Source organism: Sphingobacteriaceae bacterium, assembly GCA_016715905.1.
In the GTDB taxonomy this organism is placed as follows: domain Bacteria; phylum Bacteroidota; class Bacteroidia; order B-17B0; family Aurantibacillaceae; genus Aurantibacillus.
This window is the reverse complement of sequence record JADJXI010000005.1, coordinates 519,044-568,149: the sequence shown is the minus strand read 5'-3', so window position 1 is coordinate 568,149 and position 49,106 is coordinate 519,044. Positions and strand designations below refer to the sequence as shown.

Annotated in this window: 36 protein-coding genes (1 of these 36 cut by a window edge); 24 read left to right on the top strand and 12 right to left on the bottom strand. The window is 34.8% G+C overall.

Annotated elements, in window-relative coordinates:
• Nucleotides 1-87: 87 nt before the first annotated feature.
• Nucleotides 88-807, bottom strand: a complete 720-nt coding sequence (nth, locus tag IPM51_10205) for an endonuclease III (protein ID MBK9284672.1) — start codon at nt 805-807, stop codon at nt 88-90.
• 57 nt (nt 808-864) lie between these two features.
• Between nth and IPM51_10200 the strand changes: the two genes are divergently transcribed.
• From IPM51_10200 to IPM51_10185, 4 genes are all read left to right on the top strand, one after another.
• Complete coding sequence (locus IPM51_10200; protein ID MBK9284671.1) at nt 865-1,383, top strand: FKBP-type peptidyl-prolyl cis-trans isomerase; 519 nt, start codon at nt 865-867, stop codon at nt 1,381-1,383.
• The gene (locus IPM51_10195) at nt 1,364-2,248 is read left to right on the top strand and encodes an FKBP-type peptidyl-prolyl cis-trans isomerase (GenBank protein ID MBK9284670.1); all 885 of its coding nucleotides are present in this window, start codon (nt 1,364-1,366) and stop codon (nt 2,246-2,248) included. Before IPM51_10200 ends, IPM51_10195 begins: the two co-directional genes overlap by 20 nt.
• Nucleotides 2,245-3,261, top strand: a complete 1,017-nt coding sequence (locus tag IPM51_10190; GenBank protein ID MBK9284669.1) for an FKBP-type peptidyl-prolyl cis-trans isomerase — start codon at nt 2,245-2,247, stop codon at nt 3,259-3,261. Before IPM51_10195 ends, IPM51_10190 begins: the two co-directional genes overlap by 4 nt.
• Nucleotides 3,262-3,392: 131 nt before the next feature.
• On the top strand, nt 3,393-4,364 hold the full coding sequence (locus IPM51_10185) for a peptidylprolyl isomerase (protein MBK9284668.1): 972 nt from the start codon (nt 3,393-3,395) through the stop codon (nt 4,362-4,364).
• Between the two features lie 46 nt (nt 4,365-4,410).
• Here IPM51_10185 and IPM51_10180 read toward each other — a convergent pair whose 3' ends face one another.
• Nucleotides 4,411-6,354: a hypothetical protein gene (locus IPM51_10180; protein MBK9284667.1), complete on the bottom strand. Its 1,944-nt coding sequence runs from the start codon at nt 6,352-6,354 to the stop codon at nt 4,411-4,413.
• A gap of 10 nt (nt 6,355-6,364) precedes the next feature.
• Nucleotides 6,365-7,423, bottom strand: a complete 1,059-nt coding sequence (locus tag IPM51_10175; GenBank protein ID MBK9284666.1) for a PorP/SprF family type IX secretion system membrane protein — start codon at nt 7,421-7,423, stop codon at nt 6,365-6,367.
• Between the two features lie 50 nt (nt 7,424-7,473).
• Here IPM51_10175 and IPM51_10170 point away from each other — a divergent pair, with 50 nt between their 5' ends.
• Nucleotides 7,474-8,652 carry an acyl-CoA dehydrogenase family protein gene (locus IPM51_10170; GenBank protein MBK9284665.1) on the top strand — a complete coding sequence of 393 codons (1,179 nt, stop codon included), beginning with the start codon at nt 7,474-7,476 and terminating at the stop codon, nt 8,650-8,652.
• Nucleotides 8,653-8,690: 38 nt separating this feature from the next.
• Here the strand turns inward: IPM51_10170 and IPM51_10165 are convergent, their stop codons facing one another.
• A complete protein-coding gene (locus tag IPM51_10165) occupies nt 8,691-9,482 on the bottom strand; it encodes a DUF4476 domain-containing protein (GenBank protein MBK9284664.1) in 792 nt (263 codons plus the stop codon).
• Nucleotides 9,483-9,543: 61 nt separating this feature from the next.
• Nucleotides 9,544-10,956, bottom strand: a complete 1,413-nt coding sequence (locus IPM51_10160) for a SpoIIE family protein phosphatase (GenBank protein MBK9284663.1) — start codon at nt 10,954-10,956, stop codon at nt 9,544-9,546.
• Between the two features lie 89 nt (nt 10,957-11,045).
• On the opposite strand from IPM51_10160, the gene paaZ reads away from it, so the two are divergent.
• The 10 genes from paaZ to IPM51_10110 all read left to right on the top strand — a co-directional run bounded on the left by paaZ (nt 11,046) and on the right by IPM51_10110 (nt 25,970).
• Nucleotides 11,046-13,145 (top strand): phenylacetic acid degradation bifunctional protein PaaZ, encoded by a 2,100-nt coding sequence (gene paaZ / locus IPM51_10155; GenBank protein ID MBK9284662.1) that lies wholly within the window; start codon nt 11,046-11,048, stop codon nt 13,143-13,145.
• Between the two features lie 67 nt (nt 13,146-13,212).
• Nucleotides 13,213-14,523 carry a tetratricopeptide repeat protein gene (locus IPM51_10150; GenBank protein ID MBK9284661.1) on the top strand — a complete coding sequence of 437 codons (1,311 nt, stop codon included), beginning with the start codon at nt 13,213-13,215 and terminating at the stop codon, nt 14,521-14,523.
• 211 nt (nt 14,524-14,734) lie between these two features.
• A complete protein-coding gene (locus IPM51_10145; protein MBK9284660.1) occupies nt 14,735-15,964 on the top strand; it encodes a tetratricopeptide repeat protein in 1,230 nt (409 codons plus the stop codon).
• Nucleotides 15,965-16,290: 326 nt separating this feature from the next.
• Nucleotides 16,291-18,306 (top strand): tetratricopeptide repeat protein, encoded by a 2,016-nt coding sequence (locus IPM51_10140; protein MBK9284659.1) that lies wholly within the window; start codon nt 16,291-16,293, stop codon nt 18,304-18,306.
• A gap of 9 nt (nt 18,307-18,315) precedes the next feature.
• A complete protein-coding gene (locus tag IPM51_10135; GenBank protein ID MBK9284658.1) occupies nt 18,316-19,446 on the top strand; it encodes a hypothetical protein in 1,131 nt (376 codons plus the stop codon).
• Nucleotides 19,447-19,539: 93 nt separating this feature from the next.
• Nucleotides 19,540-19,920 (top strand): RidA family protein, encoded by a 381-nt coding sequence (locus IPM51_10130; protein MBK9284657.1) that lies wholly within the window; start codon nt 19,540-19,542, stop codon nt 19,918-19,920.
• A 60-nt stretch (nt 19,921-19,980) separates the two neighbouring features.
• On the top strand, nt 19,981-20,256 hold the full coding sequence (locus IPM51_10125; GenBank protein ID MBK9284656.1) for an RNA-binding protein: 276 nt from the start codon (nt 19,981-19,983) through the stop codon (nt 20,254-20,256).
• Between the two features lie 167 nt (nt 20,257-20,423).
• Complete coding sequence (gene carB / locus IPM51_10120) at nt 20,424-23,240, top strand: carbamoyl-phosphate synthase large subunit (protein MBK9284655.1); 2,817 nt, start codon at nt 20,424-20,426, stop codon at nt 23,238-23,240.
• Nucleotides 23,240-24,760: a tetratricopeptide repeat protein gene (locus IPM51_10115; GenBank protein MBK9284654.1), complete on the top strand. Its 1,521-nt coding sequence runs from the start codon at nt 23,240-23,242 to the stop codon at nt 24,758-24,760. The genes carB and IPM51_10115 overlap by 1 nt, the downstream gene beginning before the upstream one ends.
• A 58-nt stretch (nt 24,761-24,818) precedes the next feature.
• Complete coding sequence (locus IPM51_10110; protein MBK9284653.1) at nt 24,819-25,970, top strand: peptidylprolyl isomerase; 1,152 nt, start codon at nt 24,819-24,821, stop codon at nt 25,968-25,970.
• Between the two features lie 9 nt (nt 25,971-25,979).
• Here the strand turns inward: IPM51_10110 and IPM51_10105 are convergent, their stop codons facing one another.
• The gene (locus IPM51_10105; GenBank protein ID MBK9284652.1) at nt 25,980-26,444 is read right to left on the bottom strand and encodes a hypothetical protein; all 465 of its coding nucleotides are present in this window, start codon (nt 26,442-26,444) and stop codon (nt 25,980-25,982) included.
• A 259-nt stretch (nt 26,445-26,703) separates the two neighbouring features.
• On the opposite strand from IPM51_10105, the gene IPM51_10100 reads away from it, so the two are divergent.
• The 6 genes from IPM51_10100 to IPM51_10075 all read left to right on the top strand — a co-directional run bounded on the left by IPM51_10100 (nt 26,704) and on the right by IPM51_10075 (nt 30,975).
• Nucleotides 26,704-27,153 carry a VOC family protein gene (locus IPM51_10100; protein ID MBK9284651.1) on the top strand — a complete coding sequence of 150 codons (450 nt, stop codon included), beginning with the start codon at nt 26,704-26,706 and terminating at the stop codon, nt 27,151-27,153.
• Nucleotides 27,154-27,169: 16 nt separating this feature from the next.
• Nucleotides 27,170-27,724, top strand: a complete 555-nt coding sequence (locus IPM51_10095; GenBank protein ID MBK9284650.1) for a GNAT family N-acetyltransferase — start codon at nt 27,170-27,172, stop codon at nt 27,722-27,724.
• 15 nt (nt 27,725-27,739) lie between these two features.
• Entirely contained in the window at nt 27,740-28,186 is a 447-nt protein-coding gene (locus tag IPM51_10090; GenBank protein ID MBK9284649.1) for a hypothetical protein, read from the top strand.
• Nucleotides 28,187-28,221: 35 nt separating this feature from the next.
• Nucleotides 28,222-29,244: a metal-dependent hydrolase gene (locus IPM51_10085; GenBank protein ID MBK9284648.1), complete on the top strand. Its 1,023-nt coding sequence runs from the start codon at nt 28,222-28,224 to the stop codon at nt 29,242-29,244.
• 195 nt (nt 29,245-29,439) lie between these two features.
• Nucleotides 29,440-29,679, top strand: coding sequence for a hypothetical protein (locus IPM51_10080; GenBank protein ID MBK9284647.1), 240 nt, complete (start codon nt 29,440-29,442; stop codon nt 29,677-29,679).
• A 102-nt stretch (nt 29,680-29,781) separates the two neighbouring features.
• On the top strand, nt 29,782-30,975 hold the full coding sequence (locus IPM51_10075; GenBank protein MBK9284646.1) for a T9SS type A sorting domain-containing protein: 1,194 nt from the start codon (nt 29,782-29,784) through the stop codon (nt 30,973-30,975).
• A gap of 86 nt (nt 30,976-31,061) precedes the next feature.
• Here the strand turns inward: IPM51_10075 and pruA are convergent, their stop codons facing one another.
• Nucleotides 31,062-32,693 carry an L-glutamate gamma-semialdehyde dehydrogenase gene (pruA, locus tag IPM51_10070; protein MBK9284645.1) on the bottom strand — a complete coding sequence of 544 codons (1,632 nt, stop codon included), beginning with the start codon at nt 32,691-32,693 and terminating at the stop codon, nt 31,062-31,064.
• A gap of 159 nt (nt 32,694-32,852) precedes the next feature.
• Between pruA and IPM51_10065 the strand changes: the two genes are divergently transcribed.
• Entirely contained in the window at nt 32,853-35,117 is a 2,265-nt protein-coding gene (locus tag IPM51_10065; GenBank protein MBK9284644.1) for an MMPL family transporter, read from the top strand.
• Nucleotides 35,114-36,349, top strand: coding sequence for an NAD(P)/FAD-dependent oxidoreductase (locus IPM51_10060; GenBank protein MBK9284643.1), 1,236 nt, complete (start codon nt 35,114-35,116; stop codon nt 36,347-36,349). The genes IPM51_10065 and IPM51_10060 overlap by 4 nt, the downstream gene beginning before the upstream one ends.
• Here IPM51_10060 and IPM51_10055 read toward each other — a convergent pair.
• The 4 genes from IPM51_10055 to IPM51_10040 form a co-directional block, all read right to left on the bottom strand.
• On the bottom strand, nt 36,326-39,682 hold the full coding sequence (locus tag IPM51_10055; GenBank protein MBK9284642.1) for a SpoIIE family protein phosphatase: 3,357 nt from the start codon (nt 39,680-39,682) through the stop codon (nt 36,326-36,328). The two genes, IPM51_10060 and IPM51_10055, sit on opposite strands and share 24 nt — an antisense overlap.
• Before the next feature lie 231 nt (nt 39,683-39,913).
• A complete protein-coding gene (locus IPM51_10050; GenBank protein MBK9284641.1) occupies nt 39,914-40,534 on the bottom strand; it encodes a translation initiation factor IF-3 in 621 nt (206 codons plus the stop codon).
• 26 nt (nt 40,535-40,560) lie between these two features.
• A complete protein-coding gene (gene thrS, locus IPM51_10045; protein ID MBK9284640.1) occupies nt 40,561-42,510 on the bottom strand; it encodes a threonine--tRNA ligase in 1,950 nt (649 codons plus the stop codon).
• Nucleotides 42,511-42,627: 117 nt separating this feature from the next.
• On the bottom strand, nt 42,628-44,493 hold the full coding sequence (locus IPM51_10040; GenBank protein MBK9284639.1) for an Nramp family divalent metal transporter: 1,866 nt from the start codon (nt 44,491-44,493) through the stop codon (nt 42,628-42,630).
• 361 nt (nt 44,494-44,854) lie between these two features.
• On the opposite strand from IPM51_10040, the gene IPM51_10035 reads away from it, so the two are divergent.
• On the top strand, nt 44,855-48,169 hold the full coding sequence (locus IPM51_10035) for a glycosyl hydrolase (GenBank protein ID MBK9284638.1): 3,315 nt from the start codon (nt 44,855-44,857) through the stop codon (nt 48,167-48,169).
• 33 nt (nt 48,170-48,202) lie between these two features.
• Here the strand turns inward: IPM51_10035 and IPM51_10030 are convergent, their stop codons facing one another.
• Nucleotides 48,203-49,106: the end of a T9SS type A sorting domain-containing protein gene (locus IPM51_10030; protein MBK9284637.1), read on the bottom strand. It continues 1,055 nt past the right edge of the window; 904 of the gene's 1,959 nt are visible here — the last part of the coding sequence; its start codon lies off the right edge, out of view — the gene reads right to left on this strand; the stop codon is at nt 48,203-48,205.

The window sequence follows — 49,106 nt, the reverse complement described above, 5'->3', positions numbered from 1 at the left end:
TTCTTCTTAGCAACCTTCTTCTTTGGAGCTGATTTTTTCTTGGCTGTTGTTTTCTTTTTAGCCGATTTTTTCTTTGCACTTTTTTTCTTAGGTGCTGCCTTTTTCTTTACGACTTTTTTCTTTGTCGCTTTTTTTGCTGACTTTTTTGCCATTTGATTTAAGTTTTAATGATAGTTTTTTTTCGAAGAACTTACAGTATTTTTTAAGCTCGCATAAATCGCATTTTGGTTTTCTCGCCAAACAAATATATCTGCCGTGCAAGATGAGCCAATGATGCGCTTTAGGAATCAATGATTCTGGTATAAATGTAATTAATTGTTTTTCACATTGCAAAGGATTTTTAGCATTAAGCGTTAAGCCTAATCTGGCACTTACCCTAAACACGTGGGTGTCTACCGCCATAGCCGGATGGTCATATAAAACCGACATGATCACATTAGCCGTTTTACGTCCAACGCCCGGTAATTTTAGTAAATCTTCCATTGTTTCAGGCACTTGCCCATTGAATTCCTCCATCAATATTTTTGACATTCCTGCTAAATGGGTTGCCTTATTATTCGGGTAACTTATATTTTTAATGTATTCAAAAATCTGATCTTTACCTGCAATGGCCATAATCTCAGCGTTTGGAAAAGCAGAAAACAAGGCCGGAGTTGTTAAATTTACCCGCTTATCGGTACACTGAGCGCTTAGTATCACCGAAACCAATAGCTCAAAAGGTGAGTTATACTTCAATTCAGTTTCAGCTCCAGGTGCATTTTTCTCAAAATAAGCTAATACCCCTTTATATCTTTCGGCTCTATTCATAGCCTAAAATTAGTTTTTTTATAGTCTCCATTATCATAGTATGCTTAAATTTACAACATGCGTATTTGGTTTATAATTTCAAGCCTTTTTATTTTTAGTTATTGCTCTGAAAATAATTCTAAAACGGGTAAAAAAATTAATTATAACGAACAAGCTTTAAAAAATCAATTTGTAGAAGCCAATAAATTAGTGGTACAAAAGGAAAATGATGAAATGGATTATTACGCCAAATCTCATAAAATGGATTTTGTAAAAACCACTTCCGGTATACGCTATTATGTTTATAATCCTTCACCAAAAGGCGATAGTATAAAAAATAACACTACGGTTAGTATTAGTTTTACTTTAAGTTTGCTGAATGGTACCACGTGTTATAGTTCTGACGAAGAAGGAAAAAAAACTATACGAGTAGGACAGGAAAATGTGGAAAGCGGATTGCATAAAGCCCTAACCTTTTTAAAAACCGGTGATCAGGCTTTAATTCTCATCCCTTCGCACCTTGCGCATGGGTTAATGGGAGATATGAAAAAAATTCCACCACAAATGCCCATTGTGTATGATATTCAAATTGATTAATAAACCCGCATTGCAATATTTATTATGCGTTTTTGTAATCATTACATTAACACATTGTAATTCTAAAAAGAATAGTACAGAGTATAGTTATCATGCAGCCGGTTATTATTGGAAACTAATCAGCTTTACGGAAGATTCTAATGCTTATGAAAAAGGGCAATACGCCCATGTGAATGCGGTTTTTTATACGCAAACCGATTCAGTTTTTTATGATAGCGTGCACGACCTGAGAGATCGTTTATTTATTCGCATTGATTCGTTGAAATCTATACATGCATTTCATCATGCAATTAGTAAATGTAACAACGGCGACAGTATTATTATTCTCATCCCAACCAAAAAATTTTTTAATGAACAATTTGGCCAACCCGTACCCTTTTTTAGTGAACGCGACAGTGTAATAAAAATACGAGCGCGAATTAAAGAAATATTAAATCAAGAGGCCTATGCCTTAGCTTTGCAAAAAATCTACTCAGACGAACACAAAGAAATATTACAATATTTCGGTACTAAAGAGGAAATGATAAATGCCAAAGATTCTATTGGAATTTATTGGGTATCAAAAACAGATTTGGCCGCTTCAGACCCTGTACGTTATGGTGATATTATTGAAATACAATATGAGGGCTCGTTTTTGGATGGAAGAATAATAGATTATTCACCAAACAATTTCACCTTAAAATACGGCACCCCCGACCAATTAGTAAAAGGTTTAAATTATGTTATTGGTAAGCTAAAAATAGGTGAAGAATCAAAAATAATCTTACCTTCGCAACTCGCATTTGGTGAAAGTGGAAGCAGCAACGGAAGCATACCTCCTTTTACACCTTTGCATTATAAAATCAGATTAATAAATAAAAAATGAAAAAAATCTATTCCATTCTGGCTGTTACATCAGCTTTAAGTTTAATCTTTTCAGGTTGCACTAATAGTTCCGATTCACAATTTGAAGGATATACAAGAGCTGAAAATGGTTTATTGTATAAATACTTTAATCACACAGAAGGTGAAAATCCGCAAATTGGAGATAATCTTTCTTTGAATTATCAATTCAGATTAATTAGCAATGATTCTGTATTAATGGAATCAAAAAACGGCACCCAAAACGGTTCAGCTTTTGCTGAGATCAACCTTCAGCGTTCAACTTTTGTAGGTAGTTTGGAAGATGGTTTGCTTATGTTATGCAAGGGAGATAGCGCATCATTTATTGTACCTGCAGATTCTTTTTTTAGAAAAACAATGGGTATGGGTGAATTGCCAAATTTTGTTAAGGCCGGTGATTTCATAAAAGCGAATATGAAAGTTGGAGAAATTATTCCGCAAAAGATGATGGAAGAACGTCGCCAAAAACAAATGGCCGAACGCGAAGCCAAAATGAAGGAAATGTCGGCTTTAGAACAACCTGCCCTTGATAAATACCTGGCAGATAATAAAATTACCACCAAGGCCAATGAAAGCGGATTAATTTTTGTTTCGCAAAAGAAAGGTTCGGGAGCAAATGCAAAAGCCGGCGACATGGTTGAAGTAAATTACACCGGAACATTATTAGACGGAACAGTTTTTGATACGAGTATAGAATCAACTGCCAAAGCAAACAATCTTTATAACCCTCAAAGACCCTATGAACCGATTAAATTTCAATTGGGAGTTGGACAAGTAATTCCGGGATGGGATGAAGGTATTGCCTTATTAAACAAGGGCGCAAAAGCAAAGTTTATTATTCCTTCAAAAATAGGATATGGTGAAAATGCAGCCGGCACTATACCTCCTTTTTCAACTCTTGTTTTTGAAGTTGAATTGGTGAATTTTAGCGCAGGACCACCTCCGCAACCACAAGGAGGACAAGCCCCAACCGGACATGAAGGACACAAACATTAAAAATTTGGCAAAGTATTTGTAACCACTAAATAAAAACAATTATGAAGAAGCTTATTTTACTGGTAACTGCAATTTCGGCACTTGGATTAACTGCCGTTGCTCAAAAAAATAAAAAACAAAAATTAAACAAAATGGATCAGGAATTCTTAAGTAAACAAACTGATGGTATTTATGCCAAATTTGAAACCAATAAAGGAGATATATATACTTTGTTGGAGTATAAAAAAACACCAATGACAGTAGCTAACTTTGTTGGCTTGGCAGAAGGTAAAATTAAAAACTCAGCCAAAGGAGAAGGAGTTGCTTACTATGATGGTTTAAAATTTCACCGGGTTATTCCTAACTTTATGATTCAGGGTGGCTGTCCATTAGGAACCGGAACCGGTGACCCGGGATATAAATTTCCTGACGAGATTGATGAAACCTTAAAACATACCGGACCAGGAATTTTAAGTATGGCAAACGCAGGACCAGGCACTAACGGTTCGCAATTTTTTATCACACACGTAGAAACCCCATGGCTTGACGGAAAGCATACTGTATTTGGACATGTTGTTCAAGGACAAGATATAGTAAATGCCATAGTAGGAAACGATAGCATTAAAAAACTTGTTATTTTAAGAAAAGGAAAAGAGGCAGAAACCTTTGATGCTGCAGCAGTATTTGCTAAAGAACAAGCGGATTTACCTGCTAAAATTGCCGCTAAGGAAAAAGCTGAGGCAGAAGCAATGAAAAAAGCTAGCGAAGAAGCAATGAAAAAATTTGCTAATGGAAAAGCTACTGATTCAGGACTAAAATATATTATTGAAAAAGAAGGAACCGGAAATTCACCTAAAGACACTAGCAATGTAACCGTTCACTATACCGGGTTATTTGTAGATGGTAAAGTATTTGACAGCAGCGTACAAAGAAATCAGCCTGCCACTTTCAGATTGAATCAGGTAATCAAAGGTTGGACAGAAGGCTTGCAGTTAATGAAAGAAGGAGCTAAATACACCTTTTATATTCCATACACTTTAGCATACGGGGAACAAGGTTATCCCGGAGCTATACCTCCTAAAAGTGATTTGATTTTTGAAGTTGAATTATTAAAAGTAAATTAATTTAAAAAAAAGCGTCTGATAAATCAGACGCTTTTTTTTTGAATGTTTATTCGTCAAAACCTACAGCTATGATTTGGATTTTTCTTTCCCGGGCAGCAAAAGGAGAATAAACCGAATTTCTTTTATCCTTTAAGTCATCACTCACCCTACTTGCGGCAAGCTCTCCGATATCCACATCTTCAAAAACTATCTTTCCCCTCCCCTCTTCCTGATTATCAATATAAGTTTTAAACCAACCATTTTCATATTCTATAAAATAATTACGTAAACTACTAATTCTTCGTTTTGCCAAATTAACATTGTAATCGGTACTTGCTAACGGACTGCAATAGCCCTTCATAGTTATTTTTACGGTTTGCCCTTTTAATAAAACCTGTTTCGTGAGCTCAGCAAACTTTTTTAAATCTTCCATACCTGCATCCACGCTGTCGGTGAAAAAATCATTTACCCTATCCAAGCAATCTTCCTTATCAACCCCTATTTGTCCGTAGGAATATTCTTTCAAATATTGTGGCAACAATACTTTATACTCATTATAGGTAGATTCATAATTTTTAGTTGTACTGGTAAGTTTGGTTTTTGGATTAGGCTCATCATTATGAAAATACAAAGTAAGAGGTACCAGCAATTTCATTTTTTCGCGTGTAATCTTGGTAGAATCAATTGGCTTTGGCGGCTCAGTTAAGGGTTCAATATTAAAACGATAAATATCATTACAGCAATTTAATTTATTCTCAAAAAACGAACCTACTCTGTTGCTGGAAACATAGGCTCGATTTCTCGCTTTATTAACTGAATAATAAATATCATTATAACTGCTGTTGATTGGATAACCCAAATTTTCAGGCTCACCAAAAATGGTATCGTTGTATAAACTTTTAAAAATATCAAATCCTCCTAATCCTTTGTGATAAGTACTGCTGAAGTACAAGGTTTTTCGTTCTTCCACAAACCACGGGGTTATTTCATCATCCGGTGTGTTTATTAAGGTACCGCAATTTACCGGCGTTGAAAAAAGACCATCCGGGTTTTTTATCGCATACCAAATATCCAGCCCTCCTTGGCCACCGGGTCTATTACTCGAGAAAAACAACACGGTTTTTCCATTTAGTTTTCCGTAACAAGGTTGTGTTGTACTTGCATTGTTTAAATTAACAGGGGCTTTCATTTTTTCAAGAGCATTCCATTTACCATTTTCATTGGCAGAAGAAAATAATTCGCAAGTGTATTCACTACCATTCTTTGCTACACAACGAGAAACAATCATTTCAGTATAATCCTGGTTAAATGCTGTGTTCGCGTTATGTGCGAGCGTGGCGTTAATATTGGTATCGAGTGTTTTTACCCTTTGCCATTTTTCATTTTTCATTTCTGAAAAATAAATTTTATTATAGTTTATTTCATTCACATCTTTTTTGGATGAATTCCTAAGCGAAGAGAAATACAAAGTGCTGTCCATTTCAAACGCCGCATATTCACTCACTTTGCTATTGATTGCCGTATCCAAATGCTCAATTTTTGGAAGCACCGGATTTTTCATCCAGATTTGAGCTAAATCGCAGGCCTCAACCTCGAGTTTTGCTTTTTTCACATAATAATCATAATTACCTTTTTTCTTTTTGAATTTTATTTTAGAAAATTTCACAAACCACTTTTTAGCTTCCTTGTAATTTCCCTGATATTTATATAAGTGTCCAATCCAATAATAGGCTAAGGGTAATTTTTTATCGTCGTCAAATAAAACAACTTTTTTATACAAACGTAAAGCCAAATCCAAATCAAAATTCAAACGACTAACCTCGGCGTAATTGTATTTAACCGTTAATTCACTACTATCTCTATTAAATAATCGACTATAATGTTGGGCAGCAGCATACCAATCTTTTTCACGCATAGCATCTTCTGCGCGCCGTTTTATAACTGCATTAGATTGTGCCTGCAGGAAATAAATCTGTGAAGCCCATATTAAACCGTATAAAAAAAATTTCAAAATACTCATGTTACATAAAAACCGGACATACTCTTTTTTTCACGGTGTAAGTTTTTTCCTTTTTAAAAACATAAATAACAAAAAGTTCAAATGCACCACGGCGGTTTGTGGCCGGTGTAAAATTACTTACATTAATATCATAGGCTATGCCACTTTGTAACATTTTGTCATGATAACCCAATCGTAAGATCACGGCATCGCGGGCTCTTAAACTTAATCCACCCAGTATCGCTTTATTATTATCCCTATTGAAATAATACTTAACAGAGCTGTGCGGCATAATTTCCAGGTATTTACCTTGTCCGTTAATCATTGCATCTACAATTAAATCAACTTTCAAATTCAATATAACAGAATATTTAATGTAATTTATTGTTTTAAAATCGAGCCTACTCAATTGATTTCCCTGATACGTAATCACCGGATTATTTAAATGCATCAAACCTGTACCTATAGTAAAAAAATGTTTGTATTTATGGCGATACTGAACTGCTGCACCCAAATTAATGTCGCCGTAATTATAATTGGTTAAATTAAACCGCTCACCCGTGGGAGCACTGCTGGCGTATTGCGTGCCGTCGAATTGATTATCAAATGTCATTTTATCATAATCAAATCCTACTCGGCAAAAACCTAAATTAGCTCCCATACTCATAAATAGCGAACTGTCTTTTCGTAAGGCGTGAATATAACTTCCACTGGCGTAAATTTGCGTAGTTCCATATCGTGCATCACCGGCCACATCATTATTAAACGTTAAGCCAACGCCAACCATATCCTTTTCCAAACGTGCAGGTTTAAGTAGAGCTTCACCGCTCATGCTTAATGTTGAATAAGGAACCGGAACGCTTTGCCATTGGCTACGATAAATGGCTGACGCCCTGAAATCACCATTAAACATGCCGGTGAATGCCGGTGTGATATTTAATAATGAACCGTCGAATTGAGAAAAATGGATATCCTGCGAAAAGGTGACTTCACTTAAAAATAAAAAACTAAAAACTAAATATTTTGCGCTTTTCCCTATAAAAATATGTTTAAAGATACAAATTAAAGCACTTAATAACAAAGCTTTGCCAACAATACAGAATTGCTAAATTTGCATAGAAATTTTTAAATATGGCTACAGATAATTATAACGGACATGACTATTACTTAATGGATGAATTGTTAAGTGATGAACATAAACTAATACGTGAAACAGCGCGCGCCTGGGTAAAAAAAGAAGTAAGTCCTATTGTGGAAGAAGCATGTCAGAATGCTAAATTTCCGAAACAATGGATAAAAGGATTAGCTGAAATTGGAGCATTTGGACCCTATATCCCTGCAGAGTATGGAGGACCCGGTTTAGATCAGATTTCTTATGGAATTATCATGCAAGAGTTGGAAAGAGGTGATAGCGGTTTGCGATCTACTGCATCGGTGCAAAGCTCATTGGTTATGTTTCCGATTTTTACCTACGGAAGCGAAGAACAAAAGAAAAAATACCTTCCTAAATTAGCCACCGGCGAATTAATGGGTTGCTTTGGACTAACCGAACCGGATTATGGTTCAAATCCAAGCGGAATGATTACTAATATTAAAGATAAAGGCGACCACTATTTATTAAACGGGGCAAAAATGTGGATAAGCAATTCACCCTTTGCAGATATTGCAGTTGTTTGGGCCAAAGATGATACCGGAGAAATTAGAGGATTAGTTGTAGAAAGAGGAATGCCCGGATTTACTACCCCAGAAACACATGGTAAGTGGAGTTTGAGAGCCAGTGCAACCGGTGAATTAGTTTTTGACAATGTAAAAGTTCCTAAAGAAAATATTTTTCCGAATATCAAAGGATTAAAAGGTCCGTTGGGTTGCTTAAACAGCGCACGATTTGGAATAGCCTGGGGTGCGATTGGGGCGGCATTAGATTGCTACGACAGTGCATTGCGTTATAGTAAAGAAAGAATTCAATTTGGAAAACCCATTGGTGCCTTTCAGCTCACGCAAAAAAAATTAGCGGAGATGATCACTGAAATTACTAAAGCGCAATTATTAACCTGGCGTTTAGGCGTGCTTAAAAATGAACACCGGGCCACACCTTCTCAAATTAGTATGGCTAAACGAAATAATGTGCACATGGCAATAAATATTGCCCGTGAGGCCCGACAAATTCATGGAGGAATGGGCATAACCGGAGAATATCCGATTATGCGACATATGATGAATTTAGAAAGTGTGATTACTTATGAAGGAACCCACGATATTCATTTACTGATTACCGGAATGGATGTAACCGGATTCAACGCATTTAGCTAATTGAACTTTTATTAGAAAAAGAGTCCTTGGTTTAAAAATCAAGGATTCTTTTTTGTGTAGTCACTCAATTCCTTTTTATTGCTTCCAAAGCTCAATTGATCATGAGTTTTATAGAAATTCTTTCTATCAATTGTTTTATGCCAGGCAAACTTGGCAAAATCAACCTTGGCATCATCAAATGAAAAAACTTTCATAGCGGTACAAACTTGTGAAGTTGAAAAATTTTCTTCGGCAAAAACCATTTTGGCTTTATCCAAACGCTCTCTATCAAAATGTTCTCTTTTTACGGCATTTAATCGCTCATTAAAATCGGCCGCATCCATTGCAGTAACAATTACAGCAGGAGGAGGGATTACAGATGGTGTAGAGGCAACCGTGTTGGTGGCCGGAATCAGCGTTGTTGTGGTAATATTAGGTTGAACTGGAATATTATTGGTATTATTAGGTGTTACCGTTGCGTTAGAAATTGTTACACCACCCGTTTCCGGCTCAAGTGATAACAAGGATTTACTTTCTAATAACAAAGAGTAATTACCATAAGCATCGGCATTAATTACGTATTTGCTGACATATTTTGGCTCACTGGTTAAATTGAAATTTAAAATATTTCCTGATCCGCTTTGTAGTAATTTAATTCGATAGTTTTTTTCATCTAAATAATTAAACGCAATTTTTGAATCGTAATTATTACTAACCCGCACACCATTGATGGATACAATAAATGGAGGATAAGACGCGCTGGCATTACGCACAACAACCCGCCCAAAATCTTGAGCACTTAAGTTAAAGCCTAACAGTATAAAGGCCAGTTTAAATAGATTATTTTTCATAGTTTTCATTTTTAGTTGACTGTTTTATTACAAGCCCCGTGCCTGTTTTTCTTAAAAAAGTTTAAAATCTAATACCCGTTATGCAAATATCATCAATTTGTTCCAATTCTCCTTGCCAGTTTTTAATCTCTGTTGCTAGTAGTTCTTTTTGAATTGGTAAAGTTTCTTTATGAATTGAAATTAGCTTATCCTTCAATCGTTTACTCGAATATTTTTTACCCTTTGGCCCACCAAACTGATCATGATAACCATCCGTATACAAATAAATCATGTCTTCATTTTTATAATTAAATGTTACATCTTCAAAAGCTTTTTTACTTGAACTCACTCCACCTATTGAATTTCGATTACTTTTTATTTCTACATACTCATTATCTTGTATATAGGCTACAGGCCTTTTGGCGCTATTAATTACAATTTCCTTACTTTTTTTATTCACCTTAATTACAGTACAGTCCATTCCATCCTGAACATTATGATATCTGGAATGATCCTGCTTTAGCGTGAGATTTAATAATCTATCAATTTCGTTCAGTATTGCTGAAGGTTGATATATTTTATTATCAATAACAGTTTGATTCAAAAGATTGCTGGCGATTACGGTCATAAATGCACCCGGAACTCCATGACCTGTACAATCGGCATTTACATATAAATAACTAAATTCATCAATTTCGTAGAACCAATAAAAATCTCCGCTCACAATCGCCTTAGGTTTATATAAAATAAAAAACAAAGGAACACTACGCTGAATGGTTTCTTCATTTGGCAAAACCGCCGTTTGTATTTTATACGCATAATGAATGCTATCCATTACATCTTTATTCGCAATTTCCAAAGCTTTGCTTTTTTCTTCCAAATCAGATTTTGCAACATTAATTTCCTTTAAAAATTGTTCTGAACCCTTTTGAAACATGATGATAATTAGTGCGATAAAAAGTATAGCCAAAACGTAACCTATAAAATAATACGTATTTTCTATTTTCGCAGTATCTGCTCTAAAATCTCTCCAATGCAAAACATCGGCGATATAGTAAAAACTCAATGTCATCGCAACAACAACTGCCCATGCGATTCCACTTTTTTTTCCCGCAACCAAAAATACCCAAGAGCAAATAACTATGCCCCAAATATTATCCGCTGAATATAAACCACCCGCATATTGGTAGGTTCCGAAATTACTTACCCAACCCAAAAAAGTTAACACATTAACTATTAAAATCCGAAAGCCATATTTTCGATATACAAACAATAAAACAATTGTAATTACACAAAAAAATAAGTTGCCAATAAGCGCTTCATTTAATCCTCCTACTTTAGAATTACCAACAATAAAATAGTAAGGAAGGGCGCTTAACGCCATTACAAAAAAGACAAGTGTAGAATAAACAAAATACCTGCCTTTTAAATAGGTATCCCGTTCATCTTTATCCTTCGAATAAATTAATTTATCAACTTGTTTAGATAAACTCATTAGATAGTAAATATAAGTTTTTTAAAAGACTATTTATTTTTTCTTAATCACAAATTCTTATATTTATATCCCACAATCATGTACATATTATGAATACACTTACTAATTATGCCTGCGGGCAATGGGTTGCCGGAAGCGGAAAAAATCAAGAATTATTTAATGCTATTACCGGAGAAGTTATTGCGGTTACCAATAGCGGAGGTTTGGATTTTGCACAAATGTGTGATTACGCCAGAAAAGTAGGTGGACCCAAACTTCGCAAACTTACCTTTCAGGAAAGAGGCATGATGTTAAAGGCATTAGCAACTCATTTACTAAGTAAAAAAGATGTGTTTTATAAATTGAGTTGGGCCACCGGAGCCACTAAAATTGACAGTTGGGTGGACATTGAAGGGGGAATTGGCAATTTGTTCTCATACGCTTCTTTGCGAAGACAGTTTCCTAATGAAACATTTTGTTACGATGGTGATTTAGCTCGTTTAAGTAAAAACAACACTTTTGTGGGTCATCATATTTGTGTTCCAAAAGAAGGAGTTGCTATACACATAAACGCTTTCAATTTTCCGGTTTGGGGTATGCTTGAAAAAGTGGCGGTTAATTGGCTGGCTGGCGTGCCGGCCATTGTGAAACCGGCCACTTTAACGTCTTTCTTAACGGAAGCCGTGGTAAAAGAAATAATTGCAAGTGGAATTTTACCTGAAGGAGCGTTACAATTGATTTGCGGAAGTGCTAACGGAATACTGGATCACGTTATGAATCAGGATATAGTAACTTTTACCGGATCTGCAAGCACAGGAAAATTACTAAAATCTCATCCTAAAATTCTGGAAGAATCCGTTCCTTTTAATATGGAAGCCGATTCACTTAATTGTTGTGTTTTAGGTGAGGATGTTACAACCGATATGCCTGAGTTTGAAATTTTCATTAAAGAAGTTACTCGTGAAATTACAACCAAAGCCGGTCAAAAATGTACTGCAGTTAGACGCATCATTGTTCCGGAAAAAATGATAGAAGACGTACAAATTGCACTTGGGAAAAAATTAATGCAAACCGTAATTGGCGATCCTAATGTGGAAGGTGTTCGGATGGGCTCATTGGCCGGAAAAGCGCAATTGATTGAAGTAAAAGAAAAAGTTGAACTGTTAAGTAAGTCTCAAAAAATAATTATTGGTGATTTTGAAAAATTTGAAGTGAAAGGGGCCGATAAATTAAAAGGTGCTTTTATGCCTCCGATTATTTTCTTAAATGAATCTCCGTTTAAAAATACCGATTGTCATAACATTGAAGCCTTTGGTCCCGTAAGCACATTAATGCCATACAAAACAACAGAGGAAGCTATTGAATTAAGTAAATTAGGTAAAGGTTCATTGGTCACATCTATTGTAACCGGAAGCGATAAAATTGCCAAGCAATATGTGATTGGTGCAGCTTGTATGCATGGAAGAATTTTAATTTTGAATAACGAATGTGCTAAAGAAAGTACCGGACATGGAAGCCCAATGCCTATGTTAGTGCATGGTGGCCCGGGTAGAGCCGGTGGCGGAGAAGAAATGGGCGGAAAAAGAGGTGTGTTTCATTACTTGCAACGTACAGCAATACAGGGCTCCCCTACTACCATCACCAACGTATTAAACAATTTTCAATACGGCGCAAAACATCTTATAAAAAAAGTTCATCCATTCAGACAATATTTTGAAGATTTAGAAATTAGTGAAACCTTAATTACAGAAACGCATACCGTAACGGAAGATGATATTATTAATTTTTCAGAATTAAGCGGAGATAAGTTTTATGCGCATTTACAACCTGAGGCATTAGAAGGTACCATTTTTAAACGCACTGTTGCTCATGGTTACTTTATTCTTTCCAGAGCAGCCGGCTTGTTTGTGGATCCTCCTAAAGGTCCGGTTTTATTAAATTACGGCATTGATGAATGCCGGTTCACCAAACCTATTTATCCGGGTATGACCATTGGAGTAAGATTCACCTGTAAAGAAAAAATAGAAAATGACAAACCTTTAACGGCTGCAAACGGTGAAGAGGTTAAAGTAGGTATCGTAAAATGGATGGTGGATATTTATGATGCCAGTAGCAATGAAGTAAGAGCACAGTTAGGTGTTGAAGGTGAAACCGGAGAAACAGTGGGCATTGCAACCATATTGACCATGGTCAAAAAGAAAAAACAATAATGTTTTTAACTGCTTCAATTAGGCACAAATTCTAATTGAATGCTTGTAAGATTTTAAATTTCAAATTATGTGCAGGAATTTATCTGCTTTCCTATTCACTTTTTTTCTGCTTTCAGGCTATATAAATTGGGCTCAGGAAAAGACGGAAGCACTCTTATTAACGGAACTTAAAACAGCCAAAACAGACAGTGTAAAAGCTGATATTTTATATGAATTAAGTGAAATATGTGCAGAAAAAGATATACTAAAATATGCTGAACAGTCGCTCAGTATTTCCGAAAAAATAAAGTATAAAAAAGGAATAGCAAATGCCACCAATAATATGGGATTTGCCTATGTAAATTTCGGCAAAGATTTGCACAAGGCTCTTAAGTATTATCAAATGAGCCTCCAAGCGAATGAGGAATTAAATAATCAGTTAAGACTGGGCGAATTATATTCCAACCTTGGTTATCTTTTGGAACAGTTGGGCGAATACGTCAAAGCTTTGAGATATTACCGGAAAAGCTATCAAATAGGTTTGCAATTAAAAGACACGTTATTACTCAGTGTAAGTTGTGGAAATATCGGACAAGCCTGGAATCAGGTCAATAATGAAGATTCGACTGTATTTTATATACAAAAAAGTTTGTACTACGCAAAACTAGTTAACGACATACATTCTCTTTCTACCGCTTACAATAATTTAGGCATGCAATTTTTTAAAAAAAATAATTCGGATTCCGCTTTACACTATTTAATGCTCGATAATACCATTTTGCGTCAAACAAATGACACTAGAGGTTTAACCTTTAATTATGTGAATATCGGGAACATTTATCTTAAAAATAATAAGGCTGATCTTGCTTATACATTTGCGAAAGATGCTTATGATTTGGCAAGTAAGTTGCACGTTTCGGAAACGGTTAAAACGAGCTCAGAACTATTAAGTAAAATTTATCATTTAAAAAAAAATCACGTTGAAGCCTATAAATTTTTATTAATTCATAAAAACATTGCCGATAGTTTGCTCAACATAAATATCAGAGAAAGAGCATTGGAAAGTCAGTTAAAATATGAATTTGAAAAACAATCAGCACTTGCTAAAGCAGAACAAGATAAAATAAATCTGCAGGCACAAGAACAGGAAAAAAGACAGAAAATTATTATATATTCTGTAGTAAGCGGATTAATTTTGGTTATCATTTTGGTATTTATATTATACCGAGGGTATGCACGTACTCAAAAAGCCAATAAATCAATTTCGAAGCAAAAACTTCTTATTGAACAAAAACAAAAAGAAATTCTTGATAGCATACGTTATGCTCAAAGAATACAAAAAAGTTTTATGGCGCCCGATAAATTGATTGAAAAAACTCTCCATAAACTGAAAAATTAAATTCTAACCTAACGTCAAACCGAAATATTAAAAATGATTTTTTTCATTTAAACTATTTGAGTTAAATAATTTGTAAGGTTATTTTATTGTACATTTATATTAAATTTCAGACACTTGAATGAATAGACTTTCCTCTATAATTTTTTCTTTCCTTTTTTGTTGTTCTTATTTGACAAAATCGGATAATTATGTAGATTCATTACTTGTACAATTGAAAAATTCAAAAGACAGTGCTCAAATTAACAACATCTACAATCAACTTTGTGATTTTTATCTAAACCAGGGGGATTTAAAACTAGGTATTCATTATGCTAAAAAAGAAATTGCCCTTTCTTACAACATTCACGATACCATAAACCTGATTAAAGCCAAAATCAAATTAAGTCATTTATATGGCGACCAAGGCGCAAATGATATTGCCATTGGTTATTTAAACGAAGCTTTGAGCTTACCTCAAATAAAAAAAGATGAAGAACAACTGAGCAACATTTATAGCATATTGGGTTCCTTATATACTAAAACTCATGAATTAGAAAAAGCAGAAAATTTACTATTACAAGGATTAAGCATTGCACTAAAAAATAACTATAAAGCTTCCATACCTGGCCTATATAATAATTTAGGAATACTCTATAGAAATAAAGGAGATTTCGATAAAGCCGGTGAACTTTATCTTAAGGGAATTGCGTTGTGTGAAGAAATGAATAATCTAAGAGTACTGATGCAAACCTATAATAATATGGCAGTAGTGCAAAAACTAAAAGGCCGATTAGATCGCTCACTATTTTATTACAATCTCTCACTTGAACTAGCTGAAAAATTAAACGATCGTTTTCACAAGGAATTAGTGATTGATAACATTGGAGCAAATTATATTCAAATTAAAAACTTTAAAAAGGGTATAGAATTAAAAAGGCAAGCGTTAAAAATTGCTGAAGAAATAGATGATCTCTACGGAAAAACTTATATCAATCGTGATTTAGCCCTTTGTTATGACTCTTTGAGGAACGCAGATTTGGCACTTTATCATTATAGACAATATATGCAAAATAAATTTCGTTTAGATTCTATTAATAACAGAAATGAAGAACAGAAATTACAATTGAATTTTGAATTCCAACAAGAAAAACTTGCTTTAGCCAAGGAAAAAGAAAAAGAAAAAGCCATTGCCGATGAAAAACAAAAAAAACAACGTTATATTATTTATGCCATTTCTATTGGATTACTTTTTGTGGCTATATTACTTCTCCTTAACTATAAAAGATACCTTACAACAAAAAAACAAAAAATGCTTATTTCCGACCAAAAAAAAATAGTTGAACAAAAACAAAATGAAGTGGAAGAAAGTCTCCGGTATGCCCGCAAAATTCAACAAAGTTTAATGCCTTCTGAAATTTTTTTTGAAAAAAAGATTGAGAAATTAAAAGCTAAAGATTTATAGCACATTCGGATTTTAATTTACAGTATCTACTTAATTATATAAATTCCAAGTTGGAGCTTTAAAATGCCTTTGTTCTAAATGTTTGTAAAATGGCGATATTTATCCATTTTGTAATTTGCCAGTTCCAATTTGGCAGATTACCTAACAATACTATCTTTCGCTAATTGAAAATATCATTTGGCTAATTGTAAATAAATAGCGTGCCTTTTGTCTTAAATTTTGCGTAATATTAATGCAGCGTATTTTTGATGAGGTCCTTTAAAATATTCCTTTTTTTAGCAGCTAATATTTTGTTTAATCCTATATCAGGTTCAAACGATTCGCTTTTGAAAATAATTCGCTCAAATCAAAGTCATGATACCGCCATTATCAGCGCATATTATGAATTAGCCTGGGAATATATTTACAGTGTTCCCGACTCCTCTTATCAATTCGGGTTAAAAGCACAAAAAATCGCGAAGGATAAAAATTACCCGCATTTTGAAGCCAAAGTGTACAATTTACTAGGCGCTGTTGCTCAAGTTAAAGGAGAGTACCTCAAGGCCATAGATCATTACCAAAAAGCCATGGTTATAGGAGAAAATGCAAAAGATGATAATACGCTTATGGTAACCTATGGAAATATAGGATCCTTATATATTAATTTGGGAAGAACCAAACTTGCCCTTGATTTTCAATTGAAAAGTTTAGATCTGGCGCTCAAGCATAATAAAATTGAAAGGTTAGCCAGTATTTATAATAACCTAAGTTTAATTTATCATGAATTTAAAGAACATGATAAGGCAGTGGAATACGGACTTAAAAGTGTTGAAATAAACACCCAACATAATTTACATTACAATTTGGGTTCTTCCTACGGAAACTTGGGAAATGCCTACTATGGAAAAAACGATTTTGAAAAAGCCTTGGTTAATTACAATAAATGTTATGAGCTAGCTGTTGAAACGCAGAATAATTATGAACTTAGTAAAGCTAGTTTGGATTTAGCTGAAGTTCATATGAGTTTAAAAAACTACAAAAAAGCTTTAAGCTTTTTTCAAGCTTCCGAAAAATTAGCCATTGAAAACGAAATTACTGAAAATCTGCTTGGAGCGTACAAAGGATTACATAATACCTATTTAGAATTAAAAGACACCAAAAATGCACTTAAATACCTGAAACTTTACGTTGCCTTAAACAACACAGTAAATAAGGCTGAAACAGAAAAAGAGGTGAGTCAGAAAGTAATGGAATTTAATTACAATATGATGAGCTTTAAAGACAGTATTAAAAATGCCGAAGAAGCGAAATATAAAGACATCCTCATTCAGGCTGGTCAAGCTCAAATAGAAAAAGACCGCATCCTTAAAATTGCATTAATTATTGGATTACTTTTTGTAGTTGGATTTGGGTTAATAATCTATAACCGTTTCCGGATTACCACTAAACAAAAAATAATTATTGAAACAAAAAATAAACAAACCGAAGAACAAAAAATTATTATTGAAGCCAAGCAAAAAGAAATTCTGGATAGTATTAACTACGCTAAACGAATACAAGATGCTTTGCTCGAAAATTTTGAAATGGTTAGTAAATTTTTCCCGGATTCGTTTTTATTGAATTTACCAAAAGACATAGTGAGTGGAGATTTCTATTGGATTAACAGAAAAACATTTACTCAAAAAACAGAAAGAGGATCAGAGGTCACCGAACTTTTTTACCTTTCAGTTTGTGATAGCACAGGACATGGAGTACCCGGAGGTTTTATGAGCATGCTTAATATTTCATATCTAAGCGAGGCAGTAAACGAAAAGGAGATTTATCAACCGCATAAAGTATTTGATTATGTTCGTGATAAGCTCATCACAACAATTAGCCGAAATGATCAAAAAGATGGATTTGACGGTTGTTTATTGTGTTTTGAAAAAGTAACGCAATTTGAAAACAGATTACCGGTTTCCAATAAACTTAAATTAAGCTATGCTGCCGCATTTAACGCGCCAATCCTTATCAAAAATAAAGTTTTAAGCAGATTGGAAGTAGATAAAATGCCGGTTGGCGATAGTATGAAAACGAATAGCTTTACCTTATATCATATGGATATTCAGGCCGGAGATAAAATTTACCTATATACTGATGGATATCCTGACCAATTTGGCGGACCAATAACTGACTCGGAGAACCCACAAAAAATCAATAGAAACGGAAAAAAGTTTCAATACCGCCAACTAGATCAGTTAATACTTGAAAATTCGGATTTAAGTTTCAGTGAACAAAAAAACAGACTGTTTGATAAATTTTATGCCTGGAAAGGAGAATTTGATCAAATTGATGATGTTTGCGTAATTGGTATTAAAATATAACTTAGTGCTTTGAAAAATATTACTTTAATATTTAGTCTTCTCACGCTTTTTTATAGCGCCACAGCTGCATTAGAAACAACTGCCGATACCGCCATCATTCGAATACTAGCTATGGAGAATGATAGCAATAAAGTGAATAGTTTTTATACAGTAGGAAGACATAGTGGAAATTCCGATCTTCAGAAAACCGTTTTTTGTTTCACCAAAGCCATTGAAATTTCAGAAAAAATAAAATTCTACAAAGGTTATCGCAAATCTTCTTTTGCATTGGTTAATTTTTTAAGCAACAATGAAATGTTTGAAGCCGCCTCCGATTACGGAATAAAGGGCTTTGATTTTTTTACCAAATACAAAAACACTCCCGATAAAAGTGAAATGGCCGGACTGTTGGGTAATTTATTTGCGCACACCGGCAAATATCCCTTGTCCCTATTGTACTTAACAATTAAAGGAAATTACGATTTAGAAACTAATAATTTTAAATCTTACGGCATCATACTACAGCAAAAGGGAAGGGTCTATTACGATAAGCAACAATATGACAGTTCTTTAATAAATACAATTTGGGCAGCTGAAATTTTTAAACGTAACAATATGGGGGTTGAACACGGGAACTCCTTATTAGGCCTGGCAAAAATTTACATTAAAAAGAATAAAATTGAAAACGCGCAAAACAAAATTAGTGAAGCCTCTAGTATTTTTAACGCAAATACTAATTTAACCGGTTTAATGCACGCTCACATGCTGCAGGCTGAAATATTTGATTTAAATCAAAAGCCGGATAGTGCAGAAATATTCTTAAATAAAGCACTTCTTTTGGCAGATTCAACCAACGCCATTCATGCCAAAGTAGAAATATACAAATCACTTATTCAATTCAACGAATTAAAAAAGGATTACAAAGTTTCTTTTGAATATCAAAGTCAATATGAGAAATACAGAGACGAAATTATTAATAATGCACAAAAGGCTCAAAATACCGAGTTACTTATAAAAGTGTATTTATTGGAAAATAAAATCATAGAAAAAGAAAAGGAGCTTGACTATGCCTACAAACAAAAAGTATTTATCATTCTTCTTTTAATTATTATTGGATTTTTATTGGTCAATTATTACAAAACTAAAACAATAAAGTCCTAAAAAATAACAGCACTTTGAGGCATTAAATGCTTGTAAAATCTTTTTACCTTTAAAACTTTCTGTTATATTTGAATTGAATTAATTATTCTACGCATGAAGAAAATCATCAATACCGACAAAGCTCCGGCTCCAATTGGACCCTATAATCAGGCTATTATAGTAGGTGATACCTTATACATCAGTGGTTCAATAGCTATGGACCTGCAAAGCAAACAGTTAATCAAATGTCCCATTAAGGAAGAAACCAAAATGGTTATGGATTACCTGGGCGAAATCCTAAAAGCGGCAGGCTGTACATTCGATAATGTGGTAAAAACTACCATTTTTTTAAACGACATGAACAATTTTGTGCATGTAAATGAGGTTTATGCTTCCTATTTTAAGAAAGACTTCCCGGCTAGAGCCACCATTCAGGCTGCCAGACTACCAAAAGATGCGAATGTTGAAATTAGTGCCGAGGCTAAAATATTTTAGTAAATATTTGGAAACTTGAAAATTTTAGTTAATTTTACTATAACATTCTAATTTTTTTTTATGAACATTTTTGTCAGTAACATCAGTTTTAAGGTTAGAGAACAAGCTCTAAGTGAACTTTTTGCTCAATATGGTGAAGTTACAAGCGTAAGAATCATCAAGGACAAGGAAACCCGAAGAAGTAAAGGTTATGGCTTTGTTGAAATGCCTAATGATAGCGAAGGAATGGCGGCTATAAATGCCTTAAACGGAACCAATCATTATGAAAGAAATATTGTAGTTGCAGAAGCTAAAGGAAAAAAAGAGAGCGACGGATCAAATGCATCACAAGATTAAATAATTGATATTTTAAGCAAAACCCGAAACTTAGTTTCGGGTTTTTTTTTGCCTTGTTAAAGCGTGTCAATATCTTTTATTTTATTTCAAGAGCTTTGCCCCTATCTTTACCGAGTTTGTTTTTTCGGAAACATATTCTGATAAAACATTTTTCTTTGAAATAAAATATGCCAAAAGATAACTCTATAAAATCTGTATTAATCATTGGTTCAGGTCCAATCATTATCGGACAAGCCTGTGAATTTGATTACTCCGGTTCTCAATCTGCCAAAAGCCTTCGGGAAGAAGGAATTGAGGTTTCATTAATAAACAGTAATCCAGCCACCATTATGACCGATAAGGTTACGGCAGACCATGTTTATATGTGGCCACTTGAAGTGAAATCAATCATTAAAATTCTGGAAGAAAGAAAAATTGACGCCGTCCTTCCAACTATGGGTGGACAAACCGCTTTAAATCTAGCCATGAAATGTGATGATTTAGGCATTTGGAAAAAATATAATGTTCGAATGATTGGTGTTGATGTAAATGCAATCAAAGTAACAGAAGATCGAGACTTATTTAGAGCTCGAATGGAAGAAATCGGAGTTGACATGGCTCCGTCTAAAATTGCTAAATCATTTTTAGAGGGTAAAAGTATTGCGCAGGAATTCGGATTCCCACTCGTTATTCGTCCTTCATTCACACTCGGAGGAAGTGGCGGAAGTGTAGTTTATGAAAAAGAAAATTTTGATGCCTTATTAAATCGTGGATTACAAACTTCACCCATTCACGAAGTATTAATTGATAAAGCGGTTTTAGGCTGGAAAGAATTTGAATTGGAATTATTACGCGACAAAAATGATAATGTGGCCATCATTTGCTCCATTGAAAATTTTGATCCTATGGGTGTTCATACCGGCGATTCTATAACCGTAGCTCCGGCCATGACACTTAGTGATAGTACCTATCAACGCATGCGTACCATGGCCATTAAAATGATGCGCAGCATAGGTAATTTTGCCGGAGGTTGTAACGTGCAATTTGCGGTGAGCAATGATGAAAAGGAAGATATTATTGCTATCGAAATTAACCCTCGTGTTTCAAGATCCTCCGCTTTAGCCAGTAAAGCAACCGGTTATCCCATTGCGCGCATAGCCAGCAAACTAGCCATTGGTTATCAACTCGACGAATTAATTAATCAAATTACTAAATCAACATCCGCGTATTTCGAACCAACACTCGATTACGTAATCGTAAAAATTCCAAGATGGAACTTCGACAAATTTAAAGGTACTAATCGCGAACTTGGTTTTCAGATGAAATCAGTTGGAGAAGTGATGGCCATCGGTCGATGCTTCCAAGAAGCTTTACAAAAAGCCTGTCAGAGTTTAGAAATAAAAAGAAACGGTTTAGGCGCCGATGGCAAAGAAATCCGGAATCAACAGGAACTATTAAATGCATTGGAAAGACCAAGTTGGAATCGTTTATTTATGATTTACGATGCCATGAAATTGGGCATATCAGTAAAAACAATTCAAAAACTAACCAAAATAGATATTTGGTTTCTGAATCAAATAGAAGAACTTATTGCCTTGGAGAATGAAATTTCAAACCATAAACTGAATTCCATTCCCAAAGATTTACTATACGAAGCTAAACAAAAAGGTTATGCGGACAGACAAATTGCCCATTTACTCGATTGTTTAGAAAGTGAAGTTTATAAAAAACGTAATGATTTTGGTATCAAACGCGTTTACAAATTAGTGGATACCTGTGCGGCTGAATTTGAAGCCAAAACTCCATATTATTATTCAACTTTTGAAGATGAAAACGAAAGTGTGCGAAGCGAAAAAAAGAAAGTGGTGATTTTGGGTAGCGGACCTAACCGAATTGGACAAGGAATAGAATTTGATTACAGCTGTGTGCATGGCGTTTTAGCTGCTAAAGAATGTGGTTATGAAACCATAATGATTAACTGCAATCCGGAAACCGTAAGTACAGATTTCAGTACGGCGGATAAACTTTATTTTGAGCCTGTTTTCTGGGAACACATTTACGACATTATATTGCACGAAAAACCTGAAGGGGTTATTGTTCAGTTGGGCGGACAAACCGCTTTAAAGTTGGCCGAAAAACTCGAAAAATATGGAATTAAAATAATTGGTACCGATTTTAAATCGCTTGATTTGGCTGAAGACAGAGGAAGCTTCTCTACTCTATTAAAAGAAAACAACATTCCTTATCCTAAATTTGGTGTTGTTCATGATGCGGAAGAAGCAGCAGAATTGTCGAAGGAACTTGGTTTTCCTTTGTTAGTAAGACCAAGTTATGTATTAGGCGGTCAAAGCATGAAAATTGTAATTAACGAGCAAGAACTTGAACAACACGTGGTAAAATTATTGCAAGACTTGCCAGATAATAAAATCTTATTGGATCATTTTCTGGAATCTGCCATTGAAGCGGAAGCCGATGCGATTTGCGATGGAAAAGATGTTTACATAATTGGAATAATGGAACATATTGAGCCAGCCGGAATACACAGCGGAGACAGTTATGCCGTTTTACCTCCTTTTGATTTAAGCGAAAAAGTGCTTAAGCAAATAGAAGATCACACCAAACAAATTGCCGTGGCTTTAAAAACCGTTGGACTAATCAACATTCAATTCGCCATCAAAAATGAAATTGTATATGTTATTGAAGCCAATCCAAGAGCAAGTCGTACTGTTCCTTTCATTGCTAAAGCGTATGACGAGCCTTATGTAAATTATGCAACCAAAGTAATGCTTCGGGAAAAAATGGTTAAAGATTTTAAATTTGCCCCGAAGAAAAAAGGTTACGCTATCAAAGTACCGGTATTTAGCTATGAAAAATTCCCTGACATTCAAAAAGAATTAGGTCCTGAAATGAAAAGTACAGGCGAAGCTATTTATTTTATTGACTCTTTACAAGACGAATATTTCCAAAACATTTATAGCGAAAGAAATTTATACTTAAGTAAATAATGAGATTTGTTTTTGTTCTGTTCTGCATATTTCAACTTTTGGTTTGTTCAGGACAGAACAGAAGCACCATTGATTCGTTATTGAGGATTGAAAAAAACTTTAGACAGGATTCGAACGCCGTAAAAAATTATCATAAGATCGCACTTGCTTTTGCCAAGACAAATATTGATAGCGCCTTTTATTTTTTATGGAAAGGAAAGCGTATTTCGGAGAAAATAAATCATCCTTATTTGCTTGCAAGAAGTCATTACAATTCGTACAACCTAATTAGGCAAACTCAATTACCCATTGTATTAATCGATACACTCTTAGCTATAATAAACGATAAAAATGTGGTTGTTCAAGGCAATTTGCTACACGCTGCATACCTGGAAATCGGAGTTAACTATAGAAAAGTTGGCAATTCAGAGAAGTCGGTCACTTATTTACTAAAATCCTTAAAATTGGCACAGGAATTAAAGAGCAATTCAAGAATAAGAAACTCATACAATAGTTTGGCCAATACCTATTCTTTTTTCGGACTGGCTAACCGGTCAAAAGAAGAAATTTTGCGGGCATTGGAAATGTATTCAAATAGTGAAAAATTTCTGGATGAAAATGATTGGGAAGGGATAGGCAATATGTTTAATAATCAGGGAGTCTCTTATTTCAATATTGGAACATTGCAAAATGACAGTTCCTACTATTTAAAAGCCATTCGTTATTTTGAAAAATCAGCTAAAATACGAAATCAAATCGCTGATTCCATTGGTTTATTTAACTCTTATCAAAATATGGGCTCAGCTTATCATGCCATTAGCGATAAGTATAAAGACCTTAAAACCAACTTACTCAGCAGACAATATTTTGAAAAAGCCATTGCAATTGAAAAGAACCTCAATAAAGAAATTTCATACAATACATTGTCAAATTATGGAGTTCAATTTTTAGTGAATGGTGAAATAACCAGCAATAATAAAAATTATTTAATTGGCTTAGATAATTTAAAAAAGGCTTATGCAGGAGCCATGAAATTCGAAGACATTAATTTATGCAGTAACATTACAAAAAACATCGCTTCCGCCTATTTCAAAATAGGTCAAAATGATTCCGCAATAAAATATTTTTATAAGTACGACGATTACCAGGCCAAAATCCTGGATATAGAAAATAAAAGAATCGCCGATGAACTCACCGTAAAATTTGATATGGAAAGAAAGGAATCCGAAAACAATAACCTCAAACAACAAGCGATTTTAAGAGAAGAAGTGATCGCTAAAAAATCAAATACTATTAAATTAATGATAGGCGCTTCAATTGTAATGTGTGTTCTAATTGGTATGGTACTTGTTTCAAGACAAAATATTAAAAAATCCAGAAAACTGATCCAACAACAGCAACTTGAAACCCAACAACAAAAATTGTTGATCGAAGAAAAACAAAAAGAAATACTCAGTTCGATTAAATACGCAAAACGAATTCAGAATTCATTAATGCCAACAGATAAATACATTACTCGTATTTTTGAGAAACTTAATTAATGCTTGTTTGGTTTCCTGATTTTTAGTAATTTTAATTAACCTTTTCACATTAATCGCCATGAGAATACTGCTATTTGTTCTGATATTATCGAATTCGGCACCAATATTTGCTCAATCTCCTGTAACAAATACCTATACAGGAAAACCCCGCTTCGAAATACTCACTAAAAGTAATGGCGATACGCTCGGAATTATTAATGTGGAACTTTTTCCAAATATCGCTTACAAACATACTCGCAATTTTGATTCTTTGGTGAGTCAGAATTTTTATGACACCACGGCCTTTCACAGAGTAATTCCTAATTTTATGATACAAGGAGGCGATCCGAATTCCAGAAATGGACCTAAGCCTACCTGGGGACAAGGACAAATTGGTCAGCCAACTGTACCGGCAGAATTCACGGCGGCCAAACATAAAAGAGGAATACTTTCAGCAGCCCGAAGTAATGACATTAATTCCGCTACATCACAATTCTTTATTTGTCACGCTGCTGCACCCTGGCTAGATGGTAATTATTCCGTGTACGGAAGAGTAACCTCCGGAATCAATTTTGTAGATACTATTGCACTTGCACCAAGAGATAATAACGATTGTCCAAATGATAAAATTGAAATGTTTGTGAATTATATTGGGTCAAATGATTCTGTGCCCGTTGCGCCTATTCAGTTTAAACCGGTGAATGACAGCACTGAAATTGACACCACCTTAATTACCTATTTATCTTGGAAACATGTTCCGGACGCTATCATCTATCAAGTGCAATTTTCGAATGATTCTACCTTTGCTCAAATCACCTATTCAACCAATACCGGAAATTTATCTTATGCCGTAACAGCGGGACTCCCGGGTAACACCCGCTATTTTTGGAGAGTTCGAACCAACAATGGAGGTCATTTTTCGAATTGGTCACCCGTATGGCATTTCACTACTCAAAAACCATTTAACGATGTTGGCTTGCAAAAAAATCTTATAAACGCGCATGAATTATTGCTTTTTCCAAATCCAACTAAAGGAATCTTTACCATTAAAAATGCGAATGAATTACAAGAAATTGAAGTTTATGACGAACTAGGAAAGTATATAAAAACATTTGGTAAGGATAAATTATCGCATGAAATTGATTTAAGAAAGGAAAATAAAGGCTTGTACTTGATCAAATGTCAATATATAAATGGGAGTGAAAAAACTTTTAAGCTTATATTAGAGTAATTAATTTTGTTATTTTCTTTGCTTTAATGCAATTTCTTTAATTCCATTTAATCCTGCGGGTCCCCACCACTCTTCTTTATCTAAATTTGATCTGATTTTAAAATTACTCTCCTTAAAATATTTTTTAGCTTCGTCAATGGATGAAGCATAGAGTATATACATAAACAAGTGTGTTTTGTGATGTTCATCTTCCAATAATTGAGCATAAACTAATCTTTCGGCTTGCACAAATTGTTTTTGATTTTGAATGTGCCATTGAATTAAACTATCTCGCTTTCCACTTATTGATTCAACCTTGTCCCTACCTCGCGTAACTAAAAGTAAAACACATGGCCTCTTATCGCCATACTTGGCAATTTCTGACCTAATGGCTTTACTAAAAGTTGTATCCGGATGTTCAAATAAATCAATCTGAGCAGAAAGCAAACACGATAATAGCGTCAATAAATTAAGGTATAAAGTTCTTCTATTCATTAACTAAGGGCTCTTAAAATTACAAATATCGCCTGCCTTATAACAAAATATCTTTTAAATTATTGTGCTTCACTTTTGATTTGATTAAATCAAATACTATATGCTTGGTAATTCCAAATTAGGATATTTATTTATTTTAATTGAATTATTTGAATAAATTTATATTCAATTCAAATTAATTCTATTTATGAAAAATTACATTTACATTTTAATAACAGCTATTCTTTCATTTTGCTTTGGATTCACTATTCAAAAAAATATGAAAGGAAACGAATCTTCAGAAAAACCCCGAGTTACCGGAATTGGAGGTATATTTTTTAAATGCACCGACACTAAAAAATTAAAAGAATGGTATCAATCCAATTTGGGTATAATAACTAATGAATACGGTGCCGTATTTGAATGGAGACAAAGCGCAGACTCTTCCAAAAAAGGATTTACGCAATGGAGTCCCTTTACCGATAAAACAAAATATTTCCTGCCTTCTACAAAAGAATTCATGATTAATTACCGAGTTAATAATCTTGGTGCGCTTTATAAGGAATTTAAAAAGAATGGAGTTACGGTGTCAGACAGCATTGAAACCTATGAATACGGTAAATTTTTACACATTATGGATCCGGACGGAAATAAAATAGAATTGTGGGAACCCAATGATGTATTTTATGAAAAAATGGGCATTGAGGCCGGTTATAAAACCAATAAATAATCCTATTTATTAAAACATGGAAACACTACCACAATTAATTTCCGAAAAGATAAAACTCAGACAACTTCAACCATCTGATTTCAGCAGTTTGATTCGGCACGCGAACAATCAGAAAATTGCGGATAACATACTCAACATTTCCTTTCCTTATACTGAAGACAACGCAAAATCCCGCTTTCAATTCATCAAAGAAGCATTTGAAAAAAAAGATCGGTTTATATTTGCCATGGCATCTTTAGCAACGAATGAAGTTATTGGTGAAATTGGCCTGCATTTGGATAAAGCAAACAATAAAGCGGAAATTGGGTACTGGCTTGGAGAAAATTATTGGAACAAAGGAATCACCGCGTCAGCTGTAGCGCTAATTCTAAAATTCGGATTTGAAGAAATACAACTAAACAAAATTTACGCAACACACTTTACCGACAATCCGGCTTCCGGTAAGGTGCTATTAAAAAACAAGATGAATCTGGAAGGCGAACTAAAAGATCACTATCTGAATAAAGGGATTTATAAAACTGTTTACACATACGGAATCACTTTGCGGAAATATAAAAAATCAAAAAATTAAATTTCCAATAAGCAAATGAATGGTATTATTAAAAATATTCTTTTACCCTTCGTTTGCTTTGCACATTTTCTTTCCTCTTGTTCTGAAACAAAAAAACAAACCACTAACAATCCTGCCCTTTTACTAAATATCAAAGAAAAACTCAAATCTCACACCAAATTGATTGCGGCCTATGAAGAACGATCCGCATTGGTTATTTTCACCCAACAAATTTCTAAACAAAAAAATAACTTTTTAAAAACCACCATCTATAGAAACTTTCCGTCGTTTACCGACACCTTAACTCTTACCGATTCGAATCTCTATTACTCAAAAAAACGGAATGATTCTTACCTCGTTAAAACCGACAGCGTGATTCTTATACACGATCAAAAAATAATTCACCCGTGCTCGAACTGGCAAGGACAAACACCCTGGGAAGAACGGAATATTTATCGCTATATAAGAACGGATAATCCATAAAAGTTCCTAATTTTACAAAAGCTTTCACTTAATCTTTGGACTCCGTTTCTCATATTGTCATTGGTGCCGCAATCGGCGAAAAATTTTTAGGAAAAAAAATTGGACGCTGGGGATTATTGTTAGGAGGGATTGCTAAAAGCATTCCTGATTTTGATTTGTTTTATACCGGATTAAACGATCCCAGAGCTTACATGTGTGAACACAGAGCGCATACCCATTCCTTGTTTATTGAAATACTCTATGCATTACCCATTGCCTGGCTGCTATTAAAAATATTTAAAGACAAAATAAGTTTTTCACGTTGGTATTTATTTTTAATCACTTGTCTTTGGGGACACTCAATATTAGATTGGTTCACCAATTTCGGAACGCAATTGCTTTTACCTTTTGATAACGGCTCCTACTCTATACACACTCTGTCTATAGTTGATTTATTGTTCACTTTACCCATGTTGCTTCTTTTTTTAACTGCCATTTTTATTAAAAAAAATATCGCATTCAGACAAAAGTTGGCCAAATACAGTTTAATATGGTGTGGTTTATATTTATCATTTACTTTTATAAATAAATACCAAGCTAATAACATAGCTTCAAAATCAATTCAGGAAAACAACATTCCGGCTACCAATTATATCAGCAATCCCACCATGTTGAATAATATATTATGGTATGCCCTGGCCAGTAACGATAGTACCATTTTTATCGGCGAATTTAGTTTATGGAATAAAAAAAATCCAATCACCTGGCATACTTTCCCCCGGCATCAACACCTAATGGATTCATTTAATTGCCCGAATGATGTTGCTAAAATAAAATGGTTTGGAGATCCTTATACCATTGCCAGAAGAAACGGCGACACCCTAAATATGTACGCAGTTAAATTTGGCAGAAGTAATTTTCAGGAAACAACATTAGAAAAAACTTTTATTTTTCATTATAAACTATTTCAAGAAAACGGAATAGAACGCATGACTATGTTTCAACCTTCGGGGAAGGATATGAAATTTAAAGAAAATATTTTGGATATTTGGGATAGAATCTGTGGCAGAACCTATTAACACTTATTGGCAATAAAAAAGCATAGATTTTAATCTATATTTACCAAAAATTAATTTCATGAAAAAAATAAGCTTATTTCTACTTCTGGCCTTTACTATGTTTTATTGTAAATCAAAAAAAAACACAACTACCAATAAAAATGTAGTAACAGAAACTAAAGCTGAAGTGAAAGCAAGTCCTTCTTAAGTGTTTTATTGCCGGCTGCCGAACAAAAATGGGCAGGCACCCAATTAAGCGAATTAGAAGCAGGAAAAAAAATATTTGAAGGACCTTGTATTAAATGTCATGAACAACCCAAAATTACCGATCTTTCTGAAAAAAAATGGTTACATGAAATTGATGAAATGAGTCCGAAAGCTGAGTTAACTCCTGAACAAAAACTTAAACTCACTAAATATATATTATCCTTTAGGACCACTTATTCTATGAAATAAGGATATAAAACATAGGTTCCGGTTAGGCAAATTCATACACTATTGAGGCAATAAAAACAAAGATCTACCTTATTCTCGTATCTTCGCGTTCAAATTACTCTTATGTCTAAGCAGACTTGTTTACCAATTTGTTTATTTTCCGTTCTGTTTTCAGCTAATATTCTAGCTCAAAATCCGGTTACCTTATTAGATGACGGTTCGGATTCTGAGCTTTATTCATTTGAGGCGGAAGTAAATAATTACCAATCCAAAATGATGGCCTGCCCTTCTGCAAGCAATCTGGTAACAATTTATGCAACCAACAATGCACAACGTGGTCACATGTTCGATATTGAGGCTATCAATGCGGTTACCATTTTGTGTTTTGAAGTGAACATGAATGTAGGAACAACAAATTTTGAAATCTACACCAAAAGCGGAACGCATGTTGGTTTTACCAATACACCGGGTGCTTGGACATTGATTGGAACAGCGATTAATTTAGCTTCAGCCGGCGTAAATTTACCAACCTCCGTTCCAATAGCTATTAATACCGGAATTGCTGCCGGAGCAACCCAGGCCTTTTACATTACCCGAACAACCTTAAGCGGACCAACACTGGCTTATACTAATGGCACAGCAGTAGGAACAGTTTTAGCCTCAGATGCGAATATTATAATCAGAGAAGGAACCGGAAAAGAATATCCATTTTCTACCAATTATACTCCAAGAAGATTTAATGGTCGTGTTTTTTACGATTTAGGGGTTTTACCTGTAGAGTTTAAAAACTTTACGGCAAAAATGAAAAATGACATTGTTGAATTGCAATGGGAAACAGTTTCTGAAGAAAATAACAATTACTTTACTATTGAACGCTCATTAGATGCTGTTAATTTTACCGAAATAAAAAGAGTAAGTGCCAATCGCTCGCAAAATGGAATTATTGAATATAATGATATTGATGAAAATCCTCCGTTAGGCTTATCTTACTACAGAATTAAACAAACCGATGATGACGGCAAAAGTTCATTCACCAATATTGTAGCGGTTAGTAAAGAACAGGAATTATTAAATATTTCCACCGGCCCAATTCCATCAACTACCTATTTAAAAGTAGCCTACAATTCTGACAACGAATCTACCTTTCAATTACGAATCATAAATATAGAAGGGCGATTAGTATATGAAGATGTTATCCAATCCAGAAAAGGATATAATCAAGCATTTGTAAATACGGAAAATTTCGAAAAGGGATTGTATTACCTGAACATCAACACAAATGGTAAAACACAAACAACAAAGTTTTTAAAGGATTAATAATTTTATTTTTATCAATCAAAATAAAAAAAGTGTAATGAAAATTACACTTTTTTTATTTCAAACAATTTCTTTGATGAATAAAATTAATCGGCCTGCAAAAACGGATAACGGTAATCGTTAGCCGGCACCCAGGTTTCTTTTATTGTTCGCGGACTAACCCAACGTAATAAATTAATTTTCGCCCCTGCCTTATCATTCGTACCACTGCCTCTTGCTCCACCAAATGGCTGTTGACCTACCACTGCACCGGTTGGTTTATCATTGATGTAAAAATTACCCGCCGCGTTCACTAACTTTTTAGTAGCTGTTTCAATCGCATAACGGTCGTTGGCTATGATGGCTCCTGTTAAGGCATAAATACTTGTTTTATCTAAAATATCCATAGTTTCTTCATATTTATTTTCATCATAAACATAAAGTGTAAGTACCGGACCAAATAATTCTTCACACATGGTTACATATTGCGGATTATCTACTTTTAGAACGGTGGGTTCAATAAAGTAACCGGTAGATTTATCGCAATTTCCTCCGGCAATTACTTCCACACCTTTATCTGTTTTTGCCTTGTCAATAAAAGATTTTAATTTATCGAAACTCTTTTCATCAATTACCGCGTTCACAAAATTGGTAAAATCTTCTGTTGGGCCCATCTTCATCGATTTCAAATCTTCCTGCATGTATTTCTTTACCTCATTCCACAAATTAGTAGGAATATATGCCCTAGAGGCAGCTGAACATTTTTGTCCCTGATATTCAAAGGCACCACGCACTAAAGCAACAGCCACTTCTTTCGCATCGGCTGACTTGTGAACCATTACAAAATCTTTACCTCCGGTTTCACCTACAATGCGAGGATAAGATTTATACTTGTGAATATTGTTTCCTATACTCTGCCAGATGTTTTGAAAAACCTCCGTGCTTCCCGTAAAATGTATTCCTGCAAAATCCCGGTGATTAAATATCACTTCTGCCGCATCAGGTCCTGATGGATAAATTAAATTAATTACCCCATCCGGTACGCCGGCTTTATTGAAAATTTCCATTAATACATTAGCGCTGTATACTTGCGTATTGCTGGGTTTCCATACCACTACATTCCCCATCATAGCACAACTTGTTGGTAAATTGCCCGCAATGGCCGTAAAATTAAAAGGCGTTAATGCATAAATAAATCCTTCCAACGGTCGCCATTCCAAACGATTCCACATGCCCGGATTAGAAGCCGGTTGCTCCGCATAAATTTCGGTCATGTACGCTACATTGTAACGTAAAAAATCTATTATTTCACAGGCACTATCTATTTCCGCCTGAAAAGCACTTTTACTTTGTCCCAACATAGTTGCCGCGTTTAATTTAGCGCGATAAGGACCGGCAATTAAATCAGCTGCCTTTAAAAATATACTTGCCCTATGTTCCCAACCTAAATTAATCCATTTTTCACGCGCCGTTAAAGCAGCTTCAATGGCTTGTTCTACATGTTTCTTTTCGCTCTTGTAAAAATAACCAAGTGTATGTTTATGATCATGTGGAGGCGACATTCTCACTTTTGTTTCTCCTTTAATTTCTTTTCCCCCAATATACATGGGTACTTCAATTTCTTTAGCACGTAATGCTTTTAACATGGCTTGCAATTCTTTTCTTTCGGCACTACCTGCTGCATATTGCTTCACCGGCTCATTCACCGGTACCGGTACTTTATAAATTCCTTTTGGCATGGGTTATTTATTTTTAATGGTTAGTATATCTATTTGTGTGATTAATTCCCATTTTCTTGCTTAAAAACAGGAGCCTCAAAGATAAGAGAATTTGGCTATTGGTAAGCCATTTTTAGCCCTTTATTGTGTTTTTTAAAAGCAGTTTTGTTAGTAGATTTGATGCCTATTAATAAGCAAAAATCATATTATCTTTTTATACTCATTTTTGTAGTATTATTTTCACTTTTCAGTGTTTATAAGCTACAGAATTTAAATTTCAACTACGAATTTGAAGCTTTTTTCCCAAATGAAGACCACGAACTGGAATTATACAATAAGTACAGAGATATTTTTGAACACGATAATGAGTTTGTTTTAGTTGCCCTCGAAAATAAATCGGGTATTTTTAAAAAAGATTTTTTATTAAAAATAGATCAATTAACCAAAGAGTTTCAAAAACTCCCATTTATTCAAAAAGTAACTTCTCCTACTAATCTTAAAACATTACAGTTAGGCGGCCTAGTGCCCACACAAATTCCCACTTTGCATTTTGAGCAGGAAGAGTTTTACACAACAGATAGCACCAACATTTATAATAATCCATTTCTGGTTGGTTCCTTTTTTCCTGAAAACGGAAAATCCTTGTCCATTTATCTCACAACCCAATTTTCATTAACCAAAAAACAAAGCGATTCACTGGCCGTTTTAATTGAAAATAAATTGGCCGAATTTAAGTTTGACGATGTGCATTACGTAGGTCGAATTTTTGCTCAAAAAGTATACTTGCAAAATTTAGAAAATGAATTTAGTCTGTTTTTAGCGCTGTCCTTTATAGTAGTTATTATTTTCTTGTGGTTTAGCTTCAGAAGTGTTTACGGAGTTCTAGTTCCCATGTGCATAGTTCTTATTTCGATACTATGGACTTTAGGAATAATGGGAATCCTGAACAAGTCTATTGATATCATGACGGTGATGCTGCCTACTATGGTATTCATTGCCGGCATGAGTGATGTGGTTCACTTTTTTTCCAAATACTTTGAAGAGCTGGCCAAAGGAACAGAACGAGTTAAAATTTACCCTTTGATTTTACGGGAAGTGGGCGCTCCAACTTTTCTAACCTTAATTACTACGGTGGTCGCGTTTTTATCACTTTTATTTTCCAGTATAAAACCCATTCGTGAATTTGGCATTTACACATCCATTGGTATTTGCGTGGCTTTTGTGCTTACTTATACCTTATTACCGGCTTTACTTTTTTTCTTTACACCTCCAAAACTGGTGAGTATTCATGGTCACAACAACAAATCCGAAAACAGAATGCGCAATGTATTATTCTGGACCTTCCGTAATCAAAAAACAATTTTGCTGATTACGGGAATACTATTAGTGATTTCGTGTATTGGCATTTATAAAATAAAAGTGAATAATATTTTATTAGAAGATTTAAGTAATAAAGTAAAAATAAAACAGGATTTTAATTTTTTTGACAAAAATTACAGTGGCGTTCGTCCATTTGAAGTTTACCTGACCTTAAAAGACACCAATAAAACATTTTGGGATGAAGATGTGTTAAGAGAATTAAATAAAGTGGATAATTTTATTCGGAAAGAATACGAACCCGGCTTTTTGCTATCACCTTCCGCTCTTGTTTGTTCCATCAATCAAAATATTAATATAACACAAAAAAATAAATTTCCTGATAAAGAAGATTTTGATGAAATCATATATTATTTAAAAAGTAATAAAAACAACAAGGAATTAAAAAGAGCCATCGATTCAAAAGGAAAACAAGCCCGAATCAGCGCTAAAATTGCTGATATGGGTAGTGTAAAAGTTGGAATACATAATCAAAACCTATTCCAATTTATTCAAACCAAAACAGACACAAATCTGATTAACTATTCTATAACCGGAGCTGCACATCTGGTAGATAAAAATAATGAGTACATGGTAAGTAATATGGCACAGGGTTTTGTTTTTTCTTTAGTCATCATAGCCTTACTTACTTTTTTCCTGCACCGAAGCTGGCGTATGGTTTTAGTTTTTATTTTGCCTAATCTTATTCCCCTTGTTATTATTGGAGCCGTTATGGGATTCATGGGCATAGAATTAAAAGCAGCAACTTCGCTGGTGTTTAGTATTGCATTTGGTATTGCCACCGATGATACTATACATTTTATTTCTCGTTTAAAAATTGAGTTAGGCTACGGAAAAAGTATATTGTATGCTTTTAAACGCACTTATTTTGAAACCGGTAAACCCATTATTTTAACTACTTTCATTTTATTAGGCGGATTTTTAAGCTTAATGACCAGCGATTTTCAAAGCACATTTTATTTCGGTTTCCTAATCTGCATAACCATCATCATTGCATTATTGGCCGATATATTTTTATTGCCTGTACTTTTATTTCTGATTTACGGTAAACAAAAAAAACAGAAATGATTAAAAAAAACGTAATCGTTATTGGAGGCGGAGCCGCCGGTTTTTTTGCCGCTATTAATCTTGCCGAAAAAAATAAAAATTATAACGTTTCTATACTCGAAAAATCAAACAAACTTTTAAGCAAAGTGAAAATTTCGGGAGGCGGTAGATGTAATGTTACTAACGCCTGCTTCGAAAATTCAGAACTGGTTAAAAATTACCCAAGAGGAAATAAAGAATTAAAACAAGTTTTTTCTCGCTTTAATGTATCAGATACTATTCAATGGTTTGAAAATCACGACGTGAGTTTAAAAACAGAAGAAGACGGCCGGATTTTTCCGCAAAGCGATGATAGCGAAACCATTGTAAATTGTTTTTTGAAGTATACCGAATTGTATCACATTAAAATTGAAAAGAATTGCGAAGTTTTTACGATTAAAAAAATTAAAGAAAAATTTTATTTAAATACTTCGCAAGGCGAAAAAACGGCCGATCAACTTATTATTGCATTAGGCGGACATCCCAAATCCGGCTCTTATGATTTAATCAAAAATTTAGGACATAATATAGTAAGTCCTATACCCAGTTTATTTACTTTGAATTTACCCAATGAAAAAATAAAGAATAATTTACAGGGTTTGAGTGTACAAAATGCGGAAATTAAGTTAGTGGGGCAAAAATTAAAATATGCCGGTCCGGTTTTAATTACACATTGGGGCTTGAGTGGGCCCGCAGTTTTAAAATTATCTGCATTTGCCGCACATGAATTATTTGCATTAAATTACTCCACTAAAATTCAAGTGAACTGGGCTTTTCCAAATAACCGGCAAGAAGTTGAGGCTCTACTATTCCAAACCAAAAAAACGCATCAAAAAAGTTTAGTCAGAAATGTAGCTTTATTTGATTTACCAAAAAGACTATGGGAACATTTTTGTTTGGAGGCTGTAATAGAAGAACAAAAAACCTGGCAGGAATTAAATAACAAGCAAATGCAGTGTTTATGTGATTTAATTTTTTGCAGTACGTATAATATGGAGGGGAAAACCACCTTTAAAGAAGAATTTGTAACTTGTGGTGGTGTTGATTTAAAGGAAATTGATTTTAAAACCATGGAAAGTAAATTAATAAAAGGATTATTTTTTTGCGGAGAAGTAATTAATGTAGATGGAATTACCGGTGGATTTAATTTTCAAAACGCCTGGAGTACCGCGTGGATTTGTGCAGACAGTTTAAAACCTTATCCCAATCAATAACACATCATCAACTTGTTCCAGTTTACCTTTCCAGGTATCAAATTCTTGACTTAAAATATCGTGTTGTTCAGCCATGCTTAATTTAGAAATATTGAGTAAGGTTTCGTTCAGCTTACGGTATTTGAATTTTTTTCCTTTGGGTCCACCAAACTGATCGGCAAATCCATCAGTATAAAAATAAACGATATCATTTTTTTGATAATTGATTTCTTCCAGATGGAAAGAATGAGTTCTCTCCCCTTTTCCAATCGGCATTTTATCGGCCGGTAATTCCATCATTTCTCCGTTTCGGATTAAGATGGGTTTGTTATGTGCAGAGGCATAAGTTAATTTAGCATTCACTTTATCAAAACAAACTAGGGTTCCATCCATACCATCTTGAGCACCATCTACCGATAAATTGGCAATTAATTTATTGCGCACATAATTTAATATGGTATTTGGCGTGCGCATTTTCATTTCACCTATCGCTTCATTTAGATAACTGATATTGAGTAAACTCATAAATGCACCCGGAACTCCATGCCCCGTACTATCACAAACGGCCAAATAAAATAGTTCATCATTTTGATTAGATGGTAAAGATTTTCCGGGGATAAACTCAGACATTTCAGCTTCAATTTTAGTGGCCCAATAAAAATCTCCGCTCACAATATCTTTAGGTTTAAACAATACAAAATGTTCGGGTAAATTCTCCTTCATGAATTCAAGTTTGGCCAATAAAGTTCCTTGAATCCTCCTTGCATATTTAATTGAATCCGTTAATTCTTTATTCTTCTCATTAATGATAACACTTTGATGTTCGATTTGCTCGGCTTTTTCAACTAATTCTTTGGTACGCTCCTCCACCTTTCTCTCTAATTTATCTTTCTGCTTATTTAAGTTTTTCTCTCTGTTGCGTATATAAAGATAAATAAGACCACCCGCAAGTAATATTTCAATAAGGATAAACCACCATTTTTTCCAAAATGGTTTATCAATGGTAAATGATATGTTGTACACATCACTTTCTACATTAAAAACGTTTTTACATTTCACTTCAAACTGGTAAAAGCCGTCACTTAAATTAGTGTAAGAAACATAATTTCTACTGTCGTTTTGTACCCAGGTTGTATCTAGTCCTAGTAATCGGTAAGCATATATCTTTTTGCCGGGGGAATAATACTGATAGGTGGCAAACTCAAAGGTTACAAAATTTTTATCCCAGGGAATTTTTTTATCGTGAATTAAGTAATCTACTTTAGTTGCTTCATTCAACGTATCCTTATTTAATACCATATTCACCAAAAATAAATTGGGTTTACGTTTACTTATTTCCATTTTATCCGGATCAAAATAAGTTACCCCATAAGGCCCGGCAAAATAAAGATACTTGGATGAATTAGGGATATTTTTTGTTGTGGTGAATCCGCCGGAATGCAAACCCAATTCGGATGTATATCGGTAAGTTTCTTTGGTGTTTAAATTATACCGAATAATATCTGCACCACAAGCAAACCACAATCTGTTTTTATGGTCTTGCATAATACTTTGAACCACTTCTTGATTAATTTTTAGAGAGTCATTAAATAATTTACTTTTACCGGTTCTATAATCAAATTTATAAATACCGGCTGTACCTCTAATCCAGGCATAACCGCTTTTATCTACAGCCAAAATGGTTAACATAGAATCCGGAAAATATAAATACTCATTTCTGCTCGAATAGGTTTTAACAGTTTTTGAATTCGCATCAAACACAAAAAAGCAAATTCGGTTTCCATGCACAATCCAATTATTATCTTGTAAATAACAAATCGATCCGTTTTCGTGCCATTTGTGATCTTGAAATTTTAAATCTTCAAAACGAAAGGTATCAACTACCTCATAATTAAAAGCATTCAAAGTGGTTAAATGATACCCTCCTTTTGATTGCGCACTTTTACCTTTACCATGACGAATTGGAAAAGAATGTGTTAATATTTTTGTTTTCTCTTTGTTGATCGCAAAACCAATGAGCATATTATACGGATAAAGGTATGTGGGGTTTAAAGTTTTTTTATTTAATGCAAGTAAAATTCCATTGTTGTTCACGAGGAATTCATTTTCCGTTTCTTCAATATCTCCCGCAGGGCCTGGATTTACATGTTCATGTAAGTTAAATTTATTTTTTAATTCCCTATACAGAACTTTGGTAAAAATGCGTTGCACGGTATCATTCGCCCTATCATAAATGGAAATTCCGTTTCCATGGCTCATATACACCAAAGAATCTTTGTACGATAAAACATCAACTACCGAATTTGATCCTTGAGATTTATTTGACTTTTCAGCTCCTGTTTTTACATTCGCTAAAAATTTAAATTGTTGCATGATGGAGGAATACACATCAATACCAGCTCGGGTGGATACCCAAATATTGTTATCACTATCTTTAAATAGTCCTAAAATATTATCGCCACTTAAAGTGGTATTGTTTTCATAATAATGATTCAGGGTTTGAGTTTTACCATTATCCATATCCACTACCATTATACCGGTTACTTCCGTACCCACCCATAACTTTCTACCTAATTGAACCACGTTTGCGCAATTTTCAATTCCGCCTCCGGTCAAATATTTTTCTCCCTTATAAATGTCAGAATATCTTCGCATTACTTTTGTTCTATTATTAAAGTGGTAAAGGCCCAAATAAGTTCCTATCCAATAATCTTTATTTTCATCTATATGCACAAAGTGAACAATTTTTAAAGCGGCGCGAATATGACTTATTTGTTCAGTTGCCGGTAAACGATAATCTTCAAATGGAAAACGTTTTGATTTTCCGGTTAGGGGATTAAAAATTTGAAGAAAGGCATATTTACCATATCCTCCACTTTCCCAAGTGCCCACTAATAAGTTTCCGTTATCCATTTCTGCCAAGCTGGTTATTTCGGTTGTGTTAATTAAGGTAGTATCACCTTTAACTGGACGATAAGTGGTAAAATCATTATTTGCTTCGTTATATTTACTGAGCCCGGCACCCCATACAGCCATCCATATAGTGCCTTTTTTATCTTGTATAAACTGACTCGCCGCACCATAAGGAAAACTATTTTTATTGGTGGAATCGTGATAATAATGCGTAAATTTTTCAGTCTCCGGATTAAATTTACTAATGCAGGCGTCCATGTAAGAAATCCAAATGATGCCTTTTTTATCGGAAAAAAGTTGAAATACCGGAACAGGCAATAAACCACTGCTATCTTTAGTAGCCTGATAATGTTTTGCGGTATGCCCGTTGAAATTGGTTATTCCCTTTTCAGTAACCATCCAAAGTAATCCGTTAGGCGTGGTGATTAATGACCTGGCCATTTTAAAGGGTAGATTTCGGGTTTTTGAGATGCGTTCAAAAATATAATCTTCTTTCGGTTGCGCCAAATAACAGGTAAACCCAATTATGAAAAATAGAAAAAGAAAATATTTTATACGGACTGAAATAATGTGTTTCTCTTTAGGTAAGACAAGGTAAAAAAAAATGGTTTAGGATAATAAAAAAACCCCACTATTTATTAGTGAGGTTCTTAACCTTAAATTAATATGAATTTATTTCTTTTTGGGCGAAATAACCATTTGCATTTTTTTACCTTCTAACACCGGCAATTGTTCGGCCTTACCATATTCTTCTAACTCATTGGCGAAGCGAAGTAATAAAATTTCTCCCTGTTCTTTAAACACAATTTCTCTTCCTCTGAAAAACACAAAGGCTTTTACTTTACAACCTTCTTGCAAAAATTTTATGGCATGATTCTTTTTGAAATTAAAATCATGTTCATCGGTATGAGGACCAAAACGTATATCTTTAATTACAATTTTAGCTGCTTTGGCTTTCATTTCCTTCGCCTTTTTCTTCTGCTCGTATAAAAACTTTCCGTAGTCAACTACTTTACAAACCGGCGGATCAACATTAGGAGCAATTTCAACTAAATCCAATTCTGCTGCTTTGGCAATTTCCAATGCTTTTTGAATAGGATATACTCCGGCTTCAATACCTTCACCTACAACGCGCACCATACGCGCCGTAATACGTTCATTAATTTTATGAAGTTCTTCTTTTACACCGGGTCTTCTGAATCCGGCTTTTAAGCCTTTGGGTTGTTTAAATACTGGTTTGTTGTCGCCTGTGGTATTGGTTGGCGATGGCTTAGGTTTGAATGGACTAGCGATATTTACCTCCGTTTTAGTTTAAATTATTATTCTGTTGTTTTTTGTTTGAAATCACTTTCAATGATATCGTTTACAAATTTAGCAAATTCCTCGATACCAAATACACCAACATCTCCCTTTCCGTGTGCTCTAACGGCTACTTTTTGTTCAGCGGCTTCTTTCTCCCCTACAACCAGCATAAATGGAATTTTTTTCAATTCATTATCTCTTATTTTTTTGCCTATTTTTTCATTTCTATCGTCAATAAAGCCCTTTATCTCCAATGCCGATAACTGCTCTAATACGGTTTGAGCATAGTCATTGTATTTCTCCGAAATCGGTAATATGGCAAATTGATCGGGCGTTAACCACAAAGGGAAATTACCTCCGCAATGTTCTATCAATACGGCAATAAATCTTTCCATACTTCCAAATGGTGCACGGTGTATCATTACCGGACGGTGCTTTTGATTATCACTTCCGGTATATTCCAATTGAAAACGCTCAGGCAAATTATAATCTACTTGTATGGTTCCCAATTGCCATTTTCTGCCCAAGGCATCCTTCACCATAAAATCCAATTTAGGGCCATAAAATGCCGCCTCCCCTAACTCTACTACCGTTTTTAATCCTTTTTCATTGGCACTTTCTATAATCGCCTTTTCAGCCAAGTCCCAATTTTCATCTGAACCAATGTATTTTGATTTATTCTCGGGATCGCGCAAACTAATTTGCGCCGTGTATTCTTTAAAATCCAATGCATTAAACACGTACAATACCAAATCAATTACCTTACAAAACTCAGCTTTTACTTGGTCTGGGCGACAAAATAAATGCGCATCATCCTGAGTAAATCCGCGCACACGAGTTAAGCCGTGTAATTCCCCATGTTGTTCGTAACGATAAACGGTTCCGAATTCTGCATAACGAATTGGTAAATCTTTATAAGAACGCGGTGATGATTTATAAATTTCGCAATGATGCGGACAGTTCATGGGTTTTAGAAAAAACTGCTCACCTTCTTGAGGAGTATTAATCGGCTGAAAGGAATCAGCTCCATATTTTTCGTAATGTCCCGAACAAACGTATAATTCTTTTAAAGCAATATGCGGAGTAACTACAGGTAAATAACCGGCTTTAGTTTGTGCTTTACGCATAAATTGTTCCAGTTTATCTCTTAACATGGCACCTTTAGGTAACCACAAGGGTAAACCCATGCCTACTTTTTCTGAAAAAGTAAAAAGTTCTAATTCCCTACCCAATTTTCGGTGATCGCGTTTTTTAGCTTCCTCCAACATGGTGAGATATTCTTTCAATTCTTTTTCTTTCGGAAAAGTAATACCATACACCCGGGTTAACATTTTATTTTTTTCATCGCCTTTCCAATAAGCTCCCGCAATGTTTAATATTTTTGCAGCTTTTATAAATCCGGTATTGGGGATATGTGGACCGCGACACAAATCGGTGAATTGACCTTGCGTGTATAAAGTAATACTTCCATCTTCCAAACGATCTAACAAATCAATTTTATACGGATCATTTCTATCGTTGAAATATTGAATAGCGTCTTTTTTTGAAATTTCCTGGCGCACATACGTGTTATTTTGTTTAGCCAGTTCCATCATTTTTTGCTCAATTTTTTCAAAATCGGTATGGGTGATTTGGTTGCCACCCAAATCAACATCGTAATAAAATCCATTTTCCAAAGGCGGACCCACCCAAAATTTAACACCCGGATAAAGCGCTTCTAAGGCTTCCGCCATTAAATGCGCTGAAGAGTGCCATAGGGTTTCTTTACCTTGTGCATCATTCCAGGTTAATAATTGTACAGTGGAATCGGTTTGAATCGGACGATTACTGTCCCAAACTAGTCCGTTTACTTTTGCGGCTAAAACATTACGGGCAAGGCCCTCACTGATGCTTAGTGCGATTTGATGGCTGGTAATACCTTTTTCGTATTCACGAACCGAGCCATCGGGTAGTGTTATTTTTATCATAATTAAATCCTACTTACAACGTAGGTTTTTTGTTTGCGTGGTAAAGATAGGGAGTTTTTTGCTGATATGAAATTGAAGAAGAAGTTTTTTTGGGAATAGCTATTCAGATATTAGTCTTCAAACCAACACCAATGGCACTTTAATTTCATGGCGTACCGATTCAACCGTAGTGCCTAACAAAATATCTTTAAATGTACGGTGACCATGCGTGCCCATCACCAATAAATCGCAGTTAAATTTGGCAATTAGTTCAGGAATGGCGGTTTTAGGATTGCCAAATCCTAAATGTACCTCAGTGGTAATTTTTTTATCGGCTAATTCCTGCTGATATTTTTTTAAGGATTGTACGTCTTCCTCTCTTTCTAAATCAAAAGCATCTTCGCCATACACCACAGCGTTAGCACTTTCTAACACATGAATTAAAACCAATACCGAATCGGAATTCCCCATTTGCAAAGCCATATTCACGGCTTTATTATCAGAAACACTGAAATCAACCGTTACTGCAATGCGCTTAAAAGCATTCCCATTTTTTAATTCCAAAGGCACAATATCCGAATGAAATTTATTTTCTCTTCTTTGATCTTCTTTTTTAATAAGCGGAATTAAAAACACATACAATAACATAAAAATGCAAAAGATACAAATTGGAACTATTGTGAAACTAATGAGTATGGGATTATCTGAACTCAGTAAAACTGATTCCACTTCGGCGTACACCAGCTTTATATTTAATCCCACTATAATTAAAGCGGCAAGCCAAGCTAAAACAGTTTGCCATTTGGGAACAACAAACTCACCCATTTTTCTTTTATCACTAACAAAATGAATAAGCGGAATGATGGCAAAACCTAACTGTAAACTTAAAATAACCTGACTAAGTATTAATAATTTTCCCGTGGCGCTATCACCAAAATATAAAATGGTGAGAAAGGCAGGAACAATAGCAATTAATCGGGTTAATATTCTGCGCACCCAAGGGGTTAATCTTAAATTTAAATACCCTTCCATCACTACTTGTCCGGCTAAGGTTCCGGTAACGGTTGAACTTTGTCCGGCTGCAATTAAAGCCACCGCAAATAAAATAGGTGCCAATGTGCTACCTAACATAGGCGCTAATAATTCGTGCGCATCCTGAATTTCCATTACATCAAACTTTCCTTGCTTAAAAAAAGTAGTGGCAGCTAAAATTAAAATGGCTGCATTCACAAACAAAGCCAAGTTAAGCGCAATGGCACTATCAATGGTATTGTATCGAATGGCCCGTTTAATATCTACGGGAGTTCGTTGAAATTTACGAGTTTGAACCAAGGAAGAATGCAGATATAAATTATGCGGCATCACAGTGGCACCAATAATTCCTATCGCAATATACAAGGCCTCATCATTAGCAATAAAAGGAATCAAGCCACCGGCAATTTCAGAAATCACCGGTTTAGCAATAACGAGTTGAATAAAAAAACTGACGCCAATTAAAGCCACCAAACTTATTATAAAGGCTTCTAATTTGCGTACCCCTCTGTTTAATAAAAAGAGCAGCACAAAACTATCCAACACGGTAATTACTACACCGGATAAAATACTTACACTCGGAAATAAGAGGTGAATACCTATGGCCATGCCAATTACTTCGGCCAAATCACAGGCTGCAATAGCAATTTCGGCCAATATGTATAGAAAAAAATTGACGAAAGGACTATAACTTTCGCGGCTGGCCTGTGCTAAATCTTTACCGGAAACAATGCCTAATCTGGCACAAAAACTTTGCAGTAAAAGCGCAATTAAGTTGCTCATCACTAAAACCCAAATTAAACTGTAGCCGAATTTACTTCCACCTGCAATATCGGTAGCCCAATTGCCCGGATCCATATAACCCACACTGATTAAATAAGCGGGACCTAAAAAAGCAAGCAGGCGCTTAAATCCCCCACCTTTTTCTGTTGGGACAGACGCATTTACTTCTTCTAATGAACGCTTTGCCATGGCATATAATATCGGTACAAAATTACACCTAATTAAAGGATTCCTAAATATTATTTTAGGCATACCTAAATAAATCATCAAATCAAACAATATTCATGTTTCTGGTTTTTGGTTGTTTGAATTAATTACGTACCTATTCAAAAAACCAATCTCTAACAACAAACAACATGCGGGTTTTATGTTTTTAGTTTATTGTTTTTGGTTGTTTGAGAAAATTTCGCAATTCGTAATTCAAACCTCGTAATTCGTACTTCATAAATCGTAAATCTAAAATCAAAATCCCCCATTCCTCGTGAATATTAGCCATTTCCTTTGCATAGCTTGCTAAAAATATTAGATTTGTTAATCTTAATCCAATCTTATGAAAAAAGCATTATTATTTCTTGTTATTTCTTGTTCAACAGTAACATTCGCACAAAAGAAAAGTGCTGAAAAAAAAGCACCGGAAATAACCGATCCTTTACAGAAAGCAGAAACTTTTTCAACGCTTTCTTTCAGAAATATTGGTCCGGCTGTAACCTCCGGTCGTGTTATTGACATTGCTGTAAATCCGAAAAATAAATCGGAATGGTATATTGCTGCCGCAGCAGGGGGTGTTTTTAAAACGAATAATGCAGGCGTAACTTTTAATCCGATTTTTGACGGACAAGGAGCCTATTCCATCGGTTGTGTGAAAATTGACCCCAATAATCCAAATGTAGTATGGATTGGAACCGGGGAAAATAACAATCAAAGAGCGGTTGGTTACGGTGATGGGGTTTATAAAAGTGAAGATGGAGGTAAATCCTTTAAAAATATGGGACTGAAAAAATCAGAGCACATTGGTAATTTTGCCATACATCCTCAAAATTCAGATATTGTTTTTGTAGCGGCTTATGGTCCGCTATGGTCATCCGGTGGCGACCGCGGAATTTATAAAAGTATTGATGGCGGAAAAAATTGGAAACAAGTTTTAAACGTAAGTGAGCACACGGGTTTTAACGAAGTGCATATCGATCCGGTTCATCCTGAAATTATGTTTGCCTGTGCACATCAACGTCGTAGACATGAGTGGTCTTATATTAGCGGTGGTCCGGAAAGCGGCATTTACAAAAGTAAAGACGGAGGAGAAACCTGGGAGAAGTTAAGTAACGGAACACCATCGGGTGATGTGGGTAGAATAACATTAGCCATTTCGCCCATAAATAGTGATGTGATTTATGCAGCAGCTGAAGGCACATCAAAAAATCAAGGCTTTTATAAAAGTACGGATCGTGGCGCCAGTTGGGAAAAACAAGGTGGGCACGCAACCGCAGGAAATTATTATCAGGAAATTATTGCTGACCCTAATGTGTTTGATAAAATATACAGTATGGATACCTGGGCCATGGTATCAACCGACGGAGGAAAAAGTTTTAGAGGCTTGGGTGAGAAAAATAAACACGTAGATAATCACGCCATATGGATTGACCCCGATAATGGTTCTCATTATTTAATGGGATGTGATGGCGGTTTATACGAAAGTTTTGACATGGCTAAGACCTGGGATTTTAAAGCCAATTTACCGATAACTCAATTTTACCGGGTGTGTGTTGACAACAGCAAACCCTTTTATTATATCTACGGTGGAACCCAAGACAATAATACCTTGGGAGGACCAAGCAGAACAAACAGCAGCAGCGGAATATTAAATTCAGATTGGTTTGTAACGGTTGGCGGTGATGGGTTTCAAAGCAGAGTCGACCCAAAAGAACCGAATATTGTTTACAGCGAATGGCAATACGGTGGCTTAATACGCTATGATCGTAAAAGCGGAGAACGTGTGGATATTAAACCCATTGAAAAAGATGGAGAGCCGGCTTATCGTTGGAATTGGGATGCACCTTTAATTATCAGTGAAGCAGATAATCAAAGAATTTATTTTGCAGCCAATAAAATATTTAAAAGTAATAACCGAGGCGACTCCTGGGAGGTGATTAGTCCGGATTTATCACGAGGTATCGATCGGAATAAACTACCCATGATGGGAAAAACCTGGAGCATGGATGCGGTTGCCAAAAATCAAAGCACCTCCATTTTCGGAAATGTAACGGCCATTAGTGAATCACCGAAAAATGCGAATATATTATGGGCTGGAACAGATGATGGTTTAATTCAATTTACAGAAGATGGTGGGAAAACATGGACTAAAATTGATAATATTTCAGGAGTGCCCCAGATTAATGTGGGTGGATTCAGAATGCAACCCTTGGTTAATTTCATATTAGCTTCTCAACATAATGAAAATACAGCCTACGCCGTATTTAACAATCACCGACAAGGAGATTTTAAACCATATTTAATGAAAACGACAGATAAGGGAAAAACTTGGGTGAATTTAAACACCAATTTGCCGGATAATGGCGCTGTATATTCTTGCGCTGAAGATCATAAAAATCCGAACTTAATTTTTTGCGGAACAGAATTTGGATTTTATTTTAGTTTAGATGCAGGTAAAAACTGGACAGAATTAAGCAGTGGTTTACCCACATCGGTTTGCATTAAAGATATAGCGATGCAAAAAGAAGAAAACGATATTGTTTTGGCTTCGTTTGGTCGTGGATTTTTTGTATTAGATGATTACAGCCTTTTGCAAAATATTAAAATGGAAGACTTAAATAAGAAGGCCAATATTTTTCCAATTAAAGACGGATTGGTTTTTATTCCATCTACGCCTTATGGACATATCGGTAAATCATTTCAAGGGGCTTCATTTTTTACAGCTGCCAATCCGCCAATAGGCGCGAATATTACTTTTCACGTAAAGGATGATTGGAAAAGTATTAAAGAAAAAAGAGAAGAAAAAGAAACGGAAGCCGCTAAAAATAATAAAAGCATACTTTATCCTTCGGTCGACAGTATTCGCGCAGAAGATAAAGAAGAGTCGGCCTATTTATTAGCACAAATTTGCGATGAGCATGGAAATGAAGTAAGGAAATATAAGTTTGATGCGAAAAAGGGAATGAAAAAATTTACCTGGGATGGAAGATATGCAGTTACCTCATCCATTAACTTTAACACGCCGGATACAGAAAACCCGTATTATAGTCCGGATGAAGGGCCTTTAGCTGTACCCGGAAAATACAGTGTGCAATTGATATTGGTTGTAAATGGAAAATCAGAAAATTTAACTGAAAAAACATTTTTTAATATTAAGTCGCTTAATCAATCAACCTTGCCTCTACCCGATCAGGAAAAGGCCCTGGCTTTGAATAAAGATATGGCAGAATTAAAAAGAGTAGCAGATGCAAGCAATAATTATTATGGTTTATTAAAAGAACGAATTAAATACTTGAAAAAAGGAATAACTGACGGAAGTACAAATGCTTTAGCACTTATTTCTGATTTAAATTCTTTAGAATCACTTGTGCAAAAATTGGATTTTAAATTATATGGCGACGGCAGTTTGGCCAAACGAGAATTTGAAACCTTGCCCGGATACTTTGGTGCGTTGGAAAATATAATTTATTATAGCTGGAATTCTAATGCCGGCGCAACCACTACTCATAAAGAAAAATACGATAAATTAAAAGCTGAGTTCAAAACGCATTACAATTCTATTGTTGATATAAAAACAAAGGTTGAACAATTAGAACAAAAAGCGGAAGAGCTAAAAATGCCGGGCACCTATGGTAGATTGCCACAGTGGAAGAATTAAGAATGCATGAAAAGAGATGCTATTTAAGATTGCTTAACGGTTTATGATAATTTTTTTCTGAATTTGTTTATCAAATGCTGAAATGATAACCAGATAACAACCATTTTGAATATCATCAGATTCTATTTCTAAATCTTTGTATTGTTCGAGGTAATCAATGTGTACTGATTTAATTTTTTGACCTAAGTTATTCAGGATTGATATCTCCACATTTTTCAAGTTTTTGTTGCTGGAGATAAACAATTCATTCCTTGTTGGAATGGGAAAAATTTCTGCGTCTGCCGGCTCTTCATTGCATTTCACAAAAACTTCGTTGTGCAAAAGTCGCTCAGTTTTATCATAATCCATTTGCATTAAACGGTAATAATATTGTCGTCCCACCTGAACATCATTATCAATAATAGAATATTTTGCGGGGGTTGATGAATTACCGCTTCCAAAAATTCGGGCAATGTTTTTAAACTCCATGCCATCAACCGAACGTTTTAAAATAAACTCCGAGTTATTTTTTTCACTGGCTGTTTCCCAATTCAATTCAATTGATTTGTTCAAACAAACAGAACGAAATGAAGTAAGTTCAACCGGTAATAAATTACATGGATTTACAACTACCGGTATTATAACGGTATCTGCACCACACGTAAAATTTGTGATTAGGGTAACGGAATATGTTCCTGGTCCGGGATAAGTGTGGGTAGGATTAGTAGCTGTAGAAGTGTTTGACGGTCCTGAAGGAGGATCTCCAAAATCCCAATTGTAGCCTGTAATGCTGTAGTTAGAAGAAGAACAATTTACGGTTGGACCCGGAGGCGCAAAAAAAGATGCAGTTAGGCACGTGACCAAAGCCGGATTAGTTGTGTAAGTATAAGGTGCCGGAGGTGCTTTTAAATAACTGGTTACAAAATTGGGTAAACCCAAGTTTATATTTCTTGGCGCT

Bases quoted from the DNA above. Each gene is read 5' to 3' on its own strand.
- IPM51_10190 (MBK9284669.1), top strand. From the start codon at position 2,245: ATGAAAAAAATCTATTCCATTCTGGCTGTTACATCAGCTTTAAGTTTA.
- IPM51_10125 (MBK9284656.1), top strand. From the start codon at position 19,981: ATGAACATTTTTGTCAGTAACATCAGTTTTAAGGTTAGAGAACAAGCT.
- IPM51_10110 (MBK9284653.1), top strand. From the start codon at position 24,819: ATGAGAATACTGCTATTTGTTCTGATATTATCGAATTCGGCACCAATA.
- IPM51_10170 (MBK9284665.1), top strand. From the start codon at position 7,474: ATGGCTACAGATAATTATAACGGACATGACTATTACTTAATGGATGAA.
- IPM51_10040 (MBK9284639.1), bottom strand. From the start codon at position 44,493: ATGGCAAAGCGTTCATTAGAAGAAGTAAATGCGTCTGTCCCAACAGAA.
- thrS (MBK9284640.1), bottom strand. From the start codon at position 42,510: ATGATAAAAATAACACTACCCGATGGCTCGGTTCGTGAATACGAAAAA.
- IPM51_10160 (MBK9284663.1), bottom strand. From the start codon at position 10,956: ATGAGTTTATCTAAACAAGTTGATAAATTAATTTATTCGAAGGATAAA.
- IPM51_10150 (MBK9284661.1), top strand. From the start codon at position 13,213: ATGTGCAGGAATTTATCTGCTTTCCTATTCACTTTTTTTCTGCTTTCA.
- IPM51_10090 (MBK9284649.1), top strand. From the start codon at position 27,740: ATGAATGGTATTATTAAAAATATTCTTTTACCCTTCGTTTGCTTTGCA.
- IPM51_10035 (MBK9284638.1), top strand. From the start codon at position 44,855: ATGAAAAAAGCATTATTATTTCTTGTTATTTCTTGTTCAACAGTAACA.
- IPM51_10115 (MBK9284654.1), top strand. From the start codon at position 23,240: ATGAGATTTGTTTTTGTTCTGTTCTGCATATTTCAACTTTTGGTTTGT.
- IPM51_10195 (MBK9284670.1), top strand. From the start codon at position 1,364: ATGATATTCAAATTGATTAATAAACCCGCATTGCAATATTTATTATGC.
- IPM51_10105 (MBK9284652.1), bottom strand. From the start codon at position 26,444: ATGAATAGAAGAACTTTATACCTTAATTTATTGACGCTATTATCGTGT.
- pruA (MBK9284645.1), bottom strand. From the start codon at position 32,693: ATGCCAAAAGGAATTTATAAAGTACCGGTACCGGTGAATGAGCCGGTG.
- IPM51_10060 (MBK9284643.1), top strand. From the start codon at position 35,114: ATGATTAAAAAAAACGTAATCGTTATTGGAGGCGGAGCCGCCGGTTTT.
- IPM51_10130 (MBK9284657.1), top strand. From the start codon at position 19,540: ATGAAGAAAATCATCAATACCGACAAAGCTCCGGCTCCAATTGGACCC.
- IPM51_10075 (MBK9284646.1), top strand. From the start codon at position 29,782: ATGTCTAAGCAGACTTGTTTACCAATTTGTTTATTTTCCGTTCTGTTT.
- IPM51_10200 (MBK9284671.1), top strand. From the start codon at position 865: ATGCGTATTTGGTTTATAATTTCAAGCCTTTTTATTTTTAGTTATTGC.
- carB (MBK9284655.1), top strand. From the start codon at position 20,424: ATGCCAAAAGATAACTCTATAAAATCTGTATTAATCATTGGTTCAGGT.
- IPM51_10095 (MBK9284650.1), top strand. From the start codon at position 27,170: ATGGAAACACTACCACAATTAATTTCCGAAAAGATAAAACTCAGACAA.
- paaZ (MBK9284662.1), top strand. From the start codon at position 11,046: ATGAATACACTTACTAATTATGCCTGCGGGCAATGGGTTGCCGGAAGC.
- IPM51_10065 (MBK9284644.1), top strand. From the start codon at position 32,853: ATGCCTATTAATAAGCAAAAATCATATTATCTTTTTATACTCATTTTT.
- IPM51_10100 (MBK9284651.1), top strand. From the start codon at position 26,704: ATGAAAGGAAACGAATCTTCAGAAAAACCCCGAGTTACCGGAATTGGA.
- IPM51_10055 (MBK9284642.1), bottom strand. From the start codon at position 39,682: ATGGCCAGGTCATTAATCACCACGCCTAACGGATTACTTTGGATGGTT.
- nth (MBK9284672.1), bottom strand. From the start codon at position 807: ATGAATAGAGCCGAAAGATATAAAGGGGTATTAGCTTATTTTGAGAAA.
- IPM51_10185 (MBK9284668.1), top strand. From the start codon at position 3,393: ATGGATCAGGAATTCTTAAGTAAACAAACTGATGGTATTTATGCCAAA.
- IPM51_10165 (MBK9284664.1), bottom strand. From the start codon at position 9,482: ATGAAAAATAATCTATTTAAACTGGCCTTTATACTGTTAGGCTTTAAC.